Genomic DNA, 57,671 nt, shown 5'->3' on the forward strand with positions numbered 1-57,671 from the left:
GCCATAGGTGAGGCTGCCACCAAGCACACCGGCGCCCTCGCCGTTGACAAGACCGGCAAAGGTGACGCCGTTGCCGCCGGAATAGGCAAGGCCGTCATAGGTCTTGGCCGCGCCGTTGACGGTCACCGTAAGCGCCGCCGGGTTCACCGCCAGCGATCCGCCGACATAGCTGATCGCATAATTGCCCGAGGTCAGGCCCGAGGCGGTCAGGCCATAGGTGCCGGCGTTGGTCGCGCCCTGCGACGTCCCGCCATAGACCAGGTTGCCACCGAGCACCCCGGCGCCTTCGCCATTGACGAAGCCGGTGTAGGTGACGCCGTTGCCGCCGCTATACGCCAGGCCATCATAGGCCTTGGTCGCGTTATTGAGGGTTACCGTGAGCGATGCGGGGTCGATAATGAGCGTACCCGGTGCCGCGTTGATGTCGTAGCCCGCCTGGTTCGAATAGAGCCCTGTGAGCGCGAGGTTTGCACCGCTATAGGTTCCGGCATTGGGGCTGGAGGCGAGATAGCCGGCAGTGCCGAACAGCAAGCTGAAGTCGGGCACCCCGCCATAGGTCAATGTACCGGCGCCGCTGGTCGCAAAGCCGTTATAGGTCCGCGAGACCGTGCCGCCGGTGACGGTGAGCGGCGCGAGAAACGTGCGGAGCAACGGCGCGGTGCTGCCATCATAGATGCGCCAGATCTTGCCGGTGCCGCCGGCATCATCGATGTCCCAGCCGGCTGCGGCGAAGGTGGCAAGGAGTTGTATGCCGGTTGCCGTCACGCCGGATGCACCGGCAAGCGTACCACCGCCAACGCCGACGCTCCTTCCGCTGCTGGTGGTATTCCAGAAGCTGGCGGTGATCGCGCCTCCATTATAGCCGACAAGGCCGCCCAGGAGCGATACGCCCGAAATCGTGCCAGTGGCATAGGAATTGAGAATCGTACCGCCGTTCAGATACCCAACCAGGCCGCCGCCCTGGGCCTGAACGGTTACATTGCCGGTTGCGTAGGAATCGCTGATCGTGCCCCCGCCGATGCCGACCAGGCCACCGGCATTGTTGAGGGTCGCTGATACCGCCCCGGTGGCGAAGGACTGGTCGATCGATCCGCCATTCTGCTGCCCGACCAACCCGCCGACGGCGCTGCCGACGCCGCTCACCGTGCCGCTGGCGGAAGAGCGGCTGATCGTGCCGCCGGTCTGATAGCCGACCAGCCCCCCGGCCTGGGCGAAGCTGGCGCCATTGACCGTGACGTTGGCCTGAACCGAAGTGACGCTGCCGCCGGACATGAAGCCGATGAGGCCGCCCGCCTGGCTGCTGCCGGTGACCTGGCCGGTTATGGCGAGATTGCGTATGGTGCCCGAGGAATAGCCGAAGAGGCCGGTATAGGGTGTGCCGCGGTTGATTCGGAGGCCGGTGATCGCGTGGCTCTGACCGTCGAAGCTGCCCGTGAAGATATTGGTGTTGATGCCGATCGGCAGGAAGCCGGCCAGGCTGTTCCAGGCGGCGGTACCGCTGGCGTCGATATCATTGGCCAGCAGGAAGTTCTGCGCGCGTAGGCTGTAGGACGCCATGCCTTGCAGGCCGTAAATATCGGCTAGCTGGTAGGGATTGACCGTGCTGCCGTCCCCCACGAGCGCTCGGATGAAAGTCGCGCCCGGGGTGAGCCGGAAATCGACCGCGGAGAAGCTCGGCAACGTTCCAAGCTGAATCCAGGTGCCGCCTGCGAGCGCGAAGGTGTTGACCGAGACGGCATAACCATCGCTGACGCCGCCGGAGCCGAGGATCGTCAACGATCCGCTCGCCGCATTGATCGCGCCGCCGAGGGTCATGGCGCCGCCGCCCGTGGTCGCCAGGGTCAGGGCAGACGTGTCGCTCCAGCTGACCGGCGCATTGAGCGTCAGCGCGCCAGCGGCGGACAGGGTGATCGTGCCGGAAAGGCCCAATGTGCCGGCCGTGACTTGCAGTGCACCGCCCGATCCCAGTGACCGGTCGAGCAGGTAATTGCCGGTTGCGTTCAGATAGACGCCGTAACCGCCAGACGTCAGCGGAGCGAAATTGCCGCCGCCGGATAGGAAGCTGAGGTCGCTGTCGATATAGCTGCCGAGCGTCGCGAGATAGTCGGTGCGCGTTGCGCTGAGCGATCCGTTGTCGGTGATCAGATTCACCGCCGTGCCATAGATATTGAGATTCTGAAGACCATTGATCCCTGCCAGGTCACTGGCCGCCGCCCCCTTGACCACCCCATTGTCCAGATAGGCGAGGGCACCGGAGGCACCGATTGTCCCGGAATCGCTCAGGACATAATAATAGCCATTGGCGCCGGTAATCGCGCTGCCGATTGCCTTACCGCCCGAGATCGTGGTGACGAGGGCGCCGGCAAGCGCACCGCCTCCCAAGCTGCTTGTCGCGAAGCCGCTCACTGCGACCGGAGTGGTAGAATAGCGCCAGCCGAAATAGGGATAGAGGTTGGTGCCGGTGCCCCAGATGGTGCTGGAGAATCCGGCAGGCAGGCTTCCCTGCAATTGCGCCGTGGTGCGAGCGGTTACTCCGGTCGCGATGCCACCGCCTACACCCGTAGACAGTCCGCTGGTCTGGCTGTTCCAGTAGCCAGCGGCGATCGAGCCAGCACCGCCATTGTTGTAGCCGGCGAAACCGCCCACGCCCACCCCGCTCACCGGCCCGGTCGAGTAGGCGCCGCTGATCGTGCCATTGACGAAATTCACCCCCACGAAGCCGCCAATATTGGATGCGGCACCCGTGCCTGAGACTGCGCCTGTGGCGTAGGAATTGTTGATCGCGCCTTCGTTGTGACCGACAAAGCCGCCGATCGGCCCGCCGACGCCGGTCACCGTACCGGTGGCATAAGACTGCGAGATCGTTCCGCCATCGCCGGAATAGCCGTTAGCGCCGGCCAGACCGCCGATATAGCCGAACGCGGTGCTGGTTCCGGTCACGTTGCCGGTGGCATAGGACCGGGTGATCGTCGCGCCGTTGACATTGAAACCGACGAGACCGCCGACCTGATAGCCCGCACCGGTCACAGCGCCGCTGGCCCAGGAATCGGCAATCGCGCCGCCATCATTGGTGCCGACAAGCCCGCCGGTATTCACTTCGCCCGTCGCATTGCCGGTCACCGCCGTCGAGGCGCCGGCATGGGATACCGAGCCGCCCTGAAGATAGCCGACGAGCGCGCCGACACCGTCATTGCCGGTGACGCTGCCGCCGACGAGCTTCAGGTTGGCGATGGAACCAGCATTCACCAAGCCGAACAGGCCGACATAGTTGGTAGCGCCGCGATTGATCACCAGACCGGTGATGCTGTGGCCGCCGCCTGACAGACTACCAATGAACGGCGTGCCGCTGGTGCCGATCGGGACGAAGCCCAAACCTCCCCAGACGTCGCCATAATAGCCGCCGCTGGCAGTGAAGGCAGAAGTGAAGTCTAGATCCGCGCCCATCGTGTAGCTGCCGCCGAGCCCGAAATAGGCGAGCTGCAGCGCATGCGGGGTGGCGATCACGCTCGACGCCTCGCTACGCAGCATCGGTCGCGTCTGGCCCGCGATCATCACCCAATTATTGGTGAAGTCGAAGCCGGAATAGGTCGACTGGGTAAAGGCATTCGCATTGGTGATGCCCGTGCCAATGGGGCTCGAGGCCTGGCCGGTGCTGTTGATGTCCCAATAGGCTCCGGAAGCGTTTATGGTTCCGCTGTCGAAGTAACCGATCAGGCCGCCCGCCGTGGAGCCGCCGCTGACCTTGCCGCTTGCATAGACATTCGTAAGGTTGAGCGGCGCGACGCTGAACACGTTACCGATCAACCCGCCGGCATCGGCAGCCGCGCTCACCGTGCCGGTGGCATAGGAGTTGGAAATGTCGCCGCCGTAAAAGAGCTTGCCGATCAATCCGCCAGCCCCATCCACAGTCGCGGCAATATTCGCGGTCGAGGAGACTCCCGACAGGCTGGATGTGGTCAACCAGCCTGCAATGCCGCCCACCTGCTGGAAGGCGACGACACTGCCGGTGACGTGGATGTTGCTCAGATTGGAATTCTCGATCCACCCTGCGACCGCGCCGACGCGCGCCGAGCCTTGGATCGCTACATTGGAAAGCGTGAAGTCCCGCAGCGTGGCCGCTGAGACAAAGCCAAACAGACCCGTGACGGCCTGCCCGGCGCGGTCGATCGTAAGGCGATCGATGGTGTGGCCCATGCCGGCGAAGGTGCCGTTGAAATTGGCGACCGGCGCGAAGCCCGCGCCGCCGTTCCAGCTCTCCGTGGCGGAAGCATCGATGTCGCTGAGCAGCGCGTAGTTGCCGAACTGGCCGACGGCCTGCAGATCCGCCACGCTGCGAACGATGGTGTAGCCCTGGCCATCGATGGTCAGCGCGCTCGAGGCCCCGGGCATGCTGACACGGCTGCCGTTGGTCAGCGTGAAGCCGTTCGCCGAATTGAGGGCGAGCGTCGCGGTGTTGCCGCTGAGCGTGATATCGTTGGCGAGCGTGAGCAGGCCGCCCGAGGATTGCAGCGTATAGGCCGCGCTCGCACTGGTATCGCTCAATTGCGCGTTGATTGTCAGGTCACCCGCAGCGATCAGCCGAACCACGCCCGCCTCGCTCGTCACGTTGCCGTTCACCGCCAGGGCCGTACCGCTGCCAAACACGAAGTTCCCCGAAGCAGAGGACCTCCCAAGCCGCGCGACCTGGTTGTCGGCCCCGTTCAGCGAGACGGTTCCGCCGCTCGTCGTGTTGACGGTCAGCGTGCCGGCTGTGATCGTGCCGGCATTGGTCTGTTGGATTCCGCCCGCGCCGGCGCTCAGCACCACGCCGCTATTGGCGTTGCTGCCATTCAACGCGGCGTTCAGGAAAACGCCGCCGGTCGTCGCATCGGCCTCCAGCGTGAGCGTCGTTGCTGCGCTCCAGCTGACCGTCGCGTTGACCGTTATATTGCCCGCCTCGCTGCCCGCGCCCACGGTCGTGATCTTGACGTTGGAGGAGCTGAGGTAGGATGAGAGGGTAGTATTGTTTATGTTCGAGCCGCTTGTAGTGGATGATATCACCCAGGGGTTGGACCCCACATTTACCGTGGCGTTCGTGCTGCCGGAGCTCGACACGGTGATGTTGTAGGGATCGATCAGCCAGGTTCCTGTAGTCCCGGACGCCGCGAGCGTCGAAACATGCAGGTCCGGCGCGAAGGCGACGTTCGCTGCCGACGTTTCGACAAAGCCGCCATCGCCGCCGCCAGGAGCCGAGGCATCGAGCGTGCCGCCCGCTTGCACCATGCCGCCCTGCATGCCCGCGAGCAGCAGGATCCGGCCCGACTGGTTCGACAGGGTCTGCGCCTCGATCGTGCCGGTGTTGGAGACGATCGAAGACAATGCCTCGCCGGCGCCCTGGGCGGTGAGCAACACCTGCCCGCCATTCGCAGCGATCAGACCGCCATTCTGCACCAGCGCCCGGCTGGTGTCGCTATCAACCTCGACCTTGAGATGCCCGTCGGCACCGGCATCGAGCGTCACCTTGGAGCCTGCCGCAAGTACCACGTCACCTCGCGTTGCGCTGATCGCGCCGAGGTTGGAGACGGTGCCACCGACCAGCACCACCGCGCCGCCGTCGCGTGAGGTGATCCGGCCCTGGTTGATCACCGATCCGGTGGCGCTGACGGTGAAGCGGTCTCTGCCCGCCAGGAAGTCGCTATTGGCGATATCGCCCGCCGCCGCGACCAGCCCGCCGACATCGACCTGCGCGGTCGACGTGAACAGCACGCCGTTCGGATTGACGACGTAGATCTTGCCGTTGGCCGAGAGCTTGCCGGCGATCGTGCTGCTCGCGCCCGAGAGCACGCGGTTCAGCGTGACCGAATTGGTGTTGGGCTGGAGGAAGGCGACCGAGGCGTCCGATCCGATGTCGAAACTCTGCCAGTTGATGATTCCGCGATCGGTCGTCTGGGTGACGGTCATCGCCGGGCCGTTCGAGCCGATCGTCGCCTGCCCGGCGACGACCTGGCCGCCGGTGGGCAGCGCAGTGGTGGCGGGACCGTCCGGGCCCGCCCAGGCGGGCGTGGCCAGGGCGAGGCTCAGCAGCGAAACGCCAGCGAGCGTGCCCAGGCGGCGGGGCGTGGAGCGGGAGAGGCGACGCGGCTTGGTGCGGATCATGCGCTTCACTCCGTTCAGAAGATCTTGGTGACGGTGAACCAGCCGCGCATGCGGCGGCGACTGCCGTCCTGGTTATGGTCGTTGTCCTCGGCGCCGTGGTTCGGGCCGAAGGGCGCGGCAAAGGTACCGGCAACGCTGATGCCGCCTGGCAGCGCATAGGAGATGCCGACGCCAGCGCCGGTCAGGCTGTAGCGATTGTCGGCACCCGGTGCGCCCCAGCCGAGCCAGGGTCGGGCATGGCGTTGGATCACCCCGGCATCGACGAACGCGTAGAGATCGAAACCTTCGAGCGCGCCCTTGGTCACCGGCAAATGCAACTCGACATTGCCGAGCACGCCGCGGTCGCCGAGCCCCTCGTTCACCGGATAGGCACGCACGCCATACGGCCCGCCGAGCGAGAACTGCTCGGAGGAATCGAGATTGGCGAGCGACCATTGGCTCGTCGCGCGCAGCCGCAGGAAAGCGCCGCCGGCGAGGCGCTGGTCGCGGGTCAGCTCCGCGATGATCTTGCCATAGGCGCCGTTGGTGCGCGCGGTCAGCCCGTCGAGCGTGCGGTCGAGGGCCACGCCGGACAGGTCTAGCCCGCCCAGCGTCATGCCCAGCTCGTAGCGGGTGCGGCCGCCCCCGCCGAGCGTGTCGCTGGCTTCGCCGGCGAGGCCGATCATCACGCGGTGGATTTGCTTGCGGTGCGCGGCCATGCCGAACAGGTCATCATGATAATGGCCATGCTCATAGGCGATACTGAAGCGGGCCGTTTCCCGGCTGCTGCGCAGGATCGGGTAGCTCAGCTCCAGCCCCTGGGTGTCGGCGCTGCCTCGGCCATCGAGCGCGGCGAAGCCGTCGCCCAACTTGTAGCGCAGATAGCTGCCATGGACGCTGGCGCGCCAGCCACCGGTGCCGATCGGCGTGCTCCAGCCGAGCTGGCCGAAGCCCAGATTGCGCGAGCCGAGGCCGAGCAGCGTGAGCTGGTCGCCATGACCGGCCAGGCCGTTGACTGCGATGGAGGCAATTCCGCGATACAGGCCGGTGGCCTTCACGCCGCCATTGTCAGCGCCGACATAGCCGCTGACGAGCGGCCCGTCGCGTACGGTGAGCGCAAGGTCGCTGGTACCGGTCTCGCCACCTGCCTTGAGCACGGCGTCAGCACGGATGCCGGGCAGGTCGTTGGCGAGCAGGACGCCGCGCTCGAGCGCCTCGGCCGAGTAGGGCGCGCCCGCGATAAGCCGGCCCTCGACCACGCGCTGGACGAACCGGGCGTCAGCGCGCTTGGCCTTGTTGTCGAGCAGCACCCGGCCGAACCGACCCTCGATCACGCGGATATGCACGACACCGCTGCTCGCATCCTGCGGGGGCAGCAGTGTGCGGGCGAAATAGCCATGGCGGCGATAGACGTCGGCGACCACCTGCGCGGCGGCCTGGAGCTGGCGTAGGTCGAGCGGGCGGCCGGTAAAGTCCTTGAGCGCGGCTTCGAGCTCGGTGGCCAGGATCAGCGTGGCGCCCTCCACGACGAATCGCTCGACCTGGACGGTGTCGCCGGTACGTGCCGTCAGCTCGGGCGCCTGGGGCGTGGGCGGCGGAACGGAACGCGGGGCGCCGCCGGGAAGACCCTGGCGCAGATCGCGTTGCAGGCTGCCCGCATCGGGTACGGTCTGGCCCATTGCAGGTGCCGCAATCACGGCAGGAACGGCGCAGCCGAGCAGCAAGCGAATCACTGTACGTGCCCGGCGTGATGATGTTCCGAGCGTCGCACTGGAATAACACACTGACTTGCCGACGATTTTCATTCCACCCCCCCGGTGTGCTGCCGACGGGCGTAGCCCGATATCAGCCACGTGTAACCACAACGAGCGCTATCGTGTCTCGTTGTTTTAGCGACCAGCGGATGAGGGACCACCTGCGAGTGGCGTTGAGACCGGATCGCAGTCCTCGCCGTCGACACGGGCGAGCAAGCGGAAGGAGGAGCTCTCCCAGTACGGACCGTAGACCTCCCTTAGAAGCGGATCTTCACCCGGACCGAGGCGCGACCCTCGCGGGTGTTCTCGCCGGCCGAACCTTCGAGCGCGACGCCGAGGCGGACATTCTTGCTCGCCCGGGCATCGATGCCCACGCCCAGCGTGCCGAGCACCGGGGCGATCTTCACGCCCTGGACCCCGAAGGCGCCGGTGCCGCTCGGCGCACCCGAGAAGCGGACATTGCCCACCGTGTCGCGATCGCCCGAATTGTAGCGAACCCCCATGCTGACCCAGGGCATCGCCGTGCCTGCACCGGTCTTGACCTTGGCGCCGAGGCGGAGCTCCGCGCCGGCGGTGAACAGGTCGCGGTTGGCCGAGGCCATCTGCAGGCCCAGGCCGCCGGTGGCGTTCTCGGTGAAGCCGTCGCGCTGGTCGCGGACCTTGCCGGCGTTGCCGATCAGGGCGAGGCGCAGGCCGTTGCCCAGCTCGGTGCGGAAACCGCCCGAGACGCCCACCGAATAGCCGGTCGAATGGATGTCGCCGGTGGCAAGCGAGGTGCTGGTGCCGATGACCAGGGTCCGCTTGCTGTTCAGGTCGCTCGAATACCAGCTCCCCGAAGCCGCGACGAAGGCGACGCCCGCATCGTAGCTCAGATAGCCGCCCAACTGGTACTGGTTGCCGCTGACGGTCGAGTAGCGGCTGTCCATGTCCGAGTCGATCTGGGCGACGCCGCCGGCGATGCCCGCCGTGAAGCCGTCCATCCGGGTCTCGATGCCCATGGCGACGCCCGCCGTGGTGTTGTCCACCCCGGCATGCACGCCGTCGCCGAGCAGCTTCTGATAGCCGCCATAGACTTGGCCCCAGATGCCGCCGCGGCTGTTGTCGCCGTCATTGGCACCCGGCAGCGTCGCGCCCGACAGGGCCGAGGCGAAGCTGTTGCCGGCGGTGGCGGTGGTGCGGACATCGGCCAGGCTCGAGCCGGTGAAGCCGCCGCCGATCAGCGCGTCGCTGCCATCGCCCACGCGCTGGCGCAGCAGGTCGGTGAACAGGTTGTTCGCCGAGATGGTCGCGGTCGAGACATTGGCGAGGATCTCGCCGCTGAAGGTCTTGAACGCGGCGACCCGCTGGCCGGTGCTCAGCGCCGTGATCGTATTGAGCGTCGAGGCCCACTGATCCGATGCGTTGCCGGTGGTCGAGTTGCTCAGGGCATTGGCGACGGCGAGGGTGTTGGTATCGCCCGCCGCAACGCCGTCGTTGAACTCCATGTTCTTCTGGACCTGGAGGACCACCGCGTTGGCGACCAGATCGTAGCGCAGGCGCCACTTCAGGTTCGGGTTGCTCGCCACCGTGGCGAACACCGATCCGTTGGCGAAGGTGCCGGTGAGGGTGTTCGCCTGGACGATCGTGTAGAGCTGTTGGAAGCGATAGTCGCTCGCCGCCGCGGTCAGCGCGTTGACCTGCACCGTGCCACCCGTGAGCGTGGCGGTGCCGTTCACCTTGATGCTGTCCGACGCGAAGTTGAAGCTCGTCCCACCGAAGTCGAAGAGCAGCGTACCGCCGGTGGCAACCAGGCTGCCGGTGGTGAAGCTGCCGATCGGGTTGATCGCGCCCAGCGCGCCGGTGGCGAGGCCGCCCGGCGAGAAGGTGCCCGAGTTGATCGTCAGCGCGCCCGCCAGCGTGCCGCCGCCGATCAGCGTGCCGCCCTGGACGCGGATACCGCCTTGGGTGGAGCCCGAGAAGGCGAGGGTGCCCGCCGAGACGTCGAAGCGGCCGGTGGTGGCGAAGGTGCCGGCCAGAGTCAGCGTGCCGATGCCCTGCTTGTCGATCGTGCCCGATCCGGTGATCGCGCCGCCAAAGCCGGTGCTCGACGCGCTGTTGAGCGTCAGGCGGCCGGTGCCGAGCGAGATCGTGCCGGTGCCGGCGAGGCTGGCGACGGTCTCGTTATAGTTGCCGAGATCGAAGGTCGCGCCCGATGCGACGCCGAGCACCGCGGTGTCGGCCAGACGGTCGCTGGCGCCGAGGCGCAGCGTGCCGGCCTGGACGGTGACGGTGTTCGCCGCCGCCGTGCCGCTCAGCACCGAGGTGCCGCCCATGTTGGTCAGCGTGCCGGCGCCCAGGTTCGCGTTCACCGTCGCGGCGGTGAGCTGATACTGGGCGGCGGTCAGCGTGCCGGTGCCGGCCAGCGTGCCTCCGAGCGCGAGGGCGGCGACGGTGTCGCTGTTCGCACCCAGGTTGAGCGTTGCGCCGGTCGAGGCCACCACCGTGGCGGTGTCGGTCAGGCGGTTCGAGGCGCCGAGCGTCAGCGTGCCGCCCTGGACCGAGATGTCGCCTGCGGCAGTGCCGCTCAGCGTCGAGGTGCCGCCCAGGTTGAAGACGGTGCCCGCACCCAGGTTGGCGTTCACCGTCGCGCCGGTCAGCTGATACTGGCTGGCGGTGAGCGTGCCGGTGCCGGCCAGCGTGCCGTTCAGGCTGAGCAGGCCGATCATGTCGTTGAAGGCGCCCAGGCTGAGCGTGGCGCCCGATGCGACGGCGACATTGGCGGTGTCGGCCAGGCGGTTCGAAACGCCCAGCGCCAGCGTGCCGCCCTGGACCGAGACGTCGCCGCCGGCGGTGCCGTTCAGCGTCGAGGTGCCGGCCAGGTTGAACACCGTGCCTGCACCCAGGTTGGCGTTCACGGTAGCGCTGGTCAGCTGATACTGGCTGGCGGTGAGCGTACCGGTGCCGGCCAGCGTGCCGCTCAGGCCGAGCACGCCGATCGTATCGTTGAACGTGCCGATGTTGAGCGTCGCGCCCGAGGCGACCGCCACCGTGGCGGTATCGGCCAGGCGGTTTGCCGCGCCGAGCGCCAGCGTGCCGCCCTGGACCGAGACGTCGCCGCCGGCGGTGCCGTTCAGCGTCGAGGTGCCGCTCACGTTGAACACGGTACCCGCGCCAAGGTTGGCGTTCACCGTCGCGCCGGTCAGCTGATACTGGCTGGCGGTGAGGGTGCCGGTGCCAGCGAGCGTGCCCGCCAGGCCGAGCATGCCGCCCGTGTCGTTGAAGCTGCCGATGTCGAGCGTGGCGCCCGATGCGACCGCGACGTTGGCGGTGTCGGCCAGACGGTTCGACGCGCCGAGCGCCAGCGTCCCGCCCTGGACCGCGGCGTCGCCGCCGACGGTGCCGTTCAGGATCAGCGTGCCGGCCTGCACGACGAGCCCGCCCGCCGCATTGCCGTTCAGCGCCGAAGTGCCGCCCAGGTTGAAGACGGTGCCTGCGCCCAGGTTGGCATTCACCGTCGCGCCGGTCAGCTGGTACTGGCTGGCGGTGAGCGTGCCCGTGCCGATTAGCGTGCCATTCAGGCCGAGCGTGCCGATCGTGTCGTTGAAGGCACCAATGTCGAGCGCGGCGCCCGAGGCGACGGTGACGGTAGCGGTGTCGGCCAGGCGATTTGCCGCGCCGAGCGCCAGCAGGCCGCCATTGACCGCGACGTCGCCGCCGGCGGTGCCGTTCAGGGTCAGGGTGCCGGCCTGGACGACGAGGCCGCCGAGCGCGTTACCGTTCAGCGTAGAGGTGCCGCCCAGGTTGAACAGAGTGCCTGCACCCAGGTTGGCATTCACAGTGGCGTCGGTCATCTGATACTCGGCAGCGATGAGCGTGCCAGTGCCAACTAGGATGCCGTTCAGGCCGAGCAGAGCGACCGTGTCGCTATAGGCACCGATGTCGAGCGTGGCGCCCGACGCGACGGTGACCGTGGCTGTGTCGGCCAGGCGGTTCGCCGCGCCGAGCGCCAGCGTGCCGCCCTGGACCGCGATGTTGCCGGCGGCGGTGCCGTTCAGCGCCGAGTTGCCGCTCACGTTGAACACGGTGCCTGCGCCAAGGTTGGCGTTCACCGTCGCGCCGGTCAGGTCATATTCGGTCGCGGTTAGCGTCCCGGTGCCGGCCAGCGTGCCGCCGATGGCGGCGATGGCCACCGTGTCGCTGTTCGCGCCCAGATCGACAGTGCCGCCGGTCTGGACGATTAGGGTCGAGGCATCCGCAAGCACGTTCGACGCGCCAAGCGTCAGCGTGCCCGCCACCACGGTTTGGCCGGCATAGGCATTGGCGCCCGACAGGGTGGCCGTGCCGCCGATCAGCAGGCTGCCGTTGCCCGAGATCGTACCCGCGAAGTTGGTGCCGTTGCCGGCCAGGGTCAGCGCGTTGGCGCCGAGCGTCACGTTGCCGGTGCCCGACAGGCTGCCGATTGCTTCCGAGGCGCCCAGCTGCAGCGTGCCGCCAGTCATTGCGACCGAAGCAGTGTCGCCGATGGCATTGCCGCCCGTGAGCAGCAGCGTGCCGTCGGCGATCGTCCACGAGGCCATGCTCGTCGGTGCCGCGATCGTCCAGGTGCCGGTGCCCGACTTGGACGCGCTTTCGATGTTGAGCACCGCGCCGAGCGTCGCCGAGCCGCTGCCGGTCAGCGCGAGCGTGTCGTTGCCCGCGCCGCCGTCCAGTGCGCCCGTCACGGTCGCGCCGGTATCGAGCGTGATCGCGTCGATGCCGCTGCCGCCGGCATAGCCGCCGTTCAGCGTGCCGAGGATGTTGACCACCCGGTCGCCGGTGCCGTTCGAGGCGAGCAGGCCGTTGGTGGTCGAGCCGGAATCCAGGTTGATCGTGATCAGGTCCGCGCTGTCGAGGAGTACCGCTCCCAGCCCGCCGCCGATCGTGCCGCCAGACTGGTTGGTGATCGTCGAGGCCGCGTTGCTGCGGATGCCATAGCCATTGGTGCCGCCGGTAATGCTGCCCGAATTGGCAACGGTACCGCCCGACCAGAGATAGACGCCGTGGCTGCTGCTCGAACTCACGCTGCCGGCATTGGCCAGGGTCGCGCCTGCGGCGTCGACGTACACGCCGTAGCTCTGTCCGGTGATCGTGGCGCCTGCCTGGTTGGTCACCTCCGCATTGGCGCCAGCGATAGAGACGCCGCGGGTACCGGTGATGGTGCCGCCATTGTCGAGCAGCGAGTCGGCGCCGCCCAGATAGACGCCGCTATTGCCGGTGCTGGTGATCGAGCCGAGGTTGTACACGCTCTGGTTGGCACCATTGCCGTTCACGGCGGAGAGGGCGGTGCTGGACAGGCTGCCGTTCGCCGTCACGTCGAGGCGGCTCGCATCCAGGCCCATGTCGAGGAGCAGGGTGCTGGTGCTGCCGTCGATCACCAGGTTTGATGCATCGCTGATCAGCAGCCCGCCACCGATGGTGTTGGTGCCCGTGAAGGTCAGGGCATTGCCCGCGGAGAGACCGCGCACTTCCACCATGCCGCTGCCGGAGATGCCCTGCGAGACCGTGCCGCTGTACGACTGCGCATAGATGAGCGAGCCGTTGTTGACGATCGAGGCGCCCGAGATCGTGTCGCTGGCGCCTTGCAGCCTGGCCCCGGTATTGATCGTGGTGGTGCCGGTCCAGTCGTTGGCGGTGTTGGTCAGGACGATCGTGCCTTGGCCACCGATCACCAGGTCCTGGTTCGGATCGACCCCGGCACCGGTGCCGGCGGTGATCGCGCCGGTGAGGGTCGCGATCACCCCGGCGGTCGTGTTGAGCGTCGCCGGATCCGCCGAGGATGGGGAGGCGACCTCCAGCGAGATGTTGTTGCCATAGGTGCCGGTGGCACCGAAGGTCGCCGTCGGGTCGATCATGTGGATCGTGCCCGAGCCGAACGCGCCCGCCGTGTTGGCGACGATCGAGCCGCCGTTGACATAGATGTCCCCGGTGAGGCCGGTCGTGCCGTCGAACGTGACCGTGCCGCCCGTGCCCGCGCCGTTGCCGGCGAAGATGTCGGCATCCGGCGCGTTGCTGGTGCCGGTCAGCGTGACATTGCCGGAAAGGACGCCGAAACCTTCGAACTGGGTAAAGCTGGCGAGGCTCACCGAGCCGCTATTGCCGGCGCCGAAATCGGCGAACAGCGTGTCATAGCCGGCACCGCCGTCGATAATCCCATCGATGGTGCCGCCGATATAGATGAAGCGGTCGTCGCCGGCGCCGAGATGGGCGAAGCCTAGCGAACCGCCCGCGCGCAGCGTAACCACGTCCCTGCCCGTTCCCACCGAGGCGTCATAACCGCCATCCAGGGCCCCGGAGATGTCGAGCGTGCGCGCGCCCGCGCCGGAGCTGACGATATTGCCGGTGGTGACCGAGTTGGCCGCCAGCACGACATTCAGGCCGCCGTCGCCGGCCAGCAGGATCGCGCCGGCATTCCCGCCGGCAATCCGCCCGCCCGCCTGATTGGTGAGCTGCGAGACGCCGCTGCCGGCGGTGAGCGATACGCCCCAGCCGGTGCCGCCTTCGATCGTGCCGGCGTTGAGCAGCGAGGCGGCGCCGCCGGATATGCTGACGCCGCTCCCATTGCCGACGATGAAGCCGCCAGCCTGGTTTGTGACCGAGCCGCCGGCGAGGAACAGGACGCCATCGCCGCTGCCGTCGCGCTGGATCTGGGACAGCTGCGTGGTGGCATCGGTCGCCTGCCCGGTCGCGATCACGCCGGAATTGATCAGTGCCTGCGCAGTGCCTGCGCCGTACACGCCATGGGTCTGGCCGACGATGATGCCGGCGTTGCTGAGCGTGCTCATACCCGTCTGGAGCGTGATGCCGTTGCCCGCGGCCGCGATCAGGCCGGCCGCCTGATTGTCGATCGTGCCGCCATTGGCGAGCACCCCGGCAAAGCCGGTGCCCGTCGAGCGGATGAGTCCGGCATTGGTGATGCTGGTCCCGGCGGTCGCGGTCGCGCCATAGCCGTCATAGCCGACCAAAGACGCGCCGTCGGCCACGGTGAGGCTGGTGCCACTGGTGGCGAGCGTCGCTGCCGTACCGCTCACCAGCACCTGCGCGGTGTCGGAGAGGGTGAGGCTCCCCCCATTCACCGTCCAGCCGCCATCGCCGGATGCCTGCGCGGCCGCAAGCGTCAGCGCCCCGCCGTTCAGGCTGTGCGCCTCGAACCCGGAAAGCGATTGCAGGTCGAGCGTCGCCGAGCCGCTCAGGGTCGCGACAAAGGCGTCGGTTCCCGAGCCGCCGTCGGCGGCCGCAAAGCTGCCGCCGTTCCAGTTGAACATGTCGTTGCCCGCGCCGAGCACGATGCTGCCGATCGATCCGCTGGCGCCCAGCGTCACCGTGTCGCTGCCGGTCGCGCCCGAGGCGGTGTAGCTACCGTTCACCAGCCCGGCGATATTGACCGCGCGGCTGCCGTCATTGGCGCTGAAGATCGATCCCGTCGTGGTCGAACCCGATTCCAGATTGACTGTAATCGCACCGCTTCCCGCCAGTTGGATCGCACCCGCAGCACCGCCGGTGATCGTGCCGCCGGCCTGGTTGGTGATCGTCGCATCGCCGCCGGTAACAGCGACACCCCAGCCCTGCGTCGCATTGCCGCCGCCTGCGATGGTGCCGGAATTGTTGAGCGAGCCGCCCCCCCCGAGGCGTACGCCGGCATATTGACTGGCTGAGATGCTGCTGGTGTTGACGAGCGCAAGCGTCCCGCTTTGGGCGTTGACGCCATATTCCACGCCGCTGATCGTGCCGGTGTTGTTCGAGGTGAATGCCGAGCCCAGTGCTTCCAGCCAGATTCCGCTGCCAGCATTGATCGTGCCGGCGTTGTTCGCGCTGCCGCTGCCGCCGCCGATCAGGATGCCCCACGCGCCCGTCGTGCCGGTGGCAGTGATCGACCCCGAATTGGTGACGGTGCCGCCGACATTGAGCGTGATGCCGTTGTCGACCGAGGCAGTGATTGATCCGGCGTTGGTGACGTTGGCATTGGTGCCGGTCAGCAGGACACCGCGCTGGCCGGTGATCGAGCCGCCCTGCTGGTTCTCGACCGTGCTGTTGGCTCCGGCCAGATAGACTGCGGCATTGTAGCTGGAACCGGCGCTGACGCCGGCGATGCTACCGCTGTTGACGACGCTCGAATTGGCGCCGGTCATGTAGACGGCCGAGTAATTGGCCGAGGGGTTGGTGACCGAGATCGTGCCGATATTGGTCAGCTGCGCGCCGGCCCCGCTCAGATTGATCGCGGCAAAGGTCGAGCCGACGCTCAGCACGCCTTCGTTACGGATCGTGGCATTGGCGCCGCTGCCCGTGATGCCCCAGGCGCTGGCGGTGACGCTGCTCCCGGCACCGATATTGACCTGGGTGTTCGCGCCGTTCAGCGTCACGGCGCTCAGCACCGTGCCCCAGTTCGCGGTTTGTCCGGCGACGCCGATGTCGAGCGTGGTTCCGGTGCCGAGCGCCCAGCCATATTGGCCCGAACGGGTGCCAGTGAGTGTCAGACTGCTCGATCGCAGTTCCTGTACCTCGAAGCCGCTGACACCGGCGAGGTCGAGCGTGGTGGCGATGCCGCGATCGAGGTAAAAGCCGTCATTGCCTGTCCCGCCATCGATCGTGCCGGAAATGGTACCGCTGTTCCAGTATACCGCGTCGCTGCCGGCGCCGAGCGAGATCGAACCGTTCACGGCCCCGCCGTTCAGCGTCACCGTGTCGTTGCCTCCGGCGAAAGCGATATTGCCGTTGATGGTTCCCGAGTTGGTCACGGTCGCCTGGCCAGCCGCGCTGATCGCCGTGCCGACGCCGGTGATGGTGCCGGTATTGGTGACCGTCAGTGCTCCGGTTCCCACGTTGCGCACGCCATAAGCGGTGCCGACGCCCTGGATCATGCCGGCGTTGGTAAGGACAAGCGCCGCGTTGCCGCGCGCGGAGACGCCAGCGTCGCCCTCGCCGCGGATCGTCGCGGCGCTCTCATTGGCCAGGTTGATCGTGCCGCCGTTCAACAACACGCCGCCCGAAGAGCCGCCGATGCCGGTAATCAGGCCGCCCGACTGGTTCGTGACGGTCGAGGTGCCACCGAGCTCGAGGCCGGCGAAGACGTTGCCCTGCAACGTTCCGCTATTGGTCACAGTGCCGCCACCGGCAAGGAACGCGCCGTCCCAGCCACCCAGGATCGTACCGCTGTTGTTCAGCGTCGAGGCGCTGGAAGCGAAAACACCGTTGTTGCGGACGGTCGAGCCCGAGCCGGCGGCCACGCCGTAGATATTGCCGCTGTTGGTGATCGTGAGAGCGGCCGCGCCATAGATGCCATGACTGCCATTGCCACCCCCGGCGAAGCCGCCGCTGGTGATGGTGCCAGCGTTGTTCACCACTGCGTCGACATAGGCATAGACCGCCGAGACATTGGTGCCGCTCGTCGCGGTCGAAGTGACGCTGCCGCTGGACGTGATTCCAAGGGTTTCGCCGGCAGCGGTGATCATCACCGAGCCAGGCGCATGGGCGTTCGACACCGAGCCCGAAAGCGTCAGATCCCCCGCCGCCATGGCGAGACCGCCTGCGTTGGTAAACGTGCCCGAAAAGACCGGCGTCACGCCCGTTGCCGCGTTGACCACGAGCGCGCCCGAGCCCGACACGGTACCGCCAAAGCTCCCGCTTTGCTGGGTGAGCGTCAGCGCATTGCCGCCGAGCACAACGGCGCCGGCGCCGGTCAACGAGGCGACGCTCGTCCCTATGCTGCGCCCGGAGATATCGAAAGTTGCACCGCTCGCCACCGCTACCCCCGAGGAGGTGGTGATCGCGCCATTGCCGCTCAGCGCCAGCGTGCCGCCCGAAATGGTGGTGGAGCCGGTATAGCTGTTGATACCGGAGAGCGTCTGCGTGCCCATCCCCATCTTGACGAGAATGAGCGGGCTGTTGGGGTTGGTGCTGTCGGCTAGCGCGCCGCTGAACGTGCCGCTGCCGTTGTCGACGCCGAGCGTGAGACTGCCCTGCCCGAAATAGCCGTTTCGAACCGTACCCGCGCCGGTCAACGCATCGATCCGGATATTGCCTTCGACCCCGTCGAAAGTTGCGCCCGATGCGACGTTGAGATCGGCGAGATTGCCGGTCCAGAAGCCCTGGCCCGATGCGCTGCCCGCCACGGTGCCGCTCTGGACGTCGATCAGACCACCCGAGCCGAGCGCGAACGTCACATTACCGGCATTGCCCAATATCGTCGTGGCGGAGGGAGAATTGCCGGTGAAGCGGATTGTGCCGGCGCCCGTATAGCTGCCCGCCTCGATGCTGAGACCGCCGCCGGTCTGGTTGTCGAACCGGAGAACAGCGCCTGCATTCACCACCACGCCGCCGCTGCCAAGCGCGCTGGCGGTGTTGGACTCGACCACGGTCCCGTTGCTGATCGTCGTCAGGCCGGTCCAGTTGTTGGCGCCATTGGTGAGGATCACCGTGCCGGCGCCATCGAAAACAACAGGTTGAGACGAGCCAACTTCGGCGATCAGCCCGGTCAGGGTCGCGCTTACGCCGACATCGGCCTGGATACGGGTGGGGTCGCCGACCGGATCGGTCGACATGAGCATGATCTGGTTCGAATACGTGCCAGTCGCGCCATATTGGAGCGTGGGATCGAGGGCGTAGAGGGTACCCGTCCCGAAGCCGCCTGCGCGGATCGCCCGCAGTGTCGAACCATTGGCGGTGACGACGCCCTGATAACCGCTAAGGTCGAAGACGAGCGTCCCAGCGGCGCTGCCATCGCCCCCGGTTATCGACATGAACGGGTTCACCGGAGTGCCGGTCAGCGTCCAGCTGCCGCTGTCATATTTGGTGAGGATCGCGACATTGGTCACGGACGCGAGCGACAGCGTGCCTGCCGCCCCGTTCGCCGCGGTCCCGTCGCCGCCGCCGCGCAGGTAGAGATTGTTCGAACCGCCGCCGAGATCGATCGCGCCGACCATTGCCGCGGCCCCGGCACCCGCATTCTGAAGCGTGATACCGCTAGCACTATCGACGATTGCAGCACTGCCGGTGCCGCGCCCGGTGTAGAGCGAAAGCGTATCGTTGCCGGAACCGGTCGTGACGCTGCCGGTCACCGAGCCTGCAAAGAGCTGGATGGTCGTCGCGGCGCTCCCGGCGGTGACGATCCCCTTGCCGCTCGTGCTGGTGGCGCTCCCATAGTTCCGAACCTGGCCGCCTGCGCCAAGTTCGATGGCCGCGCCCGATCCGCCGCTGAGCACCCCGGCGGCTCCGTTGGTTACGATCGAGCCGCTTCCGGCGGCATAGACGGCGCGTGCACCCGGCTGCAGGATCGAACCACCGTTGACGAGCGTCAGCGTGCCGCCCGCATTGACGCCGTCCATCGGTGCGCTCGAGAGATTGCCCTCGCCCCGAATGATGCCGGTGTTCTGCAGGGTCAGCGCGCCGCTTGTAACGATGCCCGCGGACGCACCGTCGATCAGCCCGGCATTGATGATATTCGCGGTGGTGCTCCAGATGCCGCCCTTGCCGGCACCGGACTGGAAGTTGTTGGAGCCGTCCAGCAAGCCCGAGCCGATCGTGCCCGCATTGACAACGGTGAGCAGGCCGGAACCCCGGTTCCAGATCCCATATTCGCCGGCGCCCACGATCACCGCCCCGGCCGCGTTGGTGACGGTGCCGGCGCCGCTGTTTACGAGGAGCCCCGATCCTTCGCCGGTCGCCCCATAGACCCGGCCACCGGTATTGTTTGCGAGGCTGTAGGTGCCGTTGACTTCGATGCCCGCGAACCGCTCGCCGCGCAGCAATCCGGCATTGGTGATATAGGCGGAGCTCTGCGCACGCACCGCATCCCAATGGCCGATGACCGTTGCGCCGGCGTTGTTGGTGAGGTTGAGCGTGTCGCCGGTCGCCTGGACGCCGTGCGCCTCTAACGTGACCGAGCCGCCCGCGGTGTTGGCGATCGAGCCCCAGTTGAGGACGGTGCCGCCGCTGAACTTGATCGCGGAATAAGTCGACCCCGCGGTAACCGTGCCCGAATTCTCCAAGCGGACACCGGTCGCTGTCGAAGTCACGGCGTTCGCGGAGGAACTGAGGGTGGCGCCAGGGTCAATGGTCACCGTGCTCGCGCCAAGCAGCCGTGCGCCCCAGCTCGTGCCGTTGAGCACGCCGTGCACCCACAGCTTCGAGTCAGCCCCGCCATCGACCGTCCAGCCCAGGCCCGAGGTCCGTGATCCGGTCAGGACGAGCGTACCGCTGTTCAGCCGATATCCGGTGAAGTTGGTAACTGTCGACTGATCCACCACCTGCATCGCCGCGGCGCCGAGGTCGACCGTGAAACTGTTGGTACCGGCACCGCCGTCGATCGTGCCGGTATAGGCGCCGCCGCCGAAGTAGAAATAGTCGTCGCCCGCGCCCAACGAGACATTGCCTTCGATCCGGCCGGTGGCACTCAGCGTCACGGTATCGACGCCGTTGCCGACGCTCGCGTCGTAATTGCCGGCCAGCGTGCCGGCGACAGTCACCGTGCGGGTGCCGATATCGTCGCCGACAATATCTCCCTGCGTCAACGAGCCCTGTTCGAGGTTGACGACCTGGTTGCCCCAAGCGCTCAGCCGCATCGCGCCAGCGGTGCCGCGGATTACGCCGCCGGCCTGGTTGTTGACGACGAGGTTGCCGTTTTCGATCGCGATGCCGTAGCCGTTATTGGCATCGGTGCCGCCCGCGATGGTGCCGCTATTGGTGACGACATGATTGCCGGTCGCGTCGATATATATCCCGGCGGCCGAGCCGGCCTCGCCGGTCGTTTCGATGGTGCCGCTGTTGTTGATCGTTGCCGATCCCGAGGTCGGCTGGATGTTGATCGCATCGGTGCGACCGCGGACCGCCCCGGCGACCAAATTCGTCACGGTGAGCGCGCCACCGACATTGTAGACGCCCCAATAGCCGATCAGCGTGCCGCTGTTACCGATCGTACCGCCCGCCGAGGCGACCGCCGCCCCGGTTGTCGGCACACCCACCCCGGATCCGCCGGTTATGACGCCGCTGTTCGTGAGCGCGATTGGCTGGCTGGCGGAGACTCCGGTGACGCCGGTCACCGTCGAACTGTTGCTGATCGAACCGCCGGCGGTCAGGCCGATGCCGATGCCGCGCGAATAGATGTTGCCCAGATTGACCACCGAGCCGCCGCCGCTGTCGCGAACGCCGTAGCCGGTCGTGCTCATGGCGTTGATCTCGCCGCTGGCCTGCACGGTCGTCATGAAGCCGCCGGGGCCGGTGACCACGCCGCTGTCCCCGCGCAGATGCGCTCCGATCGTGATCCGGTTGGTACCCGCGGCCGAGCCCGCTGCATCGATACCGACAGAGAAATAGGTGCCGAGCCCGATGATGCCCGACGTGGTGATATCGACGGAGCCGCCGGCGCGCGCGAAGATGCCGGTGCCGGTGGCCTCCGAACTGCTATCGATCGTGGCACGGGCGGTGACCGTGACGTTGCCGGTCGCCTCGGCGTCAATGCCGATAGGTGCCGTGACAGGCGCGGTCTGGTCGATGACGAGATTGCCAGCGACCTGGGCCATGGCCGGGGTGGCAAAGGAGGCTGCGACCAGGGCCGTCGACGCGAGGAGAGCCTTGCGCACGAAACGCCCCCGAGCGCACGAAAGGCCATGCTCCGGCGCTGCCGCGCCGTTGCCACGAACGACCATCTTGGAACCCCCTTGATACCTATGCCGGACCGGAAGCAGGAGCCTGCCCCGGGATAAACTATTCTTAATAATCGGTTACGGCGATAACCTACATCAAAGCCGACATTGTATAGACGTGTCAGCAGTTGAACCGATGTGCCATGCCTCCCGCAAAGCCGGGTAGAGTGCCAGACCATTGCTAGTCGCTGCGAGGGACGTCGAAGGAGTCCAAAAGTTGCATGCTTGCCCTGGACAATCGAATCCGCCCCCGCCGATGCCCAAGGCAACCGGTCCGGCCGGCAGCAGCCCCTCGGGCCAGGACCAGGCTCCCCGATATCTTGCCGCGCCCCAATTCCGCGATACTGTTGCCAGCTATTGCCGCGAAATAATCGCGACGGACATGCAGGCTTGGCCGACGACGAAGCTGTTCCACCAGCTCGGCCGATACATGGTCAGCTTTCTACTCATCCACCATTATCAGGACTGGCATCGCCATGATGGGCCGCCCGCTACGCTCAGCCGCCTGCAGGCGAGTTGCCCCCTTAGTCCTCGTCAGACCGCGGCGATCGTCGCGGGCCTGCGCGCCGGCAAGCTGCTTACCGCCGACTCGCCAGCCATCTCAAACCCGCACCCAGCCTCGGCGACGACAGAGCTCCCCTTCGCCTTCGCCAAGGTGCAATCAAGCCACGCAAGAACATTGGTTCCGGCCCCGCCGATCATTCAGGCAATCGCGCGTCCGATGCTCGCGATCCTGGCAGCAGCCGACCAGCTCGACCAGAAGAGCCGCGCGCGCCTGTTCACCGGCGATTTCGCCCTGCAGAGCGAACTGGTCTATCGGTCCGCACGATTTGTGGAACTACACGGCACGCTACTCCAAGCCTTTCCCCGCGTGCGCCACTTCACCGAAAAGGACTGTGGCTATCTGATCCTGTGCGCAGTCATGTCGAGCGCGCTGAGCCCGTCAGCGCCGGTGCCTCTCTCCTGCCGATATTTGGCGCAGCATTTCCGGATTTCGCGCTCGCATGCCAGCAACCTGCTAGCCCATGCGGCGGCCAGCCAATGGTTCGCGACCGACGGTCGGGGCCGCCTCGCCTATATCGCGCCGGACCTGATCCTGGAATTCGAGCAGTGGGCGGCAGCTGAAATGGCGCATTATGCCGAAATCGCAGAGGATATGCTCGGGAATTCGGGCGATGACGCCAGGACACGAGCAAACCTCGAGTGCTCCGCTTTACCTCATGGGAAGTAGAGTGAGACATGAATTCGCTCGTAGAGCCTTGCAATACGGGAGGAAAGCTTGCCTTCAAAAGCGCTAGAGCATTCCTCGGCTTCATTGCACATTTCGCCAATAATACATTGCTGGATGACATCTCTCGCGCAACTCGGTAACCTGATATTGATTCTTCGATACTGGGGATCGATTGAGGAAGGTCGAATTGGTCGGACACGCTTGCGAACGTAATCAGCCTGGGCTCGCAGAGCTGCGCCGCCAAACGCGTGTGCTGACGAGCGGCGTATTTGGCATGAGCGGCAACGCCGAGCTCTCCCAAATCGTTGAGCGGGTCGCCGCGGAGACAGGTTTCCCCTTTTCCGCGGTGTCCATTGTCGATCGCTCCACGTTGTGGCTCGCAGTCGCCTACGGCTTCGATCCCAGGGAGTTCGCCAGGCCGGACAGCTTCTGCGACGCTGCGATCGGCGTTCGCAATTACGCGCCTTTGTGTGTTCCTGATGCCTGGCATGAGCCACGCTTCAAGTTCGCTCCCGCGGTGCTTGAGATGAACGTGCGGGCGTATTTCGCCGCACCTCTCGTAACCAGCGATGGCTTTGCGCTTGGTACGTTATGCCTTCTCGACCAGAAACCCCGGACCGTGGACGCGAACGGCCTTGGACTGCTGAAGTCCCTCGCCAGCCAAGCGACAGAGGTGATCGAGCGCGAAGCGAATGCGCTCGCGTACGCAAAATATGCGATCGCTGAGCTCTGCACGCGCATCCGTTTCGCAGTTGCGGACCAGAACGACGCTGAGGTGGCCGTGCTCGATGAGGAACTTCGTCGGATCGAGGCGAAGTTTGGGACTCACTGGAGATAGAGGCTCCCGGGTGGTCCCATGCAGCGCGCTAGATGTGCCCATGAAACGTCTGATTGTCGAGGCGGCTCCAAGAACGATCGGGCGGCAGTCCATCCCATTGTGGACGATCCGCGGTACGTCAAAGCTCGTAAGACCAGGAAATCGAAACACGACTGCCGCTCGCGCGACTTCCTCGGCCTATACTTCCGGCATCGCAGCAGGGCAGAATAACGTCGCCTGCCGCACTTCTCCCTTGTCGGCGAACCCCAGCGGGGCGCCATAAGAGCGGGCGTATCCCCCATCGGCATTTGAATGCGGAAGCGCCCGTAGCGCGCCGCTGTACGAGGGCGCCCGCCTCGGTCCCTCGCTCGCTCTCGGACCTTGGTCAATCCGACCCGCCGCCGTTGGCCCGTTCCCGACTTCAGCAATATCACCACATGTAGAGGACTGGAGAACGCCAACGGTTTGTGAACGAAATCTCATCCGTAATGGTTGTATGTTGGCGTCGGCGTATGTCGCCGCACTCCCGGCGTCCCGTCTCCTCGGCTCTGTTAGCAGCGGGCTGCTTGGAAACCGCTCCAAGCGTCGTTCGCCATCTATAATGGAGGACACGTAACCCATTGATTTGAGACGTACGACGTGCGGCAGCCGATCATTGCAATCGCTCGGGCGCTTCGTTTGCTGGCCCTCAGCAAAGAGCCCGAGGTCATCCTCGCCCAGTACCGTGAAGTCACGCGGCAGGTCCCGTGGCTCTACTCGCTGCTCATCGTCAACACCGCCGCGATCGCATTCACCCATCGGGAAGTGGCACCTGCATGGCTGACGCTTGCCATGCCGACTGGCCTTTGCACGATCTCGTTGCTGCGTATCGCCAAATGGCTCCTGATCGGGCAAGCGCCGGTGGCGGTGGACGCCGCCCGCAGCCAGCTGAAGCGCTCGATCGCCTTTGCCGGTGCCTTCGGTCTGGCCTCCGTTCTATGGTCGCTCAGCCTCACGCACTATGGCGGGCCGTTCCAGCAGGCCCATGTCGCGGTCTATATCGCCGCGACGGTGATCGCCTGCATCTTCTGCCTCATGGCGCTTCCTCAGGCCGCCCTGCTCGGCTGCCTGCTGGTAACCGGTCCCTACCTCGCCCATTATCTCCTTCAGGACAGCGCCGTCTGGCGTGCGATCGCCGTCAACATCGCCCTGGTGTCGCTGGTGATGATCCGCGTTCTGCTCAACAGCTTTCGTGCGTTTGTCGAGCTCGTCCGCTCCCAGCGCGACATGGTCGCCAAAAGCGCGGAGACCGAACGGCTGGGCGAGGAGAATGCGCGCCTCGCCATGACCGACAGCCTGACCGGTCTACCCAACCGGCGCTATTTTTTCATGCGTCTGGAGGCAGCCATCGAGGCGGCGCGCCATGCCGATCTGCGCTTCGCGGTGGGCGTGCTCGATCTCGACCGCTTCAAGCCGGTCAACGACACCTATGGGCATGTGCTCGGCGACCAGTTGCTCGTCGAGGTCGGGCGCCGGCTGTCCGCCTTTGCGACCGACGACATGGTGGTGGCCCGGCTTGGCGGGGACGAGTTCGGGGTAATCCTCTTCGCCGATTGCGACCGAGCGCAGGCGGTCGGCGAGAGCCTGTGCCATATGATCCGGCAGCCTTATCTGATCGAGGATCTTCGCCTCGCGATCGGCTGCTCGGGCGGCTTCGCGATCTTCCCCGACGCCGGGCAGTCCGCGCATGCCGTATTCGACCGCAGCGACTTCGCGCTCTACCATGTCAAGTCCGAGGCGCGGGGCCTGTGCATATTATTCTCTCCCGACCATGAGGAGAGCATCCGATCGAAGCGCAATATCGAAGCCGCGCTCCAGGCGGCGGACTTCGATCACGAGCTCACGCTCTATCTGCAGCCGATCGTTTCGCTGGGCTCGATGCGCACCACCATGGCGGAGGGTCTGGCGCGCTGGCGCAGCCCGGTGCTCGGCAATGTCCCGCCCGATCTGTTCATCCCGGCGGCTGAGCGCCTGGGCCTGGTCCACAAGGTCACCCGGGCATTGTTTCGCCAGACGCTGGACGCCCTGGCCGCGCTTCCCGATGGCTTCCGGATTTCGTTCAACCTCTCCGTCCATGACGTGGTCTCGACCGATATGGTCGCTTTCCTGCTCGCGGAGATGCGCCGCCGCGATATCGCGCCCGCGCGCCTGCAATTCGAGCTGACCGAGACCGCACTGATGCAGGACTTCGAGCAGGCGATACGCGGCATGCATGCGCTGCGGGACGTAGGCTGCACTATCGTTCTGGACGATTTCGGTACCGGCTATTCGAGCCTGAGCTATCTTCGTCGCTTCCCCGTCGACAAGGTCAAGGTCGATCGAAGCTTCGTCACCAGCGAAGGCGGCTGCGACAAGGAGGTGCTCGCCGCCATCAAGGGTCTATGCGACCATCTGCGCCTGCGGTGCGTCGTGGAAGGTATCGAACGGCAAGGGCAGCTCGACCTCGTTCGGGCACTTGGCTATGGCGAGGCGCAGGGATATCTGCTGGGCAGGCCGATGCCTGCCGCCAAGTTCCTGTCCCGCATCTCGGCGCCCGCCGCGCGGAGCCTGGGCCGCGCGGCCTGACCGCCTCCCAGGGGGCGGCACAGAACGCTTCGCTAGATGTCCCCGGCGGCACGCTGGGCATCCGCCTCCGATTCCTGCTCGAGCTTGTCCGCCGCGGCGTTTCCGTCCACGCAAATCCCGTCACCGGTATGTTCCGCGCAGCGCGGGCCGCACCCGGACAGGGCAAGGGCGCACAACGCAAGAAGGGCAGCTCGCCCCATGATCGCCTCCGACTATTTACCTGACGCAGTACGGCGAATCGCCGTGGAAGCGCCACCAGCGCTATAATCGGGAAGTGCTGAATCAAATTGCCTGCAAATCCAGCGCAAGTCGCGCAACCTTTCGAAAACCCGTTCGTTATAGTAGATATCGCGAAAGTTCTGCCATGGACTGGGACAGGTTCGGGGGCTTTGTTATCCTTAACCGCCAGCCCCCGCGCGATATTGGCATGATGCTTGTAACCATCGCAGCGCTGACCCACTGCGCATTCGCGTTCGGCATCTTCGAGAGCGAGCCGGGCATCGACCTGCTGCGGCATCAGCGCCCGGTCGTCATTGTGCTAGCGGGCAAGATCGAGCGCAGCCTCGCGCTCGAACGCGACCTGACGTCCGATTAGCCCCCTATCAGTAGCAGGCGGCGGCGACGCCGGCAGCAAGAAGCAGGGAAAGGAGCTCCCGCAGGGCGTTGTGAACTATCGCAGGGAGCTTTCTGGTATGGGACATCGCTGGCCCATCATCCTGTCGCGGGCAGCATGTCACGCACCGATTGCGGACATGGATGATTCCCGCCGCGCAAGTGCGGGCTCGCCTCCGGTCGCGGCCCACATGGGCGGTTGCAGCTGCTGGAACCAGGTTGGACGTGTTGATCCCGCCCAGCCATAGGTACGTCGTGCCGAGATGGCGATCCGCATGGCAGGTGAAGAGCCCGCCCGGGCTTTTCCCACCACGAACCTGCCGTGACGCCCGACCTCGTCGCGCAGGTGCGTCGGCCTCGCGCACCGTATGCCCCATGGGGTCACCGCGATCGCGACCGCCGGCGGCCGGGCGCTACCGCACCGGAATATCGCCGATCATCAGTGCGCCCCGGTCCGGGCAACACCGATGCCACAGAGGACGCCGATTGTCGCAGAAGGGAATTGCGCTCGATATCGCGCTGGTCGGTCACCGCACATGCCCGCTGGAAGCCGCTCGCCGGTCACCGGCCCCGGTTGTCAGTCTCCCCGCGTCCCCGCTCGGGGAACCTCCTTCGTCGATGCCAGCACGATCTCGCCGGGGTGGCTGGCATCCACGTCTTGTCCGAACAGCGCCCCGAGCCGCCGCGCCAGCAGCTCGGTATCGTCGATCCGGAACCGCCCGGACACGCGCTGTCCGGCGAGCGAGGCATCGTCCAGCCGGATCGGACGCCGGGTGCCACGGTTCGCGAGCGCGACCAGCTCGGCGACGGGCGTCGCCTCGAAGTCCCGCTCCGCGGTCGAGGGCGAAGGCGCGGCGCCTGCCGGCGTGGCCGCCGGCTCGGGCGATATCGGCTGCGCCGCGAAGGAGACGCCCTCGCCCGCCGCGAGCTTGCGGACGGCGGGCGGCGCACTCGGCGCCGGGCGCGGCAGCGCGACATCGACTGCGCCTTGCAGCAGGCGGACGTCGACCTTGCCCGTGCGGGTAAGCGCGACTTCGAAGATCGTGCCGCGCGCGGTGACACTGCCGCCGCCGGCATGGACAATGAAGGGACGCGGCTCGTGCGCGACTTCGAAGCGTGCCTGGCCCTGGAGCAATCTCAGGTCGCGCTGCCGGGCGGCGATATCGATGTCGATTATGGTGCCGTCGCCAAGATGCACCATCGACCCGTCGGCGAGCCGCACCACGCGCCTTTCCCCGGCGACCGTCGAGATCCTGCGATGGTCGGTCGTGGCGGCGACGGCTTCCTCGCCCGACGGGGCCGAGCGGTTTGGATGCCACGCGACCCAGCCGCCGACGCCCGCGACCAGCGCGACCGATGCGGCCAGTGCCACTGCCGGCATCCTGCGTAGCCGCTGCGGCTGCGGCTGCGCGTGCGGCAGCGTGGGGGCAGGCTCGCCCGGTTCGGCGAGCAACTTGCCCAGCGCGAAGACTTCGGCTGCGTCGTTATAGGCGACCCGGTGCTCCGCCCCTTGCGCGAGCCATGCCTCGAATTCGGCGCGGCTGGCATCGGCATCGGGGCCCCGCATCCGCGCGAACCAGTGCGCAGCCTCGCGCGCGAGCGCGTCGTCGCCTTCCTCCGCCTGGTCTTCCGACATGGTCATTGCTTCAGGTCCCTGCCGATCCGCAGCAGCGCCTCGCCCATATGCCATTCGACGGTACGGACGCTGATGCCGAGCTGAGTCGCGATCTCCTTGTAGCCCAGGCCCTCGAGGCGGTGCAGCACGAACACCTCGCGGGTGCGCGGCGGCAGCGCGGCGACTGCCGCTCGGTAGCGTTCCCGCATCTGGGCGACCTCGATTCCATCTTCCTGGGTGGCACGCGCCGCCGGCGCGTTGACCTCGTCGATCGGCACGTGCGGCGTGCGGTTGGAGACGCGCCGCGAGCGGTCGATAAGCAGGTTGCGCACGATCCGGTTGAGGAACGCCTCGGGCTGGCGCAGCCCGTTACGGGCATCCGAGCCGAGCAGGCGCGCGAACGCGTCCTGCACCAGGTCGTTCGCTTCCTCGCTCGAGCGCAGGCGCACATCGAGCCAGCGGCGCAGGCGGGGGGCCTGCTCGCGGTACAGCGCGTCCAGGCGCAGCTGACCGGTGCCGCCACCACCGGATGCCTCGCAGGGGTCTTCGTCGGGCCGCCGCATGCGCTACCGCGAGCAGCTGCCGCCGCGCGAGGCGCGGACAAAGGAAAGCGATCGCACGAGAGCCTGTCTCGTGCCGGGCGGTGCCTTGGAGATTACCTCCGACCGTGATGGCCGGAAGCGCTTGATGCCTGGCGGTCAGTTCCGCAGCGCGTTGCCGGCTCGAAACCGCGCTGCAGGGGCGAGTCTGCGTCAGTTCGCAGGCGTTCGCAACACCTGCATCAGCCATGTCGTGCGCTCCCCGCCGGCCGGGACCGGGCGCCGCCTGTCGGGCGCGCCGCGGTGCCCCGCAACCCGGCGATGCCGGGTGCTCCGCTTCGCTTCGCCCTTTGGTGCGGGCCACCGCTTATGGCGTGCCCGGTGTGCGTCTCCTCCGGTCCCCTCGGGCCGGCTGGAAGGAGCGTTTCCGATGTCCGATATCGATCCCAGGCTGGTTGCGCGCGTAGGCGCCGCGGTGGCCGCACTGCCCGCACCGGAGCAGGCGGTGTTCCTGCTCCATGCCGTCGACGAGCACGACTTTGTCACCGTCGCCGAGCGGCTCGGCATCGGCGTGGACGAGGTCGAACGGCTGCTCGCGAGCGCGCTCGTGCGGCTCGGCCGCGATCTCGACGCCGGTGGACGCTGATGGACGACCGCTCGGAAATGGCGCTTGATCGTCCTTCCGGCGGTTGCATCGCCGCCCCGGCACTCTAGGATTCCGCGCATGCGTACCGATCTCGATCATCTGCCACCCGCCAAGCAGCGCGAGCTCGAGCGCGTGGTGCAGATCCTGTTCGAGGAATTCCGCGACGCGACCGCGACCGCCACGGTCGACTGGAAGCGCCAGGCGCGCATCCTCAAGGTCATTCTCTACGGCAGCTATGCCCGCGGCGGCTGGGTCGACGAACCGCACACCGCCAAGGGCTATCAGTCCGACTTCGACCTGCTGATAATCGTCAACCACGAGAAGCTGACCGACCGCGCCGCCTTCTGGTCGAACGCAGAGGACCGGCTGAACCGCGAGCTTGCGGTCACCAAGACGCTGCGCACCCCGGTCAACTTCATCGTGCACACCCTGCACGAGGTGAACGACGGGTTGGCGCATGGGCGCTACTTCTTCATGGATGTCGCCCGGGACGGGATCGCGCTGTACGAGAGCGACGGCACCGAGCTGCACGAGCCCAAGCCGAAGACACCGCAGCAGGCGCTGGCGATGGCGCAGGAGTATTTCGCGGAATGGTTTCCTGCAGCAAACAAGCGCTTCGACGGTGCCAAATTCCATATTGAACATGGAAATTTGAAAGACGCAGCGTTCGACCTCCATCAGACTGTCGAACGTCTGTACCATTGCGTTCTGCTGGTCTGCACCTTCTACACACCGCACGTTCACAATCTAGGCTTCTTGCGCACGCAGGCGGAACGGATTGATCCGCGGTTAGTCGATGCGTGGCCGCGCGACACACGGGCCGACCGTGGACGCTTCGAGAGGCTCAAGGAGGCTTATGTGAAGGCTCGTTATTCGAAGCACTATCGCATTAGCGGTGAGGAGTTGGCTTGGCTGGCCGAGCGTGTGGAAGCGCTTGGTCGATCTGTGCAGGTCATTTGCGAGGAGCACATCGCGGTCCTTGAGCGATCCTTAGCTGCATAAATCAGGCTGGCGCTGACACCAGCGCGCACCTTGCGTGCAGAGAGTGCTAGTTCCGTTGATGGCGGAGGCGAGCAGCCCTACCAGCCTTCTTCTGGTGCCCGACAGCGGACACCGATTTTCGGCGTCCCCAGAATGGAATGGACTGGAGGCGCCGAGGCCGACGCCCCCTCTAGGTGGCGTCCTCCGGCTCAAATCCCATTTTGCTCAGGATAGCTGGCTCAGCGGAGTCGCCCTTCGTCTCGCACTCCCAGATGACCACAACCTTCCAGCCCGTCTCTGCAAGCTTGCGTGCGACCTCTTCATCGCGATTTTTATTGCGCGCAAACTTTTCGAGCCAAAATTCTTCCCTTGATTTTGGTACCTTTGCCACTCTGCAGCCCGCGTGCTGATGCCAGAAACACCCATGAACGAACACGGCGGTGCGTAGTCGGGGGAGCACGAGATCGGGAGTGCCAGGTAGGTCGCGTCGATGCAGACGAAAGCGGTAGCCATGGCGATGCAGCAGCTTGCGCACGACCATCTCCGGTTTCGTATCCCGGCTCTTGAACCGTGCCATTAATTTTCGTCGTGCTTCTGGACCCAGCCTCGACACACCTGATTCCATTGCTAATACATAGCCATGGCCACGAAGCAGAAGTTCCGGATCAGTTCCGCTCTCAAGGATATTATTGGGCGCGATCTCATCACCAACAACTCTGTCGCGATCTTTGAACTCGTGAAGAACTCATTCGATGCCCACGCTAAGAACGTTGCAATCGAATTTGACGAAGATGCCATCATTATCGTGGATGACGGCAAGGGGATGTCGAGGGACGATATCCTGTCGAAGTGGCTGTTCGTCGCCTATTCCGCGAAGCGCACGGGCGAGGAGGATGCGAACCTTCCACGAGATTACAGAGACGAGATATCCCAGCGAAGGGGGTATGCCGGCAACAAGGGCATCGGTCGCTTTTCGTGTGATCGGATCGGTTCGAAGCTTGATCTCTATTCGCGGGGTCTGGGCGCCGATAAAATCGAGCACCTCCGTGTGGACTGGACTAGCTTCGAGCAGGACGCAAAACGCGAATTTGCGACGATCGACACAACTCTGGCTGCGGTCAAAGAGTTTCCTAAAGCGCAGCGGATCAAGCCGCCCGCGAAGAGCGGGACCATGCTCGTCATCCGAGGCTTGCGGGAGGAATGGGGCTATGACGAAATCCGGTCGCTGCGAGCGTACTTAGCGAAGCTAATCGACCCGTTCAAAACCACACGCGGGGCCAAAATCACGACGACGCAGGTTCTGAATAAGAGCTGGTCCGACCTAAATGGCTTGGTTGGAAACGATATTATCGATCTTCTCGAAGAGAAGACGGCAAAGATATCCGTTTCCATTGAAGGCCCAAAGATTCGAAGCATTCTGCATGACAGAGGTGCTTTGATATATGAGATCGAGGAATCGCTCCCAAAATCACTGGGATTGCTCGACGGAACTAGCGTCGAGGCAGTTTTATATTTCCTGAATAGAAGCGCAAAGCACACTTTTACCGGTAGGATGGGCGTTCAGCCAGTCCAATTCGGAAACGTCTTTCTTTTCGTGAATGGGTTCCGAATTTTCCCCGTAGGTGAACCAACGGATGACACCTTCGGCATCGGCAGGCGCAAGCAGCAGGGCGTCAGCAGATATCTCGGTCTCCGCGACATTCTCGGCAAGATCGATGTCCAGGCGCCGCCTGGCACCTTTGCGGAAACTTCGAGCCGCAATGCCGGCCTGATTGAAACGCCGGCGACCGTTGCACTCTACGACTTCGTAATGAAGAACGTGGTTCAGCGACTTGAGCGCTATGTGGTGGACGTCAATTGGGCTGACGCGCTTGATCAGGCAAGGGATGATTCGAGCGGCTTGCGATCGGACACCGCTCGGGCGCGTATCATTCGGATCGTGCAGGCCCTGGCGGGGGCCAAGAGCATTAAGCTCATCAACTACGATCGCGACCTCATCGACGTCGTAAACGAGCGATCATCTGAGTTCGAGGATTCGATGGCCGGCCTTTCCGTGGTCGCGCAGGAGGCGGGTGACGAAGCCCTTCTCGGCCGCATTGAACGCGCTCGTCAGCGATATGAAGAGCAGAAGCGTGCGGCTGAAGAGGCACGGGAAGTAGCTGAGCGTGAGACGGCCGCCAGAAAGGAGGCGGAGCAGCGGGCCAAGGCTGCCGAGTTGAAGGCAGAGAGTGCGACCGCCAAGCTGGAGCGTGTTGAGAAGCAGGCGCAGATGCTGCTCAATGCGCAAGAGCGCGAGGATGACGACCTCACGCTGATGCATCATCAGGTCATCATCTATGCCACTGAGGTTCAGGCCCTCGTGCGCCGTAGCCTTCGGCGATTGGGTGAGGCATCACCCCCACTCGAATCTGTTCAAGACGATCTGGAGCAGATCAGCTGGCAGAACAGTCGGATTTTGGCGGTTACGCGCATTGCGACCCAGGCCAATTTCCGGCTCAACGCAGACAAGATCGATGCTGATATCATTCAGTATCTTGAGGAGTATTCGACCAAGATCGCGACGCTTTACGGCGATATCCGGAAAGCGGCGTTTGACACGAACGGTTTGTCGCAAGAGATGAGCTTTAGCCCAATCGACATAGCCATTGTTGTCGATAACCTGTTCAGCAATGCTGCGAAGGCAGATGCTCGTGACATCAAGTTCGTAACGCGTAAGGCTGGAACCGGAATCCTTGAGATTGTCGTCTCGGATGACGGGCGAGGGATAGACGAGAAGAAGATTGATCCGGCAAAGATATTTGAGCGCGGATACAGTGGCTCGGTGCGTGGATCTGGATTAGGCCTCTATCATGTGAAATATGTTCTTGAGCAGATCGGCGGCAGTATTGCACTTGATCCGGACCGGGCTGATGGCAAGGCGCAGTTCGTAATTCGCCTGCCTCGGGGGGGGAAGTAGAAGTGAGACTGGATTTCAGGATTCTCTGGTTCGAGAACCAGCCTAACGACGTGCGGACTCAAGTCGAGGAAATCGAAGAGCACCTCCGAACCGTGGGATTCATCCCTTTTATCCGGATGGTCCCAGACGGGCGCGACGTCGAGAAGCTTGGCAAGGAGCAGGAGCTATTCGATGAATTTGATCTAGTGGTAGTGGACTATGATCTTGGAGATCCGGGTCAGAACGGAGACTGGGTCGCGCAGCAGGTGCGTCGGCATTTCGGCTTTACCGATATCATCTTCTACAGTGGTAAGAAGCCGGGTGAACTTCGTCAGATGGTCTACGAGGGTGGCATCGATGGAGTATACTGCTTCAACAGGCCTGACTTGGCGGAGAAGTTGGCGAACCACATCGACCAAGTCATGAGGCGCCTTTCCCGCCTAGAGGCGATGCGCGGACTTGCGATGGGGGTTGTTGGTCGATGCGACGACGACTTCAGAACACTGATCCTTCATAGCTACGAGAATATGGAAGGCGACCAGCGTGCCGCAGTGGAAGCGGCTTTGGATAGCCTCATCGTCTCCTCTCGGGATGCTGGAAAGAGGGGCTACGAGGGTTGCGCAAGCTTTCACGAGAAGCTCAAAAATCGTTCTGTAACAAGCTTCACTCTCTGGAAGCTGGCTATGTCGATATTGAAGGGGGACGAGCGATGTGCCCCGCAGCGAAAGACGCTCGCCGAATATGATCCGGCGGTTCTGGAGCCGCGAAACCGCCTCGCTCACGCGATTGAGACGCGAACGGAGAATGGGTGGTCTGTAGTGTCAGAGTCAAAGCCCGCTATCACGCTGGCGGACTTTCCAAGATTACGTAACGATCTCGCGATCCATGTCATGAACATCCGTTCCATCGCTTCCGCGGTGGGCCTGGATGCTGCCCAGGAGGCCAAATAGCGTCTCCCCCACTGCTTCTGCGAGCAGAGGAGGGACGGCGTTTCCGACCTGTGTGTATCGAGGGCAGGCGTTGCGCCGCCGGTAACCGCCGCTCGTGTATGGTCCCTTGAAGGAAAACCAGTCGGGAAACGATTGCAGGCGTGCCATTTCCCTGACGGTCAGCACCCGCGGTTCGCTGTAGTGGATCATATCGTCCGGCAGGGTTGTCACCGTCGGAGAGGGCATCGAGGGTGAGATGGGCGTGGTTGCTCGCTTGCGTATTCCAAGGCGTGCTCGATCGGCCAGCGATATCGATCGTCCTTTTGGACAGGTATTGAGTATTTCTTGGAACCTTGAGCGAACTAGCGGAGTGTGCCGCGGAAGGCGAAGGTCGGATGGCAGGTGATAATGGCCATCGCGCATGAGTCTCTGATATGGAGTCAACTCGGTCCGGACGAGCGCTCCGATTTGCATAAATCCTAGCTGGCCGAATTCGGAATCGGGAACTAGGTCTTGTCCGGCAACCTCTAGGTCAGACAGCGCTTCGGCCGCCGAAGTCGCAGCGCCGCCAATTCCCCTCGCGTCGAGAAAGCGTCTGCGCGCGGTCCTTAAGCGCTCGAACGGATCGATCCCGAGCAACGAACCGGATGCGCTGGCGATCAGGAGGAAACGTGGCCTGCGTTGGGGTACGCCCCACTCCGCTGCCATGACGATCTGAGACCATACGTCGTATCCCATGCTCCGCAGGCTTGCCGCCACAAAGTCGGAGTAGGTCTCGGCGTCCCCGTGTTCCATCGAGGTGAACCCGCGGACGTTTTCGATCAGAAGCAGCTTCGGCCGTAGGATCGAGACCATCTCAAGATAACTGAACACCAGCTGATTGCGTGGGTCCTCAGGCTGCCTTCGGCCGTTTGTCGAAAAGCCTTGGCACGGCGGACCGCCAACAATCAGGTCGATTTCGTGGGCCAAGTTTAACAGGGTTTCGCGATGGGATGCGATCAGTGCCTGAATGTCGTGGGGGGTGCACGGGATCGAAGCGGGCCACGAAGCGCTCGCGCCAGCCCGATCAATAAGATTGTGCTTCAGTGTCGAGAATGGGTCGGCATGTCCTTCAACCGCTAGGCGAAGTTTCCAGCCGGCGCGCTGCATCCCAAGCGAGAGGCCGCCGCACCCGGCGAACAGATCTACAAATGACGGTGCCCGCATTCCCCCTCCGTAGCAGCTTGAAGAAGCATGTCCAGGACAAGAAGGGATGTCTAGGCCCGATGTTAGCTGGCGAGCAGGGAACCGGTGGAACTGGAGCCTTGGAAAGGCCGTGGAATTGAGTTCGATGAAGATAAGGTGATTTGCTCCCACCTCATTGATAAACTCGAGTACGCGAGCGATGAAGATACTCGCAATCGACTGCAACTAGCCGCCGAGGGATCGACTGCGGAAGATTCAGAAGAGCGCAAGCGCGCGCTTGGCGAGTCATTACGCCTCGCGCTGATCCTCGTCGAATAGCCCGGCGGCGCGCACCTTGGCGACGCTTTCAAGCCCGTGCTTCGCCTGTTTGACCGAGGGCCGGCGCGCCCAGCCGCCGGCCGCGTAATTGGCGAGCGTCATACAGACGCCGGCGAGTTTGAAATGCAGTATCCCGCTGCGCTGACCTGCTTCCGCCGTCGCCACCCAAACGGACGACGGAATGCGCATGCACTCCTCGATCCGGGTATAGTCCGCGACATTAAGTCCTGACACAGCTTGGTCCGCCATAGCGGGTCCGCTGCCCGTCGGCGCGCCGGTGAGCTCGGGTGGGAGGGGATCGCTAAGTGCCGGCAGCCGGCTACGCATATCGACCCAGCAGTCTTCCTTCTTGAACCACTCGGTCGGATTGTGGCTTCCGACACTTGCGCGGAGGGCGTCATCGACCTTCGGCGCCCAGGCGGTGAGCAGCGCCTCCAGCTCAGGCGTAAGGCGCTGCTGCCGCCATATGAGATCAAAGTCGATCCGGCCGCCGGTCCGCACTCCGAGCGCTGCAACGAGATACGCCGTGATGTTAGCGCCATAGGCCGGAAATTTCATCGCCCGGACCAGCTTTTCGGTGGTCCGGTAAAGGATGGTGAGCGCGATCAGGCGCCGGAACCACGCCGCATCGGGCGCCGGCGCAGTCTGCTCCTTGCGGCGCTGCATGAAAGCCTGGAAATTCTTCTGGCCGCCGAAAGCAACACGCCACGGATAACCGTCCCACGCAGAAAGATATCGAGCGAGATCGAGCTTGCCGAATCGCCGGGCTTTGGGCGTCTGTTCCCGGAAGGCCCGCTGTTCGGTCGTGCGATAGGAAGCCTTCTGCTCGGCGGCGAGCCACGATCCCCGGGCGCGCTCGTAAAACCAGCGGCCCCGGCCGGATTCGAGCCATGCGTTGTTCGCCAGCGTCTCGACTTCCCGGTGGAACGGATCGCTGGCCGAGAAATCGGCCTGTTGGACGGTATTCTGCCGGTTAGCGGCACGCGAGATCGAGGACACCATTTCCTCAAGATCACCCTCGGTCACGCGGATGATTTTGACCGGCACCTCAACCGACCCGAGGTCGACACTCTCCTTGCGCCGCGCGCGGTGGAGCGACGCGGTGGTCTGCCCGCCATTGACGATCTGCAGGCCGCGCAGTCCCGTCAGGAATACCGCCCCGCCCTCGTGTTCGAGCCGGACCTCGTCGGCGGTCGCGACTACGCCGTTGTTGAAGGCCAGGAACATCTCAGGCTGTTCGACCAGCGTGCGCCTGAGCTCGGCATTGACCGACTTCCGGCCCGAAAGCCCTAGAAACGCGCGCACATTGAGTTCGAGCAGATGCGTACCGTAGCGGTCGTAGATGCGCGAGAGCGTCTCACCGGGAAAAGCAGCGAGAAACGCCTCATAGTGACCGGCGCCCGACGCCACCGGCAGGCAGGCGATGCGGTGGCCGGCGAGCGCGACGAGATCGACATCGATGTCGGCCCGGGTCTGACCTTCGCCCAGTACGCGGTGCAGCCGGACCATGTCGTAGAGTTCGAGCGCGACCGCCTTACCGTGGCTTTCGATAGTCGCGGGCAGTGCGCCGCCGGCGATGCCGTCGGTGAGCACCACAATACGGAACCGGTCGATGCGCTCGCCGAGTGCAGCGACGCTGCGGGCCAGATCGCCCGCCTCGGTGTTTGACGGTTCGATCCGGTCGGCGAGCCCGCCGATACAGGCGGCGACATAGGTGCCGGCGCGCTCGGCGGTCTTGAGCAGTTCGGCCGCGGACACGCGGCGCGGGGGAAGATCGCCCGAATAATGCGTCGTGAACAGCGTCAGGTGCCCCGCGTCCTCATCGATCGCATAGCCGCTGATCTGGAACGGCGAACGGCCGACCCGCCCCTCCTGCGCGAGATCGAACGCCGCCTCGAAATGGCCGATTTCCTCGAGCGCGTCGATGACGGTGCGGGTGAACAGCGCCTCCGTCGATGGCAGGCCGACGGACGGATCGTCGCGCGCCTCATCGATCTCCGTCGCCAGTGTCCGCGCGAAGTCCGCGGTCGCATTGTCAGTCATCAGCCCTAACCCCAAGGGCATTCATGGCATGCCCGACATCGGTGAGGAAGCCGCCCAGCGCCTGTACCTCGATCTGATAGACAGCGTCCGCGATTCCGACCGGAACGCCCGACCGGCTGAGGCAGGGAAAGCCGTCGCGAACTGCATAAAACTCGGTGCCGGCATGCCGGACCGCGGGGCCGGAATCGCTGTCGGCGCCCGGCGCGAGTCCACGCCGCAATAATGCGTTGGCGAACTGCCGCCGGTCGCGATCCGACGCCAGCTGCCGGGCGATGCGCTCAGCGAGCGCCCCGAGCGTAACGCCATCTGCCTGTTCGACGAGGCGGACATGCGCGACGTGGAGCGACGCAAGGCCGGCGGGGTCGAGCTGATCGAGCGCGGTGACATGGATCCGCCGCGCCGCGCCGAGCGAGGTCTTGACCTCGAGCGCCTGGCCATTGTTCTCGAAGTCGTGAAGCCCATCGTCAGGCGATTTCCAGTAGGCCAGCGCATCCGGCGTGCGGGCGAGCAGATCCTCGAGCAGCAGCAGTTCGCCCATAAGCCCAACCGTCTCGTGCCGGGTCAGTCCGCCGGACTGATCGCGCAGGAACGCACGCCATGCCGCGAGGCGTGCGCCGAGTTCGGGCAGCAGATCGGGCTCACCCTCATCCTCGCTGCGCACGAGTGCCCGCACCACATCGCTGCACACCTCGGCAAACAGATCGCGGCGCGATGGTTCCTCCAGCGAAAGGACGAGCAGATTGCCGCTCGGATCGGCGGCGCGCGACAGCCTCAGCCCCGCAGTCTCGAACAGCGCAAGGCCTCCATCGGCGCTCTGCGGCCGCACGATCAGGCACGGCGCTCCATCGGTCTCGCGGAGGGCGGCGCGCAAGTCGAGGATATGCGGCCTTTCGAGCCGTCGGCTGCGGAACAGCCGGTCGCCCGGCGCCACCGCTCCGAGCGCGGTCCAGGCGGCGAGCAGGTCCAATGGCCCGGCAGGGCCGGCAATATCGCCGCTCATGAGGCGCCGCGCTGCTGTACGGAGTTCTCCAGGCGCCATTCGGCCGCGGCGGTCGGCGAGCGCGGGAAGCTCACCACTACGCCGTATACCGGCGTGCCCGGCCCAAGCCCGGCATTCGCCGGGTCGATCGGATAGAGGAGCAGCAGGCCGCGGCGCGGATCGTCACCGCGGACGGCTCGGATCTGCGGGCCCGAGGGACGGTCGGCGGGCGGCTCGCCTTTCTCTTCCAGGATGCGGTTGGTCGCCTCGAGTGCGCGGCGATACTGATCATCGGTCAGGTCGATCGCCTCGTCGAGTGGACTGAGGATCGACTTGGTGATGAACCGCGTATCGCTGGTCGAGATCGGCGAACGCCGCACCGAGCGCAGGCCGTGTCCGCCGGCTGAGACCGGCGCGCCCGTGCCGGCGGGCACGAAGATCGTCCAGTCAGTGAGTTCCCCGCGGGCGAGCTGCGCGGTGACATAGGCGCCCATCCGGCGACCGTCGACATCGATGCTTTCAGGCGGGAACGCGACGGCATCGAGCAGCGAGGCAATGCGGCTACCGGGAACGCCGCGCCAGATGAGGCCCGATGCGACTCCGCGACCCCCGGGGCGCGGCGGATCGGTATCGGGGGAGCCCAGCTCCTCGAGCAGCCCGTCGATCGCTGCGGCATTGACGGTCACATTGTCGCTATCGCGGAACTGTACGGTCTGGATCTTGCCCTCGCCGCCATAGCTCACCGGCCGCTCGACCGCGTAGCGGCGCTTGTTGGCGGCGGTGACGGTCATCACGCTGTGGGTCGCGATGCTGAACCCGTAATCCTTGGGTCGGGCGAGCGTGATCTTCATATGCGCGAGCTGCGCGCGCAGATCCTCGTTGACCGTCGCCAGATGGCGGAACCAGGCCTCCATGTCGGGCGTGGTGTAGAGCCGGCAGAGATCAGCATAGCCGCGTCGGTAACCGAACCAGCGGCCCATCTGGAGCAGGCTGTCATATTGCCGCGAGATGCGCAGGAAATAGCTGGTCGACAGGCCCTCCAGCGTCAGCCCGCGCGACAGTTTATCGCCGCCGATGACGATCACCGACAGGCTCTGCCCGGCGGCCTCGGCGGCGTCATAATCGATGCCGGTGCGGCTGCGGCCATTGGCGACCGCGACCTGGATCCGGTCGATCTCCGCGGAGAGTCGCACCGCAACCTCATCCCAGCTGACGGCACGGACCGAGCGCCCGAACACGGTCGGCATCATCGCCTCGGTGGTCGGCTCGAAATCCTCGCGCCACAGCCGCTCGAGCCCGCCCAGCTCGACCGGGTCGGCGGCAGCGACTGCATTGCGGATTACGCGCAGCTCGGTCTCGACCTGGGCATGCACAAGGTCGTGGACATCCTGGAAGCGCGACACATGGACCAGCATTGTGCGGTGGGCGCTGAGCTGGCCGCGCGCTGCACGCGCGGCGCATGCGATTACGAAACTGCGGATCGCCGCCGCGAGGCTCGGCGGCACGCGTGCCTCGCCGCGCCACACCGGCCGCAATGTCTTGTCATGCGGATCGGAGATCCAGCCCTCAGCGGTCTGATCGAGGTGCCGGATGACCGGCAGCCCGACCGAGTCTGCGTCATCGTCGCGCCCGAATACGGCGAGCGGCCCGAAATAATCATCGGGCGCCGACAGCGAAACGATGAAGGTCGAAGGGAACAGGTCGGCGCCATAATCCTCAGCCGTGCGCTCGTCATGGATCATGATGTTGGCGAACGGCGTCGCGGTATAGCCGACATAGACACTGCGGCTGAACGCGCCGAGCAGCTTGCGGATTTCGCCGTTGATGCGCTTGGGATCGTAATCCTCATCGAAGCTGCCGTCGGCGAGGAAACCCTGATCGCCGGTGTCGGGCGAGGCCTGGTCGGCCTCGTCGTCGATCACCAGCAGCGGCGCGTCGCGCGAAGGCGCCGGCAGGCGTGCGATCCAGCGGTTGAGGTTCTTGAGCACGCCGCCATTCTTCTTGACGACAAAGATGAACGGGCGTTCGCCGGGCGCAAAATTGGAGTTCTGCGCGACCGTACGGTTGAAGTCGCCACCCAGTTGCGAGGTGGTGAGGCTGTCGACCAGCATCACCGGCCCCGGCAGCATGCCGACGCCGATCGGACGGCGCCCGCCGGTGCCGCTGACCCCGGCCGTATCGAAGCCGAGAAAATCCTGGTCGAGGCGCAGCTGGGTCTGGCGGCGCAGAACATTATGCATGCCGGCGAGCACGATGATGACCCGGTAGCCGGCATCGGCAGCGCGGTTGATCAGTCCGGCATAATGGGCGGTCTTTCCCGACTGAACATTGCCGACGACGAGGCCGCGCCAGTCCCATGGTCCGGGCCGCTTCGGATCGTCGATCAGCTCCATCACCTCGGAGGTACTTTCCTCGAGCACCTCGAGCGCGCGGGGCGCCCAGCCATCCTCGGCGAGCTTCTGGAGATAGCGCCGGAGATAGTCGCCCGGCCGCCGTGCCTCGCCCAGATACCAGGGCGGCGGCAGCTGATCGCTCTGAAGCCGGATCGACGGACCCTGCGCAACCACGAACAGCGCCTCGAGATCGCGGGTGGCGGCCTCGATTTCGGGATCGCCGATCATCTGGCCGGTGGTGAACGCGACCAGCGGTGCAGAGGCGGCCACCACTGCCCGGATTTCCTCGACGCTGAGCGTGCGGTCGCTGGCGCGCTGGCCGAGCGCGACCCGAGCGGTGTTGGCAAGCTGAGTCACCGGATCCATCGTGTCACTTCTCCCCCAGCTTTCGGATCACCGCCGCCCGTAGCTTCGCCGATGTCACCCCCAGCGAGCGCAATACCGAATCGAGACGGTCCCCGGCTTCATCGGTGTTGTTCATGCTGTGCACGAGGCTGGCAAGCGGCGCCGCCAATTCGGCGATCTCGGCTGCCGCCGGCTCGCCCGATTCCGCCCCACCCTGTTCGGCGACATCGAGCCAGATGCGCTCGACAGGAACAGTCAGCTCGAGCGATGACAGCAGACCTTCGAGCAGCCGCGCGTCATCGCCGAGCAGTTCGGCGACCATCGCAACTGCGGGATGATCGCGGCGCACACGATATCGAGGCACCGTTTTTCCGCTCCGTGCCTCCCATGGCCATATCTCGCTCTCATCCTTCGCACGCTTCCGCGTTCCGACCTGGCCGGTGCCACGCCAGGCGAAGACCTCGCGAGCACGGCGGCGGGCGTCGGTGCCGATGCCGACAAGCCGGGCGCGCGCCCAGACAGGCGCACGAGCCAGCGATTTACGTATGTCGATTCGCCATGCCTCATCCATCGCAACCGGAAGATCGAGAGCGATGCGGGCGAGCCGGCTCGATTCCTCGCGCGTCCAGGCGCGCGCACCGCCGAGGCCGAGCCAACCGCCCGGCGAGACCAGACGGTCGCCGCGATAGACATAGAACCCCTGGCGCTCGACCCAGCCTCCCGGCCCGCCCGCTTCCTCCCACTCGCGTTCACTGGCGAATCGGTCGCGGTGCGGCAGGATGTAGGGGCGTGCGGCGATCGTCCCTTCCGGTCCGCGGATGATGTCGCGCGGCAGGGCCATGGTCGCATCGTGCCGCCGACAGAACGGATCCCAGGCGCTCAGCGCGAGGCCATTGACGCCGATCGCGAGCCGCCGTGCTTCCCCGCTCAGAAACCGGTGGAAGGTCATGGCGAGATGCGCACGAATGCTGGCGATCCGGTCGTTGAACCCGTCACGGTCCAGACCCCAGAGACCGCCGAGCCGGTCCATCCGGTTCCAGCTGATAAGCGTGCCGTCGCCCGCTCGTTCGAAAGCAGCGGCAAGCTCGCCGGGCGGTGAGGTATCTGGGGCGTCGGCGCACCATCCGTCGCTGACCCGATCGACATCCCAGGCTAGCCGCGCGACGGCCCCATCACGGCGCGATGCAACGGTTAGCTCCCGGCATTGCGACAGTGACGCCGTTTTGAGCCCGAGCCCGAAGCGTCCCAGATCGTCACCCTCACGCTCGGCATCCGGTCCCTCGCCGCCGAAGCGCATCGCCTCGATCAGCCGCTCGAAACGCATGCCGGCGCCGTCGTCGAGAATCTCGACGAGAGGATCGCCTTCGCGCCAGTCGAGCCGGATCTCGATAGAGCGGGCACCGGCGGCGAGCGAGTTGTCGATCAGATCGGCAAGCGCCGTTTCCGGCGAATAGCCGAGACCACGCAGTGACCGGAGCAGCGCACGCGGGGAAGGATTGATTTCAACGGGGCGCAACGGAAGTCTCCGGTGTCTTGGCATTTAATTTTCAATATTGCCGACGCGCACCGGAGTCGGACTGAAAGCAGAATAAGCGCAGGTCGCGCCGGACGGCAATTAGGCCATTTCTATAAGGCTGTTGGCATTTGCAACCGATCCGGTTTCATTCGGTTGGGGGCAGATGATGTAAAGTGGTGCATGTTGGTGCGGACTGGTGTATCGAAAGGCAAGGAGTCCGAACACCGTGACCACTGGAAAGACCGTCCGCAGCACTGTTCTGCTGCCCGAGCCCGTGCATCGTCAGGTGCAGGCGGTCGCGGCTGCTAATGACGTATCATCGGCCTGGGTCATCCGACAGGCCGTGCTTCATTATCTGTCGACGCGCACCGGCCAGTCGGAACTGCCGCTCGGAACGGGACGGCCATGAGTGCCGATCCCAGACTCATCCGGCAGAAGATCCAGCGCCTGCGCGCCGGCGCGAAGCCGCGCGTGCTCGACCTCTTCTCGGGCTGTGGCGGGATTTCGCTCGGATTTCAGGCCGCCGGCTATGATATCGCCGCCGCAGTTGAATTTGACGCCGATGCCGCGCGCTCGCACGGCCTCAACTTCCATGGGGGCGAAGACCGGCACAGCATCGCTCGCGATATAACTGCCACGTCCCCGGAAGATCTGACCCGGGCACTCGGGCTCGGACCGACGTCATCGGCGTTCGATGTCATCGTCGGCGGGCCGCCCTGTCAGGCATTCGCGCGCGTCGGCCGCTCGAAGCTGCGCGAGGTCGCTGAACACCCCGAGGCCTTCCGGCACGATCCCCGCGCGCGGCTCTATATCGAATATCTGAGCTATGTGGAGGCTTGCGCGCCCCTTGCGGTCGTCATCGAGAATGTCCCCGACATGCTCAACCATGGCGGTCATAATCTCGCGGCCGAGATCGGCGAGATCCTGGCCGGCAAGGGCTATGTCGTGCGCTACACACTGCTGAACGCGGCGTTCTACGGTGTGCCGCAGATGCGTGAGCGGATGATCCTGATCGCTATCCGCAGGGAGATCGCCGACGATGTCGAACTCCCGGCTCCGACTCACTGGATCGACCTCCCCTCGGGGTATCAGGGTTCGCGCGCGGTTGCCCTCAAACTGGCCACCGGAGGCGATCTGCTGACCCCGACGGCCGGTGGCAGCGCCTATAAGGCGGCGCCGGCGGCCGAAAAGACGCTGCCGCCCGCGATCACAGCTGAACAGGCGATCAGCGATCTTCCTGAAATCCTTGCGCGCGAACTACTGGCATCGGGTGAACTGCGGCGCGGCACGCGCCGGCTCGATGCCAACCTGCCCTATGGCGGGCACAACCGGCAGCACGAATATGTGAAGATGATGCGCGGCTGGAAGGGCTTTGAAGGTGTCGGACATGTCCGCGACCATGTTATCCGGTATCTGCCGCGCGACTATCGGATTTTCGCCGGGCTGAAACCGGGCGATCAGTATCCTGAGGCGCACCGGCATGCGCTTGAGCTGTTCGAGGCCGAGCTCAAGCGGCTCGCGGCAACGGCCGAGCGCCCTGCGGATGGCAGTGAGGAATGGGAGGCGCTCAAAGGGAAGTTCGTGCCGCCCTATGACGCTGGCAAATTCCCGAACAAATGGCGCAAGATGGAAGCCTCAACGCCTGCCCGCACGCTGCTCGCTCATCTTGGTAAGGACGGCTACAGCCACATCCATTATGACAGCCGCCAGGCACGGCCGATTTCAGTACGCGAGGCAGCGCGGCTCCAGTCCTTCCCGGACGGTTTCCGGTTCGCTGGGACGATGAACCCGGCATTCCGCCAGATCGGCAATGCGGTGCCGCCGCTTCTTGCAAAGGCCGTGGCGGCGACGCTGCGCCGCCAGCTGATTGGGGAGGTCGCGGACGCAGGCAGCGATGCCGCCACACCGGCGGATCACCCTCGCGCTGTTGGCGCAGGCCGCTGATGGGAAGGCGCGACGAGATCATCGTCGTCCGCTCGCTCGCCGAGTCCGATCTTGGCATCTTTTCGATGCACCGGCTGAGCGCGACGAGCAAACAGCGGGCGATTGCGCTGACGACGCCGGCGGCACGACTGCTGCTGAGCGAGCGTCTGTTTGCTGCGGGTGGCGACGATCTCGATCTCATCTGCGTCTATGGTGGTTACGGAAACCGCGAGCTGCGGAACATCGGCAAGGTCGGGAAGAACTGGCGGCTGGGCGGCCGTAAGATTACCGCTAGCGCCTGCGCCTTTCTCGACAGCAAAGATTTCGTGCTGCTGCGCTCGGTTGCGGGTAACGACGGCAGTCATCCAATCCTGATGACTTTCATCGGTCGGCAGCGTGAGCGGCTCCTTCACGCCGGCATCGTCGCCAGCCTGGCCGAACACTTCCGCGATAGTGTCGCGGTGGTATCCTCCGGGTCGGACGCCTTCGTCGCCCTGTCGGCGGCGTTCCCCTCGGTCCCCTCTGATCTCGCGGTTGGCACATCTCTCCCCGACGATGAGCCCGGCATCCCGGAACAGGCCGCTGGGAGCGATGGCCGATAGACTGACGCCGGACCAGCGCCGGCTCAATATGAGCCGTGTCCGTGCCAAGGACACCCGTCCGGAATTGATCGTACGGCAACTGCTGCACCGCCTCGGATTCCGCTATCGCCTGCACCGTCGCGACCTTCCCGGTCGACCCGATATCGTGCTTCCGCGCTACCGGGCCGCGATCTTCGTTCACGGATGTTTCTGGCATGGCCATGGCTGTTCGCTGTTCCGGATGCCGGCGACCCGCACCGAATTCTGGGCCACGAAGATCGCAGCGAACCGTCGCCGCGACAGCGACGCCGTGTCGGGACTGCGCGATGTCGGCTGGCGCAGCCTGCTGATCTGGGAATGTGCCCTGCGCGGACGCGGTCGATTGCCAACCGAGACGCTGATCGAGAGGATCACCGCGTTCATCGTCAGCGACGCAGCGTTCGGGGCAATCAGAGAAACGGGGGCGGAAGAAGCATGAAAAACGTCATTCCGATGACCGGAGCAGATCCGGACAATGGGCTCGAGGCGCTTGCTGATCTGGAACTGCTACGCTTGCGCGCGCGTGGCAGCCGAGCTTAAGCGGCGCGGCCTTGCGTCCAATGTCGGTCAGGTCGCGGAGAGCCTCGCCCTGTCGTTCTTCAATGGAACCCCCGGACGCCCGAACCTTCAACCCGCGCCTACGGGGACACAGAATGTCGATGCGCTGTCGCGTCGCGGTGACCGTTATTCGATCAAGGGCGTGCTCGACGGGCGCAAGACCGGCACGATCTATCCCGACCACGACGATAGCGAAAACAGCTGTTCGAGTATCTGCTGATTGTGCGGATTGATGAGGATTGGCAGCTGATCGCCATCCATGAGTTCGACTGGAAGACGTTTGTCGAGGTGCGCAGCTGGGACAGCCGCATGAATGCCTGGTATGTCGGGCTGGCGGCAGAGACGCTTGCGCGATCGACGCTCTTCTTACCCGCCTGACCGCCGGACCAGGGGGCGGGCATCGGTCTCATCTTCCCCCGTCGCGGGCGCATATCCATGTTACTTCAGCCGCCTGCGGGCGAGGCTGGCTTCTTCGTCCGAGAACAGCCCGCGCATTCTCCGACCAGCTATTTGACCAGAGCATTCGTCGCCTGCGCGACGATTCGAATAACCGCTGCAACCCTTCGGCGATGATACCGCGTTATCGCACCCATCAGCGCCGTCCGGTCGCCCACGGCAACGACACTCGCCAACCCTATCAGCTCACCCATCCCAGAGCCGAGAGCCATTACCTCGGCCCGCCTGAATGGCGCGAGGCGGTCGTTGAGTGAACCGACCGCAACGATGATCTCGGAGCTCCCTGTTCGGTTCGCGATGTCGCGGAAGAGGGCTGCCGTGCATCTGGGAACATCTGCGTCGGAGATAGGGCGCTCAATTTCTCCTAGCCCAAGTGTTCCGTGTTTCGCTGCTGCTCTGGCGACCACGCCATTCCAATTATACAGATCGCGGAGCCCCGCTTCTGTGAGGAGTGGCACGCGGAACCCATTGTGGTTCGGCGCTTCGACCAGCCGCTCGCCTGTGAGCCGGTGCAGCGCATCGCGAATGGGCGTAATGCTGGAGGCGATCTGCTTGCTGATTACGGCGGGCTCGATTGGGCTGCCGGGTGGCAGCTCGCCCTCGGCCAGCATGCGCTTGAGCTCGTTGTAGACGCGCTCGAAGGTGGCGCCGGGGCTCATGGCCTATCCTCCCGCGCGCTGCCTGGCGACATGCGCCGCGATCAGCGCCTGCTGGTCCGGGCGCAGCGCATCGACCGCGCCGATTGCGTGTTTGGGTGTGTCGCGAAGCAGGATCGAGGGGCATTGGCCTTCATAATTGCCGAGGTTGGGCCGGTGCTGGCGATAACCGACCAGTGCCGCGAGCTCGGGCGGGAAGTGGCGCGCGACGTCGGGCGGATAGGCGAGCCACTGGTTTTCATAAGGCTTGAGCCAGCCCAGGCAGTAGCTGATGATTGCGCCCCGGCGCGTGGCGAAGCTGCGGTTGCCGCCGGCGCCGTGCAGCGTCGATCCGAGGAAGACGAGCGCGTCGCCGGGGTCGAGTTCGAGCGCGATGGGGTCGGTGTCCGGGTTCGGCTCGAGCGCCTTGGTCCCGTGGCTGTCGGGCCAGAGCAGTGTGGTGCCGTTCATTTCGCGATAGGGCGTGAATGGCCACATCACGTTGACGAGATATTCGATGGTGCCGGTGGGGCCGCGCCACATGTCCTGGTCGCGGTGCGGCAGCTGCGGCAGTGCTTGCGGGTGCAGCGCGATCGCCTGGGTCAGGTTGAGCTGGATGCAGTCGCACCAGGGGCCGAGAACCTGGGCTGCGAGCCCGAGGACCTCGGGATGCATGACCAGCGCTGCGGCACGGGGGCTGCGGGCGAGCAGCCGCCCGAAGCGCTTGGTGCGCTCACCGTAGAAGCCGCCCTGGCAGAACGGCGTGTCGGCGAAGCACTGGGCTAGGTCCTCGTCGAGCGCCTTGATCGTCGCGCCCGGGAGAGCGTTGGGCAGGACGCAATAGCCCTGGTCGAGCAGGTGCCGCGCCGTATCGGGCGCCGTCTGGTGCCGGGGTGCGGTCTCGAGCCGGGCCGCCATCACGCTGCCGCCTGGTCCAGCATCGCGGGGGCCTGGATGCCGCCCGCCGCGAGAAGGCGAGGAGTATCCGGGGTAATGGTGATCCGCAGCGCGCCGAGCGCCATGGTGCCGATCCGGTTCAGCCGGCCGAGCGGCTCTGCCTGCCAGCCGAACGCGAGGATCTGCTCGAGCCATCCCTGCTCGGCGACGCCGGTATAGGTGGTGATGCCGTTGGCCAGCGCATAGTGCGCCAGCGCGGTGACCAGCGCGTCGCGACAGCGCCGGCGCTCGGGCGCGCGCAGCCTGCGCTCCAGGCAGAAGCGGGAGATCTCCCAGGTGTCGGGACCGCTCGGCACGGATGCCTCGCACAGTTCGGGAAACAGCTCGCCGAGGATATGCGGTCCGGTCGTCGGCAGGATGCGCGCCGAGGCCAGGTGGTTCTGGTCGGGGTCGGTGAGGATCAGGTAGCGCGCATGCGCGTCGTCATACTGATCCACCTCGTACAGGCCGGCCAGGATCGGCAGGTCCCAGCCGAGCAGGTCGACGAAGACGCGCTTCCTGGCCTCGAACATCGCGCGCATCACCTTGTCGCTGGCGGCGCTCTCGTCGTCGTGCGTGAACAGCATCTCCGGGCTCCCCTGGTCGTGGAGGCCCGATGCTGCGCCTGGCGGCCGGTGCTGGCCATTCCCCAGAAATGGGGAGTTTCAAGGGATCATCGCATCGGTGAAGGTGAGCGCCCCGTCATAGAGGGCGTGGATCGCAAGCTGGGTCTTGTTGAAGACGCCGTAGCGCCGCCGCGCCTCCTTCATGTGCTGGACTGCCGTGCCATGCCCGATGCCGAGTATCTGCGCCGTCTCCCACTCCGACTTGCCCCTGGCTGCCCAGTAGATGCAGTCGCGCTGGCGGTCGCTGAGCCGCGGCCGGTGGAGGTCGGTGCGGCGCATGCCCGACAGGCGGCGCGCCGCCTCGAACGCGGCGGTACCGACAAACTGGGCGAGCGGGATCCACTCGACGCGGTAGCTTCGCCCATGGACGGTGGCGAAGGAACACGACCCCTGCGCCTCGCCGGGCAGGTGCGCGGGCACCGTATAGCCGTCCGCGAGGCCGGCACGCTTCGAGCGCAGCAGAATGTCCTCGTCGCGCCTTGTCAGGTCGATCAGCTCGCGCAGCATCGCCCAGGGGAAGCCGAGGTTGCGCAGGTGGCTCGCCCGGTGCACTGGGTCCGAGCGGCCGAGCCCCTCGGCGTCGAAGAACGCTTCCCAGTCCGGCGGATAATTGTGGATGCGGATCGCCGGATGCGGCGCCCGCCACATGTCGACATGGTGGGTCAGCGCGAAACAGCGAAAGCCCATCTCGCGGGTGATCGCATCGACCAGGCGGCCGAGTTCGCCGAAGCTCGCGGCGGCCTCGACCGCAAGCGCGAATTGTTGTGCTGTCGCAATTACCATGGGGGACGCCGTACCGATGAAGGACGCGCCCCAAGCCGCTGCGCCCGTGATCGACACCTGCCCTGCCCGCGCATGGCGCTTTCCCATCGCCGCCGCGGTCGGATCGATAAGGCCGCCTGTTTAGCCCCAGTCGGGCGGCTGGGCAAATTCGGGTGGCCGGAAACATGGTCTAGCCTTTGTTGGGCATGGCATTGGCCCCGATGGGCGGGCGATGGGGCCCGCGGCTGACGTCCGTCCGGACTGGCGCGACGGCGCGCCCTACCGCGCGCTGGCGGGCATCGACCGCGCCGGCCTCGCCTGGGAGTGGCTGCGCCGCGATCCTGCCTATGCCGAGGTAAGCGCGCGGCTGCGGCGTGTCGGCGCAGCGGCACCCCATCTCGAGATGGAGGCGGATGCCCGAGCTTTCGGGCTGTGCTTTCGCCGAGCATGCCGCGCGCGCGGCACCGCAGGCGCGGCTGCTCTGGCATGCCGATCTCGACCCCTTCGTGCTACAGGTCCGGGCGATGCCGAGCGGCGGCGCGGATCCCGAGGCGATCGACCTGGCCCGCCTGGCGCGCTGGGCAACGATCGTGCGCGGCGGCGGCCGCGAGCACGTCGCTTTGTCCGACGGCTGGCACCGCATCCGCATCGATGTCGTCGAGGGCACGCTGGTCGAGGAAGGGCCGGCCCGGCTCGACTATCTGCTGTCGGGGCTGACCCGCATCGATGCGCCGGTGCTGACCCTGCGGCGCATGCTGAGCCTGTGGCGCACCGGCCGCTTCGCGCGACCGCTCTACCCGGCCGAGCCAGGCCTGCCCCGGCGCCTCGAGACGCTGCGCGTCGGCGACGCGCTCGCGGCAGGCGCATCCTATCGCGAGATGGCCGTGGCGCTCTATGGCGAGGAACGGGTTCGCACGGACTGGAAGGGGCGCTCGGACTATCTGATGTCGCGGGTCCGTCGCCGCGTGGCCGAGGCACGGGCGATGGCGGCGGGCGGATGGCGGGGCCTGCTGCGCGATTAGCCTGTTTGGAATCCGCGTCGTGGCGCAGTGACCAAGATGGCGGGCGCGCTAAGGCGCGGCCGGGCCGGTCGTTTCGTGCTTCCGGTGGCACGCGGGCATCGGTGGGTCAGGCGGGGGATTCGGCGATGCAGGCCTGGGCCGCGCAGGTCGCCCGCGCCAGTTCGACCGCGGCGAACAGCCTCAGCCGGTGATGGATTTCCGGGTTCCAGATTATGGCCGGCCCGGAATGGGTCGTCCACAGGCCGGCTCGCGCCGCCGCCGCCAGGATCTTCGCCACCTGCATGCGCGAGACGTGGAGCCGGCGTGCGAGATCGCCGACTCGGATCGCGACCGGCGCGCCCGGTGGCGCCTGTTCCGACAACGCCAGCAGATGGAAGAGCAGCATATATCCCGCCACGCGGTCGGCGAAGGGCGCCAGCTCGGGAAAGGCCTGCCGCGGCATGCGGTTCTCGGCGAGGAGCGGCGCGACCAGCTGGTCGAGATAGACCGGCAATATCCGATCGGGCTGCCCCGCGGCGGACGGCAGGGGGCCGAGCAGGGCCGCCGCGTCGAGCCGGGCGGCGAGCCCGGCCGTGAGATAATCGGTCAGCGGCGCGGCGGGGACCAGGCGGCGCGACCGGGCATCGGGCAGGGCCGCCTCGCAGACGAAGCCGAAGTGCAGCAGCACGTCGAGGATCGCCCCGATGCCCCGGCGGGTGCCCAGCCCCGCCCGCTGCGCCAGCCCTGTCAGCATCGCCCGGGTCGGCGCCGGCCCGAGCCCGCTTCGGAAGCGCCCGTCGAAATAGACGACCAGCGCCGCGACGCCGTAGCGGCGATGCTGCCCGATCGCGCGGGCGCAGGACCGGTTCGCCTCGGAGATCGCAAGCAGGTTGCCGCCGAGCCGGACCAGCGCCGCACCGAACGCCGGATGCGAGAAAAGGCGAGCGGCCTCTTCCATCCACTCCGCCGCGCGCGCGAACGCAAGTTCGGGCGCAATGGTGGCTGCCGCGTCGCCTAGGAGGGAGGATATGCCACCAAAGTTACGTTGCAGATCGGTCCTCCGCACGTAGCATGTGCCGGTCGACCAAGAATATTGCCCACCGGAAAGCCGGGCCAGAGCAGTTGATGATTGGCAGGGCCTTAAGCACTGCTTGCCGATCACCCCGGCCCCTTATTGCCGAACCTGTTGGCGGGTCGCGGACAGGGTCGTGCAGCCGCGCCCGCAGCACTGGACCCGCGTATTGCCGAGGGGTGCGCCGGCAGCGCCGGACCTGACCATGCGGCCGCGCAGCGGGGGCAGATCGCGTGCTGCGCGGGGAACCGGCGCCCGCCGCGCCGGGCGCTTTGCTGCCGGCGTGAACACCTGATGCGGCGGCTGTGCCGTCCGCGCGCTCCAACCGATGAAAGGACAGCCACTCATGCGTGCCATCCTGCCAGCGACAATGCTTCTCGCCCTGGCCCCGGGCGTCGCGGCCCAGGTCGCCGATCCGGTCGAGTCCTTCCTGCTCGGCCTGCCGCGCGATGCGACCCAGCTGCTGTCGCTCGCGGCACCGGCCGTGCCGCCCGCTTCCCGCCGCGAGACACAGGTACAGACGATCGTCTGTGAACCGCAGGAGCTCAGCGGCAGCCAGCTGGAGGATTCCTTTGCGATCCTGTCCGCCGACACCAACCGGATCTACCCCGGGGCGATCCTGGTCGTCGACCAGCGGCTCGCCCAGGGCCGGCCGACCGTCACCAGCTACCCGCGCCCGCCCCTCGCCCTGAACATCTCGCTGCCCGGCCTCGGCGCCGATGCGCGGTTCCTGGTCCAGCAGCCGAGTGCGGGCACCGTCCATGCCGCGGTCGACGGCGTCGTCAGCGCCTGGCTATCCGGCCCGGCCGGGCGAGGCTATCAGGCGCCGGCGATCGTCAGCTACCGCAGGACGCGCTCCTACAACGCGCAGCAGGCCGCGGCGGGCCTGGGCTTCAGCGCGCAATGGGCCGGGGGCCGGGCTTCGGCGATGCTCTCGGCGTCGAGCGACCAGTCCAGGGCGACCTACCTCGCGGTCTTCCGGCAGGTTTTCTATACTGTCGGGGTCGACCGCCCGCGCAACGTCGCAGGCTTCTTCCGCAGGGATGTCGGCATCGCGCGGCTGCGCAGCGACTTCGGCCCTGCCCGCTTGCCCGGCTATGTGAGCAGCGTCGCCTATGGCCGGCTCATCCTGGTCAGCATGGAGACCGATGCCTCCGTCACCGAAGCGGACGCGAAAGCGGCGCTCGACTATGCGACGGGCGGGACCGGCGCCAAGGGGCAGGTCAACGCGCACGCGCGGCGCGTGGCGAACAATTCGCGCTTCGGGGTCATCGTCCTTGGCGGCGGCGCCGAACATGCGGCGCGGGTCGTCGCCCATGGTCCGGACAACGACCGGCAGGTGAAGGACATCATCGAGAGCGGCAGCCAGCTCGCCCGGGACAATCCGGGCCTGCCGATCGGCTATACGGTCAACCTGCTGACCGGCGAGCTGGCCCATGCCCGCTACGATGGTCCCTTCGCGGTACCGAGTTGCAGGACCCTCGACAATTACGCGATCGAGCTGCGCCACGACGGCGGGTACCGGGGCCGGTTCATCGTCAGATGGCAGCAGCCGCGGGGTGTCGGCGAGGAGACCGAGGACAGAAGCTGGCATAGCGGTGTCCAGACCGCGGGCTGGCGGCGCACCATTTCCGTTCCCGCGGACGCCCTGGGCCTCACCGTGCTGGGCGAGCTGGATTTCTTCCACAACGACTGGCGCCAGGCTGGCTACTGGAATGAGGTTTCGAGGCGGCGCGCGGGGACCTGCCTGCGCATCGCCGGGACGACCGTGCAGCCGCAATCCGGCACCTGCTGAGCTTTTCGATCGCATGCGTGACCGCCCAATCCCGGGCCAAGGAAAGGAGAAACTTCATGGCGAAGGTTCGATATGGCTGGGTCGTGTCCGACCAGGCCGCAGCGCTCCCAGGAATCGCGTTCGGGCCCCGGTGGCTGAAGGGTGGCAGGCGAAGCGGATCGCTCACCGTCCTGCGCCGCCACAACCTTCTCTTCAAGGACGTCGTCTTCGAGGGCCGCGGCACCCACGCGCTGGAGGCGGTGCTTCGCGAAATGGCCGGTCACGACGAACGCTTCGTCTGGAGCGGGATCGCTGCCGGCGCGAAGATCGAGGAGTTCGTGCCTTCGCCCTATGGCGGGCCGGACGAGCAGGTCATTCGCGTCAATGAAGTCGACATCCCGAGCGACTATCACGCGCATGTCTTCATCCCGGACAAGACGTACAGTTTCGACGGCGTCCTCACCAGCTTCGTGACCCCGTTCACCGGCTTTGCCGGGACCCCGGGCCTCGCCGGCCTCGTCAGGGATACGATCGAGGGAGTCGGCGAGATCATCGATCGGGCCGGCCAGATTCACGAATCCCAGCTGCCGGCGGTCAAGCGGCTTACGGGCTCGAAGCACGTGGTCGTCCTGCTTACGGCGCGAACCTTATCCGCACCGCCGCTCCTGACACGCCGGGGCGAGGAGAGTATCGCAGCGATCGGTCGAAACCTGGCCGGTCGCCTCGGCGTCGCGCTCGCGCCGAAGGACGAGAAGGCCGCGTCGCCTGCCAAGCGCACCGCGCGCAAACGCCGTTGACCGAATCCCGTATGCATCGACATTGACCGGCTGGCCCCGATTGCCCTGGGCCGTCTGCTCATAGGCGTTGCGGTAGTTATAGGCCAGGCGCATCTGCAGCGGCCCCTTCTCGTAGAAGCCGACGACATTGTAGGTCGTGGCGGGCTGCTGCTTGCCGGACCGCGTCGCTGTGTTTTCGTCATTCATTTCCTGCGTGTCAGCGGGTGTGTCGCCAGGCTTTGCTCCGCCGCCTCGTTCCTGATCGTCGCGCATCTGAGACCTCTCCGTGCAACTGCGTACAGGTCCAACGCTTCAGAGGCGGCAGGGTCCCAAGGCAGCGCCGGACGGGCATAGCGAACGGCGCCTGCCCTTCGGCGCGCAGCTAATCGTGCTTCGCCGGTTCGTCGGTGCCTGGCGCCGCGCGGCCGACCAGCGGATGAGGAATTCCCCCGATGCCCGAGAGCAGGGCGGCGGTCCGTCACGGATCTTGATAACCGAGCGCCCGCAACCTGAGCCTGCCCTGGCGCGGGTCCTGTGCGAACATGAGCCCGCCCTCGACCCGGGCGCCAGCCGCGACATAGTCGAGCGTCGCCCTTGCCGTCTCGTACGGCTTGCCGGGGACGGACAGCGTGCCTTCGATCTCTACCGAAGCAGCGGTACCGCCGCGGTTGATCGCCTCGAATACGACCACGAACCCTTGCCCCGATGCTGCTACTTCGCGCACCTCGACGGTGATCGCCGGCGGCGTGGCGCCCCCGCGCCGGAGGTCGGCGCCGATCACGGCGAACACCAGCAGCAGCACGGCCAGGCCGAGCGCCGCCGATGCCCATTCGAGCGCCGAGGTTCGTGCATGCGGTTCGCGCCTTGCCATGGTCAGACCACCAGCCGCGCGATCGCGGCCCCGGTCGCGGCGGGAAAGCCGAGCACGACGACGATGCGCGCGATGATGAAGCTGTCCTGCCCGTCGAGGCTGCCGAAGGTCCAAAGCACATAGAGGCTGACCAGCAGCGCAATGGCATAGCCGGGAACGGTATAGACCAGAAACAGGCGAAGGGGCGCAGCGCCTTCCGGGCCGGCTTCCTGTCCCGCCAGTCCGACCGTGAACACCAGAATGTGCAGCAGAACGAGCGAGGCGAGAACGAGCGCCAGGGCATGTTCTGCGCTCATCTTGTACGCGATCAATATCATCTCCTCGGTCGGTGCGACGTTGAAGGCGAAGAACAGCGCGCCCGCGAGCATCAGGAACAATTGCCCGGCATAGCCGGCCGATCGATGCGCAAGGCTCTCGTCCTCGTCCCCTTCGCCCGAGCCCAGTTGCTTGCGCGCGATCATCGCGCCGAAGCTGGCGGGCACGCACTGGATCGCGACCTGCCCGAGCGCGGCGTCGAACGGGAGATCGAGGCGCAGGAGCCCGAACAGGGCGAGGATCGCGATCGAGGCGATCATGCCGACCGCCTGGGCCGCCAGGGCATCGAGCACGTCCTCGGTCAGCGTCGCGGTCCGCTCGAAGCCCCCGAAGCGCGACAGCAGCACCAGCACCGCGAAGTTGAAGAGCAGGAACAGCAACAGGCGCGCTGGCGCGATGTGCAGGCCGATCGCCCACATCTCCATCGTCATCAGCAGCGGCAGCCCGAAAAGGATCGCGCCGGCAAAGGCACGTGCCAGCCCGATCGCATAGTCCCGGTTCAGTTGTACCGCCATCGACGTCATCGTCACGACAATGCCGGCGCTTTGCCTTCGTTCCCGGTGCCACTGACATGCCAAGCGGGAGCGGCGGGAGAGGCGCCGGGATCAGCCCCTGCGAAACAGCACCATCTGGCTCATCAGGTCCGGCTCGGCGATATAGCCGGCATCGCGCCAGGCGCGCGCCTGGACATAGCGCGAACTGCCTCGCTGGTTGGACCACCAGGACCGGTAGTCCGAGGCGGAATCAGGCAGGCCGCCGACCAGGCGGGAGATGGTCGTGAACGACAGGGTGATCAGCGGCCTGCCATCGGACTTGAGGTGATCGCGGAGGGGATCGTACTTTGCCATGGCCGGCTGATAGCGGGGCATGCCGGCGGCGAAAGCCTTTCCGGCACGTGCGCCACGATTCTCACGCGTGTGGCGCCGCCTTGCGGGGAAGGTGGGCGGCTGTGTCGGTCTCCCGGTTCGATGGGGGTCTCCCGTGGCGGACCTTGCGGCGGATTTGCGCGCGCATGGAAACCGAAACGCTCCGGGAACATTCTTGCCATAGACTTTTCTTCGAGGACAATGGTGAGCAGCAAGGACAGCGGCGAAGCCGACACTGCCCAGGAAGCGACCGGTGAGCCGGCGGGCAATCTCAAGGACCCCACGTCGTACAGCCCCACGGGCAACAAGGGGCAGCATCACTGGAAGCGCTCGACTGTCGCCGAGCCCGGCCTCGACCAGCGCGGCACCGTGTTCTTCGCGGCGCTCCAGATGACGCGCATGCCGATGATCCTGACCGACCCCCGGCAGAGCGACAATCCGATCGTCTTCTCGAACAAGGCCTTTCTCGACCTGACCGGCTATGCTGAGGCCGAGGTCGTTGGCCGCAACTGCCGCTTCCTGCAGGGCACCGACACCGATCGCGAGACCGTCCGCGAGCTGCGCGACGCGATCGCGGCCGAGGAAGCGATATCGATCGAGATCCTCAACTATCGCCGCGACGGCTCGGCCTTCTGGAACGCGGTGTTCGTCGCTCCCGTCTACGACGCCGACGGCCAGCTGATATATTTCTTCGCCAGCCAGCTCGACGTGACGCGCCGTCGTTCCTCCGAGCAGGCCTTCCGCCAGGCGCAGAAGATGGAGGCTATCGGCCAGCTCACCGCCGGGCTCGCGCACGATTTCAACAACCTGCTTCAGGTCGTCGCCGGCAACCTCGACATGCTGCAGGGCGACGCGCTCACCGATCGGCAGCATCGGCTGGTGGGCAACGCGGCGCGCGCCGCCGATCGAGGCTCGCGCCTGACCCGCCAGCTGCTTGCCTTCGCCCGCAAGACCCGCCTCGAGCCCCGGCGGACCGACCTCAACACCCTGATCCACGAGTTCGGCGACCTCATCGACAACACCGTTGGCGCGCAGGTTCGCCTGGTCACTGCGCTCGAGCGCCGGCTGCCCGAGATCGACATCGATGCGACGCATCTCGAGATGGCCGTCCTCAACGTCCTGCTCAACGCGCGCGACGCCATGCCCCAGGGCGGCAAGGTGACGATCGCGACCGAGCTGTGGAAGCTCAACGGCAATGCCGCCGCTCATCAGCTGCCCGAGGGCGACTATGTCGTGCTCGCGATCACCGACGAGGGCAGCGGCATGAGCGAG

General features: G+C 65.9%; 38 protein-coding genes and 1 pseudogene (1 of these 39 cut by a window edge). 20 read left to right on the forward strand and 19 right to left on the reverse strand.

Going from position 1 to position 57,671, the window contains the following annotated elements; translation table 11 throughout:
• From AC1RJ5_RS09640 to AC1RJ5_RS09650, 3 genes are all read right to left on the reverse strand, one after another.
• On the reverse strand, positions 1–6,135 hold a 6,135-nt coding region (locus AC1RJ5_RS09640), incomplete at its 3' end, for a two-partner secretion domain-containing protein (RefSeq protein ID WP_493113016.1).
• 14 nt (positions 6,136–6,149) lie between these two features.
• A complete protein-coding gene (locus AC1RJ5_RS09645; RefSeq protein ID WP_493113018.1) occupies positions 6,150–7,847 on the reverse strand; it encodes a ShlB/FhaC/HecB family hemolysin secretion/activation protein in 1,698 nt (565 codons plus the stop codon).
• A gap of 278 nt (positions 7,848–8,125) precedes the next feature.
• Positions 8,126–21,457, reverse strand: coding sequence for a beta strand repeat-containing protein (locus AC1RJ5_RS09650; protein WP_493113020.1), 13,332 nt, complete (start codon positions 21,455–21,457; stop codon positions 8,126–8,128).
• Between the two features lie 319 nt (positions 21,458–21,776).
• On the opposite strand from AC1RJ5_RS09650, the gene AC1RJ5_RS09655 reads away from it, so the two are divergent.
• The 4 genes from AC1RJ5_RS09655 (at position 21,777) to AC1RJ5_RS09670 (ending at position 26,767) form a co-directional block, all read left to right on the forward strand.
• On the forward strand, positions 21,777–22,751 hold the full coding sequence (locus AC1RJ5_RS09655) for a hypothetical protein (RefSeq protein WP_493113022.1): 975 nt from the start codon (positions 21,777–21,779) through the stop codon (positions 22,749–22,751).
• Positions 22,752–23,025: 274 nt separating this feature from the next.
• Positions 23,026–23,589 carry a GAF domain-containing protein gene (locus AC1RJ5_RS09660; protein ID WP_493113024.1) on the forward strand — a complete coding sequence of 188 codons (564 nt, stop codon included), beginning with the start codon at positions 23,026–23,028 and terminating at the stop codon, positions 23,587–23,589.
• Positions 23,590–24,246: 657 nt separating this feature from the next.
• On the forward strand, positions 24,247–26,172 hold the full coding sequence (locus AC1RJ5_RS09665; RefSeq protein WP_493113026.1) for a putative bifunctional diguanylate cyclase/phosphodiesterase: 1,926 nt from the start codon (positions 24,247–24,249) through the stop codon (positions 26,170–26,172).
• A gap of 427 nt (positions 26,173–26,599) precedes the next feature.
• A complete protein-coding gene (locus AC1RJ5_RS09670) occupies positions 26,600–26,767 on the forward strand; it encodes a hypothetical protein (RefSeq protein WP_493113028.1) in 168 nt (55 codons plus the stop codon).
• Positions 26,768–27,361: 594 nt separating this feature from the next.
• Here AC1RJ5_RS09670 and AC1RJ5_RS09675 read toward each other — a convergent pair.
• Positions 27,362–28,426 carry a FecR family protein gene (locus AC1RJ5_RS09675; RefSeq protein WP_493113030.1) on the reverse strand — a complete coding sequence of 355 codons (1,065 nt, stop codon included), beginning with the start codon at positions 28,424–28,426 and terminating at the stop codon, positions 27,362–27,364.
• A complete protein-coding gene (locus AC1RJ5_RS09680) occupies positions 28,423–28,962 on the reverse strand; it encodes an RNA polymerase sigma factor (RefSeq protein WP_493113032.1) in 540 nt (179 codons plus the stop codon). The genes AC1RJ5_RS09675 and AC1RJ5_RS09680 overlap by 4 nt, the downstream gene beginning before the upstream one ends.
• A gap of 406 nt (positions 28,963–29,368) precedes the next feature.
• Here AC1RJ5_RS09680 and AC1RJ5_RS09685 point away from each other — a divergent pair, with 406 nt between their 5' ends.
• A complete protein-coding gene (locus AC1RJ5_RS09685) occupies positions 29,369–29,584 on the forward strand; it encodes a sigma factor-like helix-turn-helix DNA-binding protein (protein WP_493113034.1) in 216 nt (71 codons plus the stop codon).
• Positions 29,585–29,662: 78 nt separating this feature from the next.
• A complete protein-coding gene (locus AC1RJ5_RS09690; protein WP_493113036.1) occupies positions 29,663–30,586 on the forward strand; it encodes a HEPN domain-containing protein in 924 nt (307 codons plus the stop codon).
• Positions 30,587–30,755: 169 nt separating this feature from the next.
• Here the strand turns inward: AC1RJ5_RS09690 and AC1RJ5_RS09695 are convergent, their stop codons facing one another.
• Entirely contained in the window at positions 30,756–31,190 is a 435-nt protein-coding gene (locus tag AC1RJ5_RS09695) for a very short patch repair endonuclease (protein ID WP_493113038.1), read from the reverse strand.
• 15 nt (positions 31,191–31,205) lie between these two features.
• Between AC1RJ5_RS09695 and AC1RJ5_RS09700 the strand changes: the two genes are divergently transcribed.
• On the forward strand, positions 31,206–33,521 hold the full coding sequence (locus AC1RJ5_RS09700) for an ATP-binding protein (RefSeq protein ID WP_493113040.1): 2,316 nt from the start codon (positions 31,206–31,208) through the stop codon (positions 33,519–33,521).
• 2 nt (positions 33,522–33,523) lie between these two features.
• The gene (locus AC1RJ5_RS09705) at positions 33,524–34,450 is read left to right on the forward strand and encodes a hypothetical protein (RefSeq protein ID WP_493113042.1); all 927 of its coding nucleotides are present in this window, start codon (positions 33,524–33,526) and stop codon (positions 34,448–34,450) included.
• Here the strand turns inward: AC1RJ5_RS09705 and AC1RJ5_RS09710 are convergent.
• Positions 34,364–35,635 (reverse strand): DNA cytosine methyltransferase, encoded by a 1,272-nt coding sequence (locus tag AC1RJ5_RS09710; protein WP_493113044.1) that lies wholly within the window; start codon positions 35,633–35,635, stop codon positions 34,364–34,366. The two genes, AC1RJ5_RS09705 and AC1RJ5_RS09710, sit on opposite strands and share 87 nt — an antisense overlap.
• A gap of 84 nt (positions 35,636–35,719) precedes the next feature.
• Between AC1RJ5_RS09710 and AC1RJ5_RS09715 the strand changes: the two genes are divergently transcribed.
• Positions 35,720–35,932: a hypothetical protein gene (locus AC1RJ5_RS09715; protein WP_493113046.1), complete on the forward strand. Its 213-nt coding sequence runs from the start codon at positions 35,720–35,722 to the stop codon at positions 35,930–35,932.
• Here AC1RJ5_RS09715 and AC1RJ5_RS09720 read toward each other — a convergent pair.
• From AC1RJ5_RS09720 to AC1RJ5_RS09735, 4 genes are read right to left on the reverse strand one after another with little or no spacing between them, the layout of a single operon-like run.
• A complete protein-coding gene (locus AC1RJ5_RS09720) occupies positions 35,903–37,975 on the reverse strand; it encodes an AIPR family protein (RefSeq protein ID WP_493113048.1) in 2,073 nt (690 codons plus the stop codon). The two genes, AC1RJ5_RS09715 and AC1RJ5_RS09720, sit on opposite strands and share 30 nt — an antisense overlap.
• Positions 37,968–38,975 (reverse strand): PD-(D/E)XK motif protein, encoded by a 1,008-nt coding sequence (locus AC1RJ5_RS09725; protein WP_493113050.1) that lies wholly within the window; start codon positions 38,973–38,975, stop codon positions 37,968–37,970. The genes AC1RJ5_RS09720 and AC1RJ5_RS09725 overlap by 8 nt, the downstream gene beginning before the upstream one ends.
• On the reverse strand, positions 38,972–41,713 hold the full coding sequence (locus AC1RJ5_RS09730) for a Z1 domain-containing protein (protein ID WP_493113052.1): 2,742 nt from the start codon (positions 41,711–41,713) through the stop codon (positions 38,972–38,974). The genes AC1RJ5_RS09725 and AC1RJ5_RS09730 overlap by 4 nt, the downstream gene beginning before the upstream one ends.
• A gap of 4 nt (positions 41,714–41,717) precedes the next feature.
• Positions 41,718–43,208 (reverse strand): ATP-binding protein, encoded by a 1,491-nt coding sequence (locus AC1RJ5_RS09735; RefSeq protein WP_493113054.1) that lies wholly within the window; start codon positions 43,206–43,208, stop codon positions 41,718–41,720.
• Between the two features lie 226 nt (positions 43,209–43,434).
• Here AC1RJ5_RS09735 and AC1RJ5_RS09740 point away from each other — a divergent pair, with 226 nt between their 5' ends.
• The 6 genes from AC1RJ5_RS09740 to AC1RJ5_RS09765 are packed head-to-tail and all read left to right on the forward strand — an operon-like array spanning position 43,435 to position 46,687.
• Positions 43,435–43,617 (forward strand): ribbon-helix-helix domain-containing protein, encoded by a 183-nt coding sequence (locus AC1RJ5_RS09740; protein WP_493113056.1) that lies wholly within the window; start codon positions 43,435–43,437, stop codon positions 43,615–43,617.
• The gene (locus AC1RJ5_RS09745; RefSeq protein ID WP_493113058.1) at positions 43,614–45,152 is read left to right on the forward strand and encodes a DNA cytosine methyltransferase; all 1,539 of its coding nucleotides are present in this window, start codon (positions 43,614–43,616) and stop codon (positions 45,150–45,152) included. Before AC1RJ5_RS09740 ends, AC1RJ5_RS09745 begins: the two co-directional genes overlap by 4 nt.
• The gene (locus AC1RJ5_RS09750) at positions 45,152–45,733 is read left to right on the forward strand and encodes a hypothetical protein (RefSeq protein ID WP_493113060.1); all 582 of its coding nucleotides are present in this window, start codon (positions 45,152–45,154) and stop codon (positions 45,731–45,733) included. The genes AC1RJ5_RS09745 and AC1RJ5_RS09750 overlap by 1 nt, the downstream gene beginning before the upstream one ends.
• On the forward strand, positions 45,723–46,190 hold the full coding sequence (locus tag AC1RJ5_RS09755) for a very short patch repair endonuclease (RefSeq protein WP_493113062.1): 468 nt from the start codon (positions 45,723–45,725) through the stop codon (positions 46,188–46,190). Before AC1RJ5_RS09750 ends, AC1RJ5_RS09755 begins: the two co-directional genes overlap by 11 nt.
• A 51-nt stretch (positions 46,191–46,241) precedes the next feature.
• Positions 46,242–46,529, forward strand: coding sequence for a hypothetical protein (locus tag AC1RJ5_RS09760; protein ID WP_493113064.1), 288 nt, complete (start codon positions 46,242–46,244; stop codon positions 46,527–46,529).
• 2 nt (positions 46,530–46,531) lie between these two features.
• On the forward strand, positions 46,532–46,687 hold the full coding sequence (locus AC1RJ5_RS09765) for a hypothetical protein (protein ID WP_493113066.1): 156 nt from the start codon (positions 46,532–46,534) through the stop codon (positions 46,685–46,687).
• Positions 46,688–46,815: 128 nt separating this feature from the next.
• Here AC1RJ5_RS09765 and AC1RJ5_RS09770 read toward each other — a convergent pair whose 3' ends face one another.
• From AC1RJ5_RS09770 to AC1RJ5_RS09785, 4 genes are all read right to left on the reverse strand, one after another.
• Positions 46,816–47,424, reverse strand: a complete 609-nt coding sequence (locus AC1RJ5_RS09770) for a GntR family transcriptional regulator (RefSeq protein WP_493113068.1) — start codon at positions 47,422–47,424, stop codon at positions 46,816–46,818.
• Positions 47,425–47,427: 3 nt separating this feature from the next.
• Positions 47,428–48,318: a phytanoyl-CoA dioxygenase family protein gene (locus tag AC1RJ5_RS09775; protein WP_493113070.1), complete on the reverse strand. Its 891-nt coding sequence runs from the start codon at positions 48,316–48,318 to the stop codon at positions 47,428–47,430.
• Complete coding sequence (locus tag AC1RJ5_RS09780) at positions 48,318–48,923, reverse strand: acyl-homoserine-lactone synthase (protein WP_493113072.1); 606 nt, start codon at positions 48,921–48,923, stop codon at positions 48,318–48,320. Before AC1RJ5_RS09780 ends, AC1RJ5_RS09775 begins: the two co-directional genes overlap by 1 nt.
• A gap of 78 nt (positions 48,924–49,001) precedes the next feature.
• Entirely contained in the window at positions 49,002–49,745 is a 744-nt protein-coding gene (locus tag AC1RJ5_RS09785; RefSeq protein WP_493113074.1) for a LuxR family transcriptional regulator, read from the reverse strand.
• Positions 49,746–49,956: 211 nt separating this feature from the next.
• On the opposite strand from AC1RJ5_RS09785, the pseudogene AC1RJ5_RS09790 reads away from it, so the two are divergent.
• Both AC1RJ5_RS09790 and AC1RJ5_RS09795 read left to right on the forward strand, forming a co-directional pair.
• Positions 49,957–50,106: pseudogene (locus tag AC1RJ5_RS09790) on the forward strand (transcriptional regulator domain-containing protein); the annotation flags it as partial.
• A gap of 31 nt (positions 50,107–50,137) precedes the next feature.
• Positions 50,138–50,746, forward strand: coding sequence for a DNA -binding domain-containing protein (locus AC1RJ5_RS09795; protein ID WP_493113076.1), 609 nt, complete (start codon positions 50,138–50,140; stop codon positions 50,744–50,746).
• Between the two features lie 106 nt (positions 50,747–50,852).
• Here the strand turns inward: AC1RJ5_RS09795 and AC1RJ5_RS09800 are convergent, their stop codons facing one another.
• Positions 50,853–51,683: a hypothetical protein gene (locus AC1RJ5_RS09800; RefSeq protein ID WP_493113078.1), complete on the reverse strand. Its 831-nt coding sequence runs from the start codon at positions 51,681–51,683 to the stop codon at positions 50,853–50,855.
• A 484-nt stretch (positions 51,684–52,167) separates the two neighbouring features.
• Here AC1RJ5_RS09800 and AC1RJ5_RS09805 point away from each other — a divergent pair, with 484 nt between their 5' ends.
• Positions 52,168–53,592: a thiol-activated cytolysin family protein gene (locus AC1RJ5_RS09805; protein WP_493113080.1), complete on the forward strand. Its 1,425-nt coding sequence runs from the start codon at positions 52,168–52,170 to the stop codon at positions 53,590–53,592.
• Between the two features lie 56 nt (positions 53,593–53,648).
• The gene (locus AC1RJ5_RS09810) at positions 53,649–54,368 is read left to right on the forward strand and encodes a hypothetical protein (protein WP_493113082.1); all 720 of its coding nucleotides are present in this window, start codon (positions 53,649–53,651) and stop codon (positions 54,366–54,368) included.
• A 457-nt stretch (positions 54,369–54,825) separates the two neighbouring features.
• Here the strand turns inward: AC1RJ5_RS09810 and AC1RJ5_RS09815 are convergent, their stop codons facing one another.
• From AC1RJ5_RS09815 to AC1RJ5_RS09825, 3 genes are all read right to left on the reverse strand, one after another.
• On the reverse strand, positions 54,826–55,218 hold the full coding sequence (locus AC1RJ5_RS09815) for a hypothetical protein (RefSeq protein WP_493113084.1): 393 nt from the start codon (positions 55,216–55,218) through the stop codon (positions 54,826–54,828).
• 2 nt (positions 55,219–55,220) lie between these two features.
• Positions 55,221–56,048 carry a TIGR02587 family membrane protein gene (locus tag AC1RJ5_RS09820; RefSeq protein ID WP_493113086.1) on the reverse strand — a complete coding sequence of 276 codons (828 nt, stop codon included), beginning with the start codon at positions 56,046–56,048 and terminating at the stop codon, positions 55,221–55,223.
• A 90-nt stretch (positions 56,049–56,138) separates the two neighbouring features.
• The gene (locus AC1RJ5_RS09825) at positions 56,139–56,381 is read right to left on the reverse strand and encodes a DUF7662 domain-containing protein (protein ID WP_269574060.1); all 243 of its coding nucleotides are present in this window, start codon (positions 56,379–56,381) and stop codon (positions 56,139–56,141) included.
• Positions 56,382–56,600: 219 nt separating this feature from the next.
• Between AC1RJ5_RS09825 and AC1RJ5_RS09830 the strand changes: the two genes are divergently transcribed.
• Positions 56,601–57,671: the 5' portion of a histidine kinase famiy protein gene (locus tag AC1RJ5_RS09830; protein WP_493113088.1), read on the forward strand. It continues 639 nt past the right edge of the window; only the first 1,071 of its 1,710 coding nucleotides appear in the window; it begins with the start codon at positions 56,601–56,603; its stop codon lies beyond the right edge, outside the window.

Source organism: Sphingomonas sp. GW822-FHT03G08 (genome assembly GCF_058801135.1).

Coding starts and splice junctions, on each gene's coding strand:
- AC1RJ5_RS09655 (WP_493113022.1), top strand. CDS start 21,777: ATGCCCAAGGCAACCGGTCCGGCCGGCAGCAGCCCCTCGGGCCAGGAC.
- AC1RJ5_RS09660 (WP_493113024.1), top strand. CDS start 23,026: ATGAGCGGCAACGCCGAGCTCTCCCAAATCGTTGAGCGGGTCGCCGCG.
- AC1RJ5_RS09670 (WP_493113028.1), top strand. CDS start 26,600: ATGATGCTTGTAACCATCGCAGCGCTGACCCACTGCGCATTCGCGTTC.
- AC1RJ5_RS09675 (WP_493113030.1), bottom strand. CDS start 28,426: ATGACCATGTCGGAAGACCAGGCGGAGGAAGGCGACGACGCGCTCGCG.
- AC1RJ5_RS09680 (WP_493113032.1), bottom strand. CDS start 28,962: ATGCGGCGGCCCGACGAAGACCCCTGCGAGGCATCCGGTGGTGGCGGC.
- AC1RJ5_RS09685 (WP_493113034.1), top strand. CDS start 29,369: ATGTCCGATATCGATCCCAGGCTGGTTGCGCGCGTAGGCGCCGCGGTG.
- AC1RJ5_RS09690 (WP_493113036.1), top strand. CDS start 29,663: ATGCGTACCGATCTCGATCATCTGCCACCCGCCAAGCAGCGCGAGCTC.
- AC1RJ5_RS09695 (WP_493113038.1), bottom strand. CDS start 31,190: ATGGAATCAGGTGTGTCGAGGCTGGGTCCAGAAGCACGACGAAAATTA.
- AC1RJ5_RS09700 (WP_493113040.1), top strand. CDS start 31,206: ATGGCCACGAAGCAGAAGTTCCGGATCAGTTCCGCTCTCAAGGATATT.
- AC1RJ5_RS09710 (WP_493113044.1), bottom strand. CDS start 35,635: ATGCGGGCACCGTCATTTGTAGATCTGTTCGCCGGGTGCGGCGGCCTC.
- AC1RJ5_RS09720 (WP_493113048.1), bottom strand. CDS start 37,975: ATGACTGACAATGCGACCGCGGACTTCGCGCGGACACTGGCGACGGAG.
- AC1RJ5_RS09725 (WP_493113050.1), bottom strand. CDS start 38,975: ATGAGCGGCGATATTGCCGGCCCTGCCGGGCCATTGGACCTGCTCGCC.
- AC1RJ5_RS09730 (WP_493113052.1), bottom strand. CDS start 41,713: ATGGATCCGGTGACTCAGCTTGCCAACACCGCTCGGGTCGCGCTCGGC.
- AC1RJ5_RS09745 (WP_493113058.1), top strand. CDS start 43,614: ATGAGTGCCGATCCCAGACTCATCCGGCAGAAGATCCAGCGCCTGCGC.
- AC1RJ5_RS09750 (WP_493113060.1), top strand. CDS start 45,152: ATGGGAAGGCGCGACGAGATCATCGTCGTCCGCTCGCTCGCCGAGTCC.
- AC1RJ5_RS09755 (WP_493113062.1), top strand. CDS start 45,723: ATGGCCGATAGACTGACGCCGGACCAGCGCCGGCTCAATATGAGCCGT.
- AC1RJ5_RS09770 (WP_493113068.1), bottom strand. CDS start 47,424: ATGAGCCCCGGCGCCACCTTCGAGCGCGTCTACAACGAGCTCAAGCGC.
- AC1RJ5_RS09775 (WP_493113070.1), bottom strand. CDS start 48,318: ATGGCGGCCCGGCTCGAGACCGCACCCCGGCACCAGACGGCGCCCGAT.
- AC1RJ5_RS09780 (WP_493113072.1), bottom strand. CDS start 48,923: ATGCTGTTCACGCACGACGACGAGAGCGCCGCCAGCGACAAGGTGATG.
- AC1RJ5_RS09785 (WP_493113074.1), bottom strand. CDS start 49,745: ATGGTAATTGCGACAGCACAACAATTCGCGCTTGCGGTCGAGGCCGCC.
- AC1RJ5_RS09795 (WP_493113076.1), top strand. CDS start 50,138: ATGCCCGAGCTTTCGGGCTGTGCTTTCGCCGAGCATGCCGCGCGCGCG.
- AC1RJ5_RS09800 (WP_493113078.1), bottom strand. CDS start 51,683: ATGGAAGAGGCCGCTCGCCTTTTCTCGCATCCGGCGTTCGGTGCGGCG.
- AC1RJ5_RS09805 (WP_493113080.1), top strand. CDS start 52,168: ATGCTTCTCGCCCTGGCCCCGGGCGTCGCGGCCCAGGTCGCCGATCCG.
- AC1RJ5_RS09810 (WP_493113082.1), top strand. CDS start 53,649: ATGGCGAAGGTTCGATATGGCTGGGTCGTGTCCGACCAGGCCGCAGCG.
- AC1RJ5_RS09815 (WP_493113084.1), bottom strand. CDS start 55,218: ATGGCAAGGCGCGAACCGCATGCACGAACCTCGGCGCTCGAATGGGCA.
- AC1RJ5_RS09820 (WP_493113086.1), bottom strand. CDS start 56,048: ATGGCGGTACAACTGAACCGGGACTATGCGATCGGGCTGGCACGTGCC.
- AC1RJ5_RS09825 (WP_269574060.1), bottom strand. CDS start 56,381: ATGGCAAAGTACGATCCCCTCCGCGATCACCTCAAGTCCGATGGCAGG.